The organism is Bacillus sp. YKCMOAS1, from assembly GCF_030268125.1.
GTDB classification, from domain to species: domain Bacteria; phylum Bacillota; class Bacilli; order Bacillales; family Bacillaceae; genus Bacillus; species Bacillus safensis.
In genome coordinates this window covers 56,284-113,954 of record NZ_BSEI01000004.1, presented here as the reverse complement: position 1 = coordinate 113,954, position 57,671 = coordinate 56,284, and the positions used below count along the sequence as shown (strand labels likewise).

The window sequence follows — 57,671 nt, the reverse complement described above, 5'->3', positions numbered from 1 at the left end:
TGCTACCTTTTTATGACCTTGGCATTGGCTGGCTTGTCCCTGCGATACTTGGAGTCGCCATTGGATTCCTGATCTCACTTTTCACTTCTTCTGCTTCAGAAGAACGCCAAAAACAGGCGTCATAATACAAAAAAGCTGAAGTCCTATCAATGGACTTCAGCTTTTTTATTGATGCTGATATTCTTTTTCCTGCTGAGCTAATAGCTTCTGAACGGCTCCAGGTGATGCTTTTTCAACAGCTGCTGCTGCTACATCAAATGAACCGTTATAATCGTATGCATAAAATCTTCGCTCTGCCTCTTTTAATTGTTCAGAAAGAATATGATTTTGGCTTCTAAAACGATTACCGTATTGAATGATTCGTTCAATTTGATCCACTTTAGTGAGCATTTCTTCCGTCTCATCCACAACATGCCTCACTGTGTCAGAGGCTTCTTTTAATTGCTCATTCACGGCTGGCATGTTGAGCGGCAGGTTCTCCAGCTGCTGCTGCACTTGCTGAATCATCTCCTGCGCTTTTTCAGCCTGCTCTTTCATGTCAGCAGGTACACCTGGAATATTGCTTTTTTGCAGCTGACGCACTGTATCTGTCAGCATCGTTTTAAGCTCAGCCAGTGTTTCTCTCGCTTGCAGCTCTTCTTTTCTTAATGATTGAAGGTGATCTTTAAACGTATCATGCAATGCTTTTGCATCATCGATAAAGGTCTCAAGCTGATTGATTTCATCCATTAATAATGAATATGCGACATGGTCACGATCAAGCTTCTCTCGAATTTGTTTCATGAGCTTTTCAATTTCTTCTAAGCGTTTTTCGAACGCCTTCTGTTGATCAAGCTCTCCGGCTGTCAGTTTGTAGCTTTCTTTTACAAGAGCTGTTTCTGCCTTTGTTTGGGTGTGATCCTGCTCGAGCTTTTCAAATGCTTCCGTCAGCTCAGGCATTTTGCTTTTAATTTCCTGTCCTGCTTCTACTTCCGCTTCCAGCTGATCATATAGCGTCTGAATTGCATCATCAATCATTTGCAGAATACTTGATGCTTCATCCAGATTGAGTTCATCAATCAGCAGTTTTTCCGCACGGGTCAGCTGTTTGTTTAAGTTCTCAAGCTCTTTAGTGATCTGGATGTGCTCAAGCTTGTAGCCTTTGTCTGTCATTTCTTTATATCCGTCTTTCAGCTTCGTCAACTGGCCTGGTACGGTTTGTTTGCAGTCTGCAATGAGCTTCGGTACATCATTAATATACAGCTGCAGCTGATCGAGTCTACGGTCTTGCTCAAGCAAAATCTTTCTTGCTTTCATGTAGTTTCCGTTTTCTGTCTCTTCCTCATACTGCTTGATCCCTTCCCAGGCCTCATCTAAGTCCTGCTCCATTTTGTCATAAAGGGTGCCGTATAAATGGCTGTACGCAAGCAGATTTTTTCGAACTGTTTGATATTGTTCTTTGACCTTTTCAATGTCCTTGCGATTTTGCTCCTCGCTTGTGACAAGGTCTGCAATCTCTTTTAAAATGTCTTCAATGTTCGAATCAGCAGCACTCAGCAAGTCCTCAATGTGCGTAAGAACCTGCTTGGCTTTGGAGAATCGATATTTATCAGAATACTCTTCTGCATCATATAATAGCTCCTCAACCTTTGGAAGATGGGCTGTGACGATATCGTCCCACTCTGCACGCCATCTTTCAAAAAATTGCTCTGTTTCTCCGGTCATTTTTAAATGTTTGATTTTTGAAATTTCTTCTACAATTGATCTGTTTAAAATTTCAATTTTCCATGCTTCCAATCGGTCAATCTCTTTATATATATTTTTTCGCAGGAAATAACCGACTGAAAACAAAGCAAGCAAAATGACAATTAAACCGATGATAAACTCCATAATGAGCCCCCTTGTTGTGATCTAAGTGATGTCAGGGTAAAAGTGTCCCGAGTAGACCTGAGAACCCTTTCGTGTCCGCTTTGCATTTGTTTTTTATAAGCAGGATCGTATGTTTTCCAATACCATCCATTCACGGTTTTATGTATGTTTTTTCAAGAAAGTATTTGTGAGCTTTCTATCATTTGATCACACGTATCAATGTGACCTGCTTTTATGTATGCGGAAGCTGTCGTTTTCATTGTTATTATGATACCATGTAACCAGCATTTTTGGTCATGATTTTTCATTATTTTCGCTGATAAACATCACGTTTTTCAAAAAATCGACAAGAGGTGACGACATGCTGAAACAAGATGCACATCTACATACACCGTTTTGCCCGCACGGCTCGCTTGATCCTTTTCATTCTTATATTGAAAAAGCCATCAAAAAGGGATTTGATTCCATAACCTTTACCGAGCATGCCCCGCTGCCTCCATCGTTTCAAGATCCAACACCTGAGCAGGATAGTGCCATGAAGCTCCAAGACCTTGAAGCGTATATAACAAAACTGGCTCAGCTGAAACAAGAATACAAAGGGCAATTAATAGTAAAAACTGGGCTTGAGGTTGACTATATCAAAGAGTATGAAGAGGAAACAAGAACCTTTTTAGACTGCTACGGTCCAGAACTAGACGACGCCATTTTATCTGTTCACTTTCTTCCTGCTGGCGATGATTATATTTGCCTTGATTTTGACGAGCATGCCTTCCAGCAGCTAATAAGTATCTATGGCAGCATCGAACAGGTCTACCAAAGCTACTATGACCAAATTCATTCTTCTATTCTATCATCTTTAGGCCAATATAAGCCAAAGAGAATCGGTCATATCACCCTTGTCCAGAAATTCAAACAGCTTTTTCCATATGAAATGTCACCTGAACTTTGTCAAAAGGTCACCCTTTGCCTTGAAGAAACGGTAAAAAAAGGCATGTCCTTAGATTTTAATACATCAGGTCTTCGTAAAACATATGCCAGAAGTATCTATTTAGATCCATGGATGATTGACCTTGCCAAAAAGAAAAAAATTCCGCTCATATTCGGCTCTGATGCCCATCAAGCGGAAGATCTCGGATATGCGTATGATCAATTCGAGGACATCATGAGGTTCAGATGAGAATCTAATGCCGGCTCTTTTGGTTCTAACAGATGATGAAGCGAGCGGCTCAGCTCCTTAAAGTACATTTGATAGAAATACGGCTCACTTGGATTCAAATAAAGCACCTCTGTTAAATATTGCGGCTGTAAATATGGCATCATGAGAAGTGATTTTAGCTGAATCATAAAGGATGCAAGTGAAAGCTGCTCACAAATAACATGGGTGCTTTTTCCTTTTTCAATGATGAGCTGAAACAAATACTTTTCTTTTGTTAAATATGTCGACATGATTTCTCTGATGAGTGTCGAATCAATCGTCACCTCCCGATAAACGAAACGGGTTAATTGACGGTGCTTGTGCTGATAAGATAAAATATCAAAAACCACATGTAGCAAGCATTCTTTTGCGTGACGGGTTTCCATGTGATGGAGATGTGATTCAATCATGTGAATGTAACCTTCATAAAAATCGGATACGAGCTGCTCAAGCAGCCCTCCTTTTCCTTGAAAGTAATAAGAAATGTGGGCAACGTTGACGTTTGCTTCCTTCGCAATCTCACGGACAGAGGTTCCAGAAAATCCTTTTTGGTTAAAAAGTCTGATGGCAGCATCCATAATACGGTCTTTTGTTTGCACGGTTGTTGATGTTTTCATCCGCTCACCCCTCTTCATGTGTACATACTTCAAGATGAAGGCAGAAGTTCCTTTTACAATTGCTCGACAAATCCCACATGCGAAACGCAAGTTATGTATTTTTAAGATAGAAAGTAGGAGATTTTCATGTTTCATGTCGAAAAACAGTCTGGCGATCCTTCAAAAGACTATCAATTGCTTGTCAAACAGGTAGAAGCCATTACAGATGGTGAACCTGATCTGATTGCCAACTTGGCAAATGCAGCTGCATTACTCTATCACTCACTTCCTGAAGTTAATTGGGCGGGGTTTTATTTAGCAAAGGGCGGCGAGCTTGTGCTTGGACCATTTAACGGACTGCCTGCATGTGTGCGCATCCCTTCTGGAAAAGGCGTTTGCGGTACAGCGTTTGCGACAGGTGAAGTGCAGCGTATCGCTGATGTCCATGCATTCCCTGGACATATTGCGTGTGATGCCGCATCGCAATCTGAAATAGTCATTCCGCTCAAGGTCAATGGACAGATCATTGGGGTGCTCGATATTGACAGTCCTGTGAAAGACCGCTTCAGTGAAGTAGATGAGACCTACCTTATTCAATTTACAGAGATTCTTCAACAGGCGTTATCCGTCTCTACGGATGCGTAATCATGCAGAAAAAGCAGGCACATTGTCTGCTTTTTTATGTTTCTTTATATAATGGGGAACGTCACCTTTTCCTCTAAATAGGTTGACTTCTCATATCCAGCGTCATATAATAGAGTTTGTGTGAAATATGGCAGCCTTTTTGTTCGGCTTTTTTGTATCATTTTGTTCCTTCTATATGAAGGTGCATCTTGTAACTCCCTGCTGCTGGAGCGAGGATGCATGAAAACATAATGACGAAGAAGAGGAAGAACAGACGGTTTTTATTTTTCACAAATAAAAACAATAAGGAGGAGTCACATTATGGCTCGCTATACAGGTCCAAGTTGGAAGATTTCCCGCCGTTTAGGCATTTCATTAAGCGGAACAGGTAAGGAACTTGAAAAACGCCCTTACGCTCCAGGCCCACATGGTCCAGGACAACGCAAAAAACTATCTGAATACGGTTTACAATTACAAGAGAAGCAAAAGCTTCGTCACATGTACGGTGTCAACGAACGTCAATTCCGTACACTATATGACAGAGCTGCTAAACTTCCTGGTAAACAAGGTGAAAACTTCATGATCCTTCTTGAAACTCGCCTTGACAACCTAGTATACCGTCTTGGCCTTGCTCGTACTCGCCGCCAAGCTCGTCAGCTAGTAAACCATGGTCACATCCTTGTTGATGGAAGCCGTGTAGACATCCCATCTTTCTCTGTGAAACCAGGTCAAACGATTGCTCTTCGTGAGAAATCTCAAAACCTTGCAGTAGTGAAAGAATCAGTTGAAGTAAACAACTTCGTTCCTGAATACCTTTCTTTCGATGCTGAAAAGCTTGAAGGAACTTTCACTCGTCTTCCAGAGCGTTCTGAATTAGCGCCTGAAATCAGCGAACAACTAATCGTTGAGTTCTACTCTCGTTAATTTCATTACTTCTCTAAGAGAGCAAACAAACCCTAGATCCCTTGATTGTTCAAGGATTTCTAGGGTTTTTTGTATGTTCTCAATTATACATGAAATCATTTGAAGTCATCTTCCATTTTCAACACTTATTTTCCCCGGTTGCCTGCTCCATTCTTACTTCAATCAAACCTGTCTCTATTTTTATATACAAATATAGGAAATATTTCATTGAAGTGCCTTTTTTCTATTGGTACAATAATGATAGATGACGTATCAGTCGTATTGTCTTCTATAGTACTTAGATGGAGGAGATCCATGTTTAGTATCATAATCATTCTATTCTTACTCTTAATCTTATCAGTAATTGCCTATTCTCTTTTAAGAAAAAAACAAATCATAGATGAACCGCCAAATAGATTTGCTGCAAGTCTGTTTATCTTCCTGCTCTTTTTTTCTATCTGCTTTGTGATTGCGATTCCTAGTGTATTGCTATACATCACCGTTTTAGGCGTGAATTTTCTTTTTGGAGAAACCATCACGTATGATTCATTTTTTTCTTTAATCTCTTTCTCTTTGTTCGTGAGTGTTATCGTTGTTTTTTGGTCACCTGTCCTTCTATTCATAGGAAAAGGACTATCTTATCTCCTTAAACTTCCTATATGGCTCACTTATGTTTTGGAATGGGTGAGTTCTTGGATTGTTTTACATCTCTCCATCAAGTATGTCCTTTACTTAAATTTAATGAATGTATCGATAGGGGATTCCGGTGTATTAATTTTATCATTCTTTGTCAGTTTTTTATTTATTGAGATTGATCTCTTTTACTCACGTAAGAAACAACGAAAACAATCGCTGGACACACATCATTAGCATGAAAAAAGCTCCTAGATCTCTTTCTAGGAGCTTTCAAACTTTTATTCTTGACTTGTCCATTTTGCGATGAGCTGCTCTGTTGTCATGACAGTCGCAAATTCATCATGCAGGGTTGCAAGTGAGAGCCGGTGGATCGTTTCTGGGTCAAAATATGTACCATTTTGATCTATTAGTCCAAAGGCGGCTGTTGCATCTGAGATCAGATACGTATCAAAGCCAAGATTTCCGCTCATTCTTGTGGTTGTTGATACGCAGTGAGGTGTTGTTAATCCTGCGATGACGACCGTGTCAATCTGGTTTGATCTTAGATGTTCCTCTAAGTTAGTACCAATAAAGCTGCTGTTGACTTTCTTTTGTATCACTGTTTCTTCCTCTAGCGGGTTAGCCATATCTTTGAAAAGGTGCCCTTCATTTGCCGGATGAAAGACAGAGTCCGGATTGTCGGATGTATGCTGAATATGAATCACTTTCCAGCCTTTCTCTCGCCAAAACGTCAATAGCCTGCTGATATTTCCCTCTGCCTCTAGGTTATTGCGTTCTCCCCATTTTTCATGCTCGAACGCTTTTTGTACATCTACAATGATGAAAGCCTTTTGATTCGTTTTCACAAACGCCCACCTCCGTATATTCACATTCACTACATGTAGTGTACGAAATGACGAACGTTTTGTACATGTTTTTATTAAATTGAAAAAAGAACCTAGAAGTCATTTGCAGACTTACCAGCTTCTTTTTCAATGAATTTAATTTATTCTATTAGCATCTTTAAATTTGGACTGAAGTAAAAAAACAAAAAACACACTGACAATTATATAATATATTCCAATGATTGATGTACTGTTAGAAAAAACATCAAATAGTTTATCTGATTTGATCATAAACATCCATATGAAATAGATGATGAAAAAAGATAAAGGGAAATAAAGGAAATAACCCAAAAAATATAACTTTAGTCTTTGCATCATTGTCTTCCTCCTATTATATTAAGTCGGTTAATTATGCCCATGGGCCTCTTCCCTCCATGCATTTAGCTGAATACCAAGTAAGGAAGGCTACTAAACCGATAACATTTCCCCCAATGCCAATCTTCAATAAAAGCTTAGCAGCTTCTTTATAAGCCTTCTTTTCAAGATAGCTCCAAAGACCACCAGTTAAAGCCACTTCTATCATTGCCACCCCAAAATGATCCTTTAATGAATCAATCATACAATCGCCCCAAGTTCCTTTAGCATCCTGAGTTTTTAAATCTGAAGACTTTTCTAATTGAATTCCACTTTGTTTTATTTCATTTTCTAAAATTGTAAATTCTTTTGTATCTCCAAATCTCTCTCTTAATTTTTCAAAATTAAAGCCAACCAACTGATTATTTTGATCATATATACTAGCTGTCTCCATTAAAAATTTTAAATCTTTAGCCAGTAAATTCACACTTGCTTCATTAGAGTTTGTTTTGGCAGCTGCGATTGGTGAAGCAATAACGGAAAAGCCCAAAAATAATGCTATCATAATAAAAGTTGTTTTTTTAAAGAATAATTTGTTCCTCATTATATCCCCCTTGAAATGCAAGATTTAAACTTTCATATGTAATCTAAAGAGTGAACTTCTTCGATGAAACATTCGCTTCCCCCCCTAACATCTACATACTATAACATCCTTTTCCATTCATTTATTGAGATAAAAGTTTTATTCTATATTGTATTATTTTCATATTTATATGCTCATACTAAAATTAAACCAATCAGCAAGTATAGAGCACCTCGTACAGATTATTTTTTAAACATACTAGTTATTAATCACTAGTCAAAACAACTACTATTATAATGATATTGTTATTACAAAACGGGACTTTAATCTCTCTATAGATTCATATTAAATATAAAAAACAATCTTTTTTCACCGATAACAAAAAAAAGACAGCATATGCCACTGTCTTTTTTCGTTGTTTAATTCGTATTCTGTCCTCCGCCGTTCAATCCTTCTTTAATATAGCCTTTCACTTGGCTTGAGGTTAATAGACCGATATGGCCAACGCCATGGATCAGGACGTTTTTTGCGCCAATTAAACGAGAGAGGCTGTTGACGACGATGAGATCGGCTGAGCTATAGACGGATGTGTAAAGAATTTTTTGATTTGGATCTGTTCCTGGTAGTGCTCTGCTTGAAACGAGTCCGTTTGCTCCACCAATTGTGACAACGTTTTCAATTTTATCTCCGCCATCAAGATTCTTAATATAGTATAACGTGTTCGCCCCACCCATACTATGAGCCACAATATCTACTTTTTTGGCACCCGTTTTGTCTAACACATCTTTGACGAATTTAGATAGACGCGGACCATTGTTGCGGTTATTTCCTGTTTTGTCTATGAAATCGATAGCATATAATTGGTTTCGATCCCAGCCTTGTCCAACCAAATAACTTTTAATAGAAGCAAAGTTATAAGACGCACCCCCAATACCATGTACCATCACAACCGGATTATGCTCAGCCGCCTTCACCTCTTTCGGCTGGATAAAAGCCATTGAACCAATCACCAATGCAAGTGCAACGAGAATTTGCAAACTCCTTTTCTTAAATAGAATCACTTTCATTCCCCCTTATTCATCTTTTTCTCCTCTATTTTATACAAGAAAAATATGACAGAAAAGTGAACAAGGTAATGTTTATGAGATGTTTTTACAGCCCTATAAATAATCAAAAAGCACCTTGGACTTTTTTTAATTAAAACAAAAAGACTACGAGACCTTCTTTCTTTCATATATAATATCAATAGACAAAGGAGGTTCTACTAGATGCTATTTACTCAAACACCTGCCCCGCCCTACTATGCCGTGATTTTCACATCAAAACGAACAAATGTCGAACAGAAACAATACGATGCGGCTGCTCAAAAAATGGAAGAATTAGCGAAAGATCTAGACGGATTTCTTGGAATAGAAAGTGTACGAGATGAGCATGGTGTTGGCATCACTGTCTCTTACTGGGATTCATTAGCAGCCATTAAAGAATGGAAAGCACATACAGCACATCAGCGTGTTCAAAAAAAGGGGAAAGCAGATTGGTATGAATCCTATACTACCCGAATTTGTAAGGTAGAACATGCTTATACAAACAAAGATTCACTCCTTGAACAAGAAGAAAACGCCCCTGTAAAATAATCGGCTTCATTCATACTTCTAAAAAGAAAAACACCTCAATGTATACGAACATTTGAGGTGCTTTTCAATGATGCTTACTGTGTCATACTTTATTTATACGTCACGAGGAAGTATTTCTTCTTCCCTCTTCTTAAGACAGTAAATTGGTTTTCAATTCGGTCTTCAGCTGATAGAACATAGTCTTTATCTGTTTGTCTCTCTCCGTTGATGGAGACAGCACCATTTGTGATATCTTCACGCGCTTGACGCTTTGATGGAGACAGCTTTGATTCCACAAGGATATCGACAAGTGTTAATTCTTCTGTGCTGCTTTTCTCCATTGATGGAACATCCTTAAAGCCTACTTTCACTTCTTCAGCTGTAAGAGATTTGATTTCACCTTTGAATAGCGCATTTGAGATGTTGACAGCCTGTTCTAGTGATTCACGTCCATGTACAAGTGTTGTCACTTCCTCTGCTAGACGGCGCTGTGCTTCGCGCTTTTCAGGTGCTGTTTGCACTTTTTCTTCGTACGATGCGATCTCTTCTTTTGATAAGAACGTAAAGTATTTTAAGTATTTCACGACATCACGGTCATCTGTGTTGATCCAGAATTGGTAGAACTCATAAGGAGACGTTTTTTCTTTATCTAACCAGATGGCGCCGCCTTCTGTTTTACCAAACTTTGTACCGTCTGCTTTTGTGACAAGCGGCATTGTCAAACCGAATGCTTTTGCCCCTTCAGCTTCAGATTTACGGATCAGCTCAAGTCCAGATGTGATATTTCCCCACTGGTCACTTCCGCCAATTTGCAGCTTACAATTTTCATTTCTGTAAAGGTTTAAGAAGTCTAAAGACTGCAGGATGACATAGCTGAACTCTGTGTAAGAAATCCCTGTTTCGATACGTGAGCTCACGATATCTTTTGCCAGCATGAAGTTTACACCGAAGTTCTTTCCAATATCACGAAGGAACGTGATGACATTCATCTGGCTGATCCAGTCGTAGTTATTCACGATGACGGCTGGGTTCTCGCCTGCTTCAAAATCAAGAAATTGAGACAGCTGTCCTTTGATTTTCTCTGTCCACTGCTCTACGATTTCTGCTGGGTTAAGTGAACGTTCTGCTTTTTTGAAGCTAGGATCGCCAATGAGTCCAGTCGCGCCGCCAACAAGAGCAATCGGGTGATGACCTGCTTCTTGGAATCTGCGTAATGTTAAAATTGGCAATAGATGACCAATGTGTAAGCTGTCAGCTGTCGGATCAAAGCCGGAGTATAGTTTGATTTTTTCTTCTGCTAATAATTTTGTTAAACCTTCTTCATCTGTTTGCTGCTGAATTAATCCTCTGAACGATAGCTCTTCCATCAATTGACTCATATCCAAATCTCCTTTGTTTAAAATGAAACATAAAAAACGCCCCTTCGAATGAACGAAGGGACGATATATATCGCGGTACCACCCTGCTTAAAAAACAAAAAATCTTGTCTTTTCACTTACACTGATAACGGACAGATCCGTTCTTTCACTAATCAGGGCATGCTCCTTTTCGTAAAAGCGGTTCGTGAGGGTAATTCGAATATCTCTTTGTACTGACTTGCACCAGCCGTCAGCTCTCTTAAACAGGGAAAGATCATTCTACTGAATCTCAGTCAAAACCTTTTCATATTCAACTAATGTCATTTTTAACACACTTTTGATATCAAGTCAACTGATGAAAAAATTAATCTTCCATTGTCGAAAGGTCGCCAGCAGGTAAATTCAGCTCCCACGCCTTTAGCACACGTCTCATAATTTTTCCGCTTCTCGTTTTTGGCAGTTTGTCTTTAAACTCAATTTCTCGCGGTGCCGCATGTGCTGCGAGTCCTTTTTTCACAAACGTACGAATCTCTTCTTTCAGCTCATCTGTCGGCTCATATCCGCTTCTGAGCGCAATAAATGCTTTAATAATCTCACCGCGGACCGGATCTGGCTTTCCAATGACACCGGCTTCTGCAATAGCTGGATGTTCAACCAGTTTACTTTCTACCTCAAATGGACCGACCCGCTCTCCTGACGTCATGATGACGTCATCGACACGTCCCTGGAACCAAAAGTATCCGTCTTCGTCCATATAAGCTGAATCTCCTGAAACATACCAATCTCCCGGCATAAAGTAAGATTCATATTTTTCAGGATTGTTCCAGATCGTATGCATCATAGAAGGCCAGCCTTTTTTAATGGCAAGGTTGCCCATCCGGTATGGCGGAAGTTCATTTCCTGCATTATCAACAATCGCCGCTTCTACGCCTGGAATCGGTTTTCCCATCGAGCCTGGCTTGATGTCCATGCATGGATAATTACAAATCAGCTGTGCACCCGTTTCTGTCATCCACCAAGTGTCGTGAATTCGTTTGCCAAAAACAGCATCTCCCCAGCGGATGACTTCTGGATTAAGAGGCTCTCCCACACTTAAGACATGGCGGAGCGAACTTAGGTCATATTTTGAAATGAGGTCATCCCCTGCCCCCATGAGCATTCTAAAGGCGGTCGGGGCACTGTACCAAACGGTTACACCGAGTGATTCAATGGTTTCATACCACGTATCAGGATTAAACCGGCCGCCTAAAATCACATTCGTCGCCCCATTTAACCACGGTGAAAAAATACCGTACACTGTGCCTGTAACCCACCCTGGATCAGCTGTACACCAGTAAACATCATCTTCTTTCAAGTCAAGCACCCATTTACCAGTCTGACCTTGCTGCACCATTGCACCATGGACATGAAGCACACCTTTTGGCGTACCGGTAGATCCTGATGTGTAATGAAGCAGGAAGCCGTCTTTTTCATCCATCCATTCAATTTCAAGCTCCTTTGCTGCCTCCTCAAACGCCCTTTCATAGTGAATTGTCCGGACACCGTCGACGTCTTCGTTTTCACCGCCGACAATGATGACAGATTCAAGCTTCGGAAGCTCTGCAAATGGAATTCGCTCAAGCAAATCCGGTGTTGTCACGATCACCTTAGCCTCACTATTTTCTAAACGGTCTTTGACGGCACCTTCCATAAATGCCTCAAATAATGGACCAACGATCGCACCAATTTTCACTGCGCCAAGCAGAAGAAAATAGAGCTCGGGTGATCTTGGCATAAAGATAAACACGCGATCCCCTTTTTCCACATGCGCCTTTTCTCTGAATAGATTTCCCGCTTTGTTAGTGTGGATTTTCATATCCCTGAACGTATACTTTTCATCCCGCTGTGAATCTTTGTAGTGAAGCGCCACCTTGTTCTGACGAAACGAGTCCGCATGTCTGTCAATCGCTTCATAGGCTGCATTTATTTTTCCTGTTTCATACCAGGAGAAGTTTTTTCTTGCTTCCTCCCATGAAAAATCTTTGTATGCCTGCTCATAATCATTTAAATGATAATCCCCTTTTACTGATGGTAGCGTTTCCAATTTCATCAAACAGTCCCCCTTTGCATACGTTTACAATGACCATTATAGTATAGATGACTTTTTTTCTCAATTTTTAAAAAACTTCTGATGAAACCGTTTTAAATCTTGTAAGATTTAAGATAGAATAGAGACGACTCACTAGAATTAGGGGCGGTGGATACGTGGAGCATCCTAAAACTTATTATTCAAAAACCATTGAGCGAGAAACAGGTTCCATCCTGATTGAAGGACCGGTACCTGCATCAGAGCTTGCGAACTATACGTTTCATGAAGGACTAACGGCATTTCGCACGCCTGAGGAACAGAAGCAAGCACTTGTTGAAATAGCAGATCTTCCAGAAGGACGTATTATCATTGCAAGAGTGAATGAGCTTGTCGTAGGCTATGTCACGTATTTGTATCCTGATCCACTTGAGCGCTGGTCAGAGGGCAAAATGGAGAATTTAATTGAGCTTGGCGCAATTGAGGTCGCTCCTCCATATAGAGGGTGCTCACTTGGCAAGCATTTGCTTGATGTGAGCATGATGGATGAGCAAATGGAGAATTACATCATCATTACAACTGAATATTACTGGCATTGGGATTTAAAGGGGACAAAGAAAAACGTTTGGGAGTACCGCAAAATGATGGAGAAAATGATGAACGCAGGCGGTCTTGTCTGGTTTGCAACAGACGAGCCAGAGATTAGCTCACATCCAGCCAATTGTTTAATGGCCAGAATTGGGAAACATGTGAGTCCTGATTCGATCGAGCGTTTCGATCGTCTTCGCTTCCATCAGCGCTTTATGTATTAACGTTCAATTCGTTTTTTTGGCAAAGGGGATTGGTAAACAATGATGATTGAACAAATTATGGAGCGTGATGTGATCACGCTGCGAAAAACCGATACGATTGAAGAAGCCATTCAAAAAATGAGTGCACACCACATCCGGCATATCCCGATCGTATCTGATCAAGGGTCTGTCATTGGGATGGTGACAGATCGGGATATTAAAAATGCCAGTCCAAGTATTTTTGAAACAGAGAAAAGGAAGCTCTTTATTCAGCGGCCAGTCGAAGAGATCATGGTATTAGAGACGATCACTGCTCACCCGCTTGATTTCGTTGAGGAGATATCAAGTGTCTTTTTTGAGCACGGAATTGGCTGTCTTCCAGTGGTGAGACGCGGAAAACTTGTAGGCATTATCACAAAGACAGATCTGCTTCGTACGTTTGTAAGACTGACAGGTGCAGATCAGCCTGGATCGCACTTAGAGGTTGAAGTGGAGCAGATGACAGAAGGCCTCGCAGACATTACAGCCATTTTAAAGGAGCAGCATATTCAATTGCTGAGTGTGCTTGTGTATCCTCATGCCAATGAGGCTTCTAAAGTGCTCGTATTCCGCCTTCAAACCATTCATGCAGATCATGTGACGAAGCTGATTCGCGCAAAAGGCTATAAAGTGCTCTGGCCTATGGAGCAGACGATCAAATGAAGGAAGCGACCTTTGTTTTTTCACCATCTTTTCAAACGTACCAATTTAACCAAGATCATCCCTTCAATCAGCTTCGTGTCTACTTAACGTATGATCTTCTTAAAAAAATGAAGGCGTTAACAGAGGATGAAATCGTCGCACCGCGTATGGCTACTCTGGAGGAATTAAAGCTCGTCCATACAGCAGATTATATCCAGGCCGTGCAGCGGGCAAGTGAAGGAAAGCTGTCTACAGCAGAGGGGGAACGCTACGGTCTTGGCACAGAGGATACACCGATGTTCGCAGGCATGCATGAGGCGGCATCTCTCCTTGTTGGCGGAACGTTAACAGCAGTTGATCAAGTGATGCTCGGTCATTCCCAGCATGCACTCAATCTTGGCGGCGGGCTTCACCACGGGTTCAAAGGGCGTGCATCTGGCTTTTGTATTTATAATGACAGCTCAGTGGCTATTCAATATATTCAAAAGACGTATGGCGCTAGAATTTTATATATTGATACGGATGCTCATCACGGCGATGGTGTCCAGTTCAGCTTCTATGACGACCCAGAGGTATGTACAGTCTCCATTCATGAAACGGGACGCTACTTGTTCCCTGGAACCGGACAAGTACAGGAAAGAGGCCACGATAAAGGCTATGGCTACGCCTATAATATTCCGCTAGATGCATTTACGGAAGATGAATCGTTCCTCGAAGCATACCGAACAGCAGTGACTGAGATTGCTGCTTTTTTTAAACCAGATGTGATTTTGACGCAAAACGGGGCCGATGCACACTACTATGATCCGTTAACTCATTTATCTGCCACCATGAAAATATATGAGGAAATTCCTAGAATTGCCCATAAGCTTGCGCATCAATATTGTGATGGCAAATGGATCGCTGTTGGCGGAGGGGGATATGATATTTGGCGCGTCGTTCCAAGAGCGTGGAGCCGTATTTGGCTTGAGATGAAAGGCATTACACCGCCAGATGAACTCCCTCGGGATTGGATTCAAGCCTGGAATAAGCAATCGCCTGTTACCCTTCCACCTACGTGGAGAGACCCTGACGATTTATATCCACCGATTCCAAGAAAAGCTGAAATCACAGAAAAGAATGCTCAAACAGTAGAAAAAGCACTCATGCCTGTTAGAAGAGAAAAGAAAAAGGCATAAGAAAAGCAGGCTTTCCCTCACAAGGTAAGCCTGCTTTTTTTGATTTATTTTGTTGATTGTCTTTCTTCAATTCTGTGCGGAAGCTCAACAATTTGATCGTCCACTTGTTCTTTGTTCATCAGCTTTGTGAGCAGTCTCATGGCAACAGCACCAATATCATATGTCGGTTGAACGACTGTTGTCAGCTGAGGACGCACCATGAGAGAAAGTCTTGTGTTATCGAAGCCAATCACTTCTAAATCTTCAGGAATGGATACCCCTCTGTCTTGTGCTCCGTGAATGACACCTAGCGCCATTTCATCTGTAGCTGCGATAACAGCTGTCGGCTTGTCAGACTGCTCAAGCAGATGAGCGAGTGCTTCAATTCCAGAATCATAAGAGTAATCGCCTTCAGCGACGAGTGCATCGTCAAACGCGATGCCCGCTTCTTCAAGCGCACGCTTATAACCCGCAAGTTTTCTCACGGAATTAATTGGTTCTGACATTGGACCAGAAACAAACGCAATTCGTTTATGCCCTTTTTCAACTAACAGCTGAACTGAATCATAAATGGCCTGCTCATAGTTGATGTTGACAGATGGTGTTTGAGCTTGCTCTTCAACAGATGCTGCAAGAACAATCGGTACAGGAGAGCGCTTAAATTCTTCCACATGCACGTCTGTGATGTTTCCGCCCATAAAGACAATTCCGTCTACTTGTTTACCGAGCATCGTATTTAACAAATGAAGCTCTTTATCAGTATTTTGATCTGAGTTGCTCAAAATGATGTTGTATTTATACATCGTGGCGATATCTTCAATACCGCGTGCTAATTCCGAATAGAAGATACTAGAAATATCAGGGATGATGACCCCAACTGTCGTTGTTTTTTTACTTGCTAGGCCTCGTGCCACTGCATTCGGACGATAGCCAAGGCGATCAATCGCTTCAAGCACCTTTTTTCTTGTTGTTGGTTTTACGTTTGGATTACCATTTACTACGCGTGATACCGTTGCCATACTTACATTTGCTTCTCTTGCTACATCATATATTGTAACATTATTCACATAAATCACTCCTTCAAATACACTTCATATCTATAGCATTCACCAATTGGATTGAGACATGTCAGATACGAGGAAAATAATATCCTATTTGTCATTAAAACGATGAAAAGAGACACATAATTTTTCAATCTACATCAAAATGACATTCTTTTATGAAATTATACACGTTTTTAAGTCATATGAAAACGTTCCCTTTCTTTTTATAACTAAATTAAACAAACTTTAAACAGCTTGTTACCTGTAATTTGAATCATATTTCATAAAAAACCATCGAGAACGCCAGCTATGACAATGATCTTAACAGATTCTATCGGTTTTTAAAAATGAAAACATTGTGAACAAGCTCTTTTTGAGCTTGCAATGTGCTTTCTTCCTTTCATTCCCAAACTTCATCGTATTTTCTCCATTAAAAAACCGCCGGACAGTCTCCGGCGGCTATTTCTATCTATGATTACGCGTGAATGTTGACAAGTGGTCTTAACGCATCTAACCATTTTTCGAATTGTGGAATGTCCATTTGCTGCGCTGAATCAGATAGAGCAACAGATGGATCTGGATGTACTTCTGCCATAACACCGTCTGCTCCAATCGCAAGAGCTGCTTTTGCTGTTGGAAGGAGAAGATCTCTACGTCCAGTTGAATGCGTCACATCAACGAAGACTGGTAAATGTGTCTCTTGTTTCAAGATTGGCACTGCCGAGATATCTAGTGTATTTCTTGTTGCTGTTTCGTATGTGCGGATACCGCGCTCGCAAAGGATGATTTGATCATTTCCTTGGGCGATGATGTATTCAGCTGCATTGATGAATTCTGAAATGGTCGCTGCAAGGCCACGTTTTAAAAGAACTGGTTTCTTCACGGAACCGGCTTCTTTTAACAGTTCAAAGTTTTGCATGTTACGTGCCCCAATTTGGATGACATCAATATGCTCAATCGCTTCTTCAATATGAGCAGGATTAACAATTTCACTAATGACAGCAAGACCGTATTCATCCGCTACACGCTTTAGAATCTTGAGACCGTCTACACCAAGTCCTTGGAAATCGTATGGACTTGTACGAGGTTTAAATGCGCCTCCGCGTAGTAGTTTTAACCCTTGTTGTTTCGCTGCTGCAGCTACTTCTGCAACTTGCTCGTAGCTTTCAACAGCACATGGTCCAACGATGAAGCGCTGCTTTCCATCACCGATCGCTTCCCCATTGATGTTCACGATTGTGTTTTCTGGTTTTTTCTTACGAGAAACAAGAAGTGCTTTGCTGTGGTCATCTTCTTGAAGCTCTAGACCTGCTTTGAAAATCTCTTTGAAAATATGCTGAATTGTTGAGTTTTCAAATGGTCCATCATTTTCTTCAAGAATTTGGTTCAGCATTGTGCGCTCTCTGACAGGATCATAACGGTTGACACCTTGCGCTTCTTTCGCTTTTCCAATTTCTTTTACAATGTTTCCTCTTTCATTGATCAGTTTTAAGATTTGAAGATTTAGTTCATCTGCTTGCTGCCTCAATTTTTCTAGTTCATTGTTGCTCATTTTTGTCATCCTTTCCTCTGCCTGTTCTCGCTTTTTATTTTTTCATTCTTGCATGATAGGGTTTATTATAAACAAAGATTTCGGAATTGTCACGAAAATTTTCTTTATTACCCAAACGCTTTTAAGCGGTAAAGTATTGTATGTAAGATTATAGCATACTTTTCGTTCAAGTAAACCTTTTTTTATAAAAAAAACGTCAGCCGCTGCTGACGTTTCTTTCTTTTACAGATTATGTTCAAGCGCTTCTTTTGTAATGCTTGAGTGGGATGCATGCCACTTCACTTTTCCACCACTAAAGACGAGTGCTTGAGGACTTTCGTGCTTTACACCCGATTTTTCAGTCACGTAGGATGAAAGCTCTCTTGTGTTTTGGATTTGCAAGAAATACGTTGGCACGTCCTCATGTGCAGACGCAAATGCTTCAAACTCTTGAAAAGCCGCTTGGCTGATCGGACATGTCAAACTGTGCTTAAAAAAGACAAAGGTCCCATCTTGATTCGTTAGTTGATCAAACTGTTCTTCTGTTTCAATGAGTTGTTTTGACATGATGTTCTCCTTCTTCACTTCGAGCAGTGAGGGTTAGCCTTTAGTAGATTGTTCTACTTTTTCTTTGACATCTTTGATGCCGTCTTCAATTTCTGATTTTGCTTCTTGTGCTCGTACTTTTGCTTCATCAGCTACATCTGATGCTTCGCTTGCTAAATCAGCTACCGCATCTTCTGCTTCACTTTTCACATGATTAGCTTTACCAGCTGCACGGTCTTTTATGTCTTTCACTTTGTCTAAAATCTGATTTGACTGCTCTGCTACAAGCTGAGACAATTCAGACGTTTTATCTTTCGCAATCGTCACATATTCAGTGCCTCTTTCTTTTGCATCTGTTGCGAGTCGATCTGTTTTTTCTTTTAAAACATTCGCTTGGGTGTTCAAATCATCGCGAAGCTCTTTCCCTGACTTCGGTGCTAAAAATAATGCTGTTGTTGCACCAACAATTCCACCAATAAGTGTTCCGATCAAAAAGTCTTTGCTATTGATTCCGTCTTTGCTCATGATTATTCCTCCTATGCGAATATGGTTTATTTTTGGTGTTTACGTTGTTTCCATTTCTTATAAATTTCAAGTGCTGCGTTACTCCAGCTTACCACATCCGTCACTTTTTCTTGATTTCTTTCAACGGATGAAGAAACCGCACCAGCTGCCTGCTTTATGCTTGTATTAAATTGGTTGATCGAGCCACCAATTCCCTGCACCGCATCCACAACTGTGTTAAGTTTTGCCGATTTGTCTTGAATATCTTCAGCAAGCTTGTTTGTCTTATGTAGCAACTGTGCTGTCTCTGTGGTGATACCTTGCATCTGACCTTCAAGACCTTCTAAAGTTGATGCAACATTCTTTAATGTCAGCTGTAAGGATTTTAATGTTTTGGACAAATAGATGACAAGAATGAGGAAAGCAATTGCGATCAGTGCAACGCTTAGATATAGAATAATAATCATCTGTTACCTCCTTTGCTGCGGGCATATTCAATTCATTACCCTCTCGTTGTATCATTCAAACATCGCCTAGAATGACCGATTGAATAATAATTCTACACTTATTCGCTAATTCCTGTCCACAGCGAACGAAAAAAAGCGGCACATGTTGACACATTTAGCTCTTTTGTCACATTTTATTCAAAATAAAAAAAGTGCCGTTTTACACGGCACTTTTCGTTTAGCATTTATACAGCGACTTTTTCATAAGCGCGCAAATACTTTTGAATGTCTCCTGCTCCCATAAAGATCAGAATCGCATCTTCGTGCGCTTTCAGCACAGATGTATCTTCTTCCTCAATCAATTGGGCCTGCGGGATTTTTTCTCTTAAATCTTCAATGCTCAGCTTCCCAATGTTTTCGCGGGCTGAACCGAAAATATCACAAAGGTAGACATAGTCGGCTTTCTTTAGACTATCAGCAAATTCACTTAAGAATTGCTGTGTACGTGTGAAGGTATGCGGCTGGAAGACAGCCACAATATCACGGTCCGGATATTTTTGGCGAGCTGCTTCGATTGTGACTTCAATTTCAGTTGGATGATGTGCATAATCATCAATTAAGACCTGCTCACCGACCACTTTTTCATTAAAGCGTCGTTTCACACCGCCAAATGTCTTTAATGCGCCTTTGATAAGCTCTACATCAATGGACTCATAGTGACATAATGCGATAACAGCTAACGAGTTGAGGACATTATGATTTCCGTAGGCAGGAATGTAGAAGGTATCATAAAATGTATTACGTACAAATACATCAAATGTAGTGCCTTCCGTATTTTTCACAACATTGCGAGCTTGGAAATCATTTTCTTCGTTGAAACCGTAGTACACAACAGGTACCTTCGCTTGAATTTTTGGCAAGTGCTCATCATCACCGCAAGCAATAATCGCTTTTTTCACTTGAAGCGCCATGTTTTGAAACGCATCAAACACGTCATCAATATCTGAGAAATAATCAGGGTGATCAAAATCAATATTGGTCATGATCGCATAATCTGGATGATAGCTGAGGAAGTGTCTGCGGTATTCGCATGCTTCAAAGACAAAATACTCGCTGTTTTCTTTCCCCATTCCAGATCCATCACCGATTAAGTACGAAGTAGGTTTTGCTGCCTGCATGACGTGAGCAAGCAGTCCTGTTGTCGATGTTTTGCCATGAGCACCAGTAATCGCAACGTTTGTGAATGAATCCATGTATTCTCCAAGGAATTTATGGTAACGAATGACAGGAATCCCTTCAGAAAGGGCACGTTCAATCTCAGGGTGTGTATCAGGGAATGCATTTCCTGCGATGACCGTCATCCCTGGCTGAATATTATCTGGGTCAAATGGTAGAATTTTAATATTTCGTTCTTCTAATGCTTTTTGTGTAAAGATATGTTTTTCGATATCCGATCCTTGGACAGTATACCCAGTATCATGAAGAATTTGGGCCAGTGGACTCATACCTGTCCCTTTTATTCCAACAAAATGATAAACAGTCATAATTGTACCTCCAACAAACGTCTATCTGACTTACAGTATATGACGCTCATTTCAATTTGCAACTTGTGATTTTTGCCTCTAGCTGATCACAGATCGCAGCTCCAAATAAAGATTTTTTCCGATCTTCCTATTCTAATCAATATTAACTATGATTAGTATCCGACAACTTTCCCATTTCTAACACCTGTTTCCGCTTATTTTACATAAAAAAGCGTTCTGGCAGACATGCGAAAAGCGTCCAATTACAAAATTGCACCTATGTGCTATCATACCATGTTTATAAAAAAAATGAAGTGGTTTGTTTAGATCAACTGTTCTAAGTCACTCAGCGTCATGAGCACTTCTCTTGGCTTACTGCCTTTCGCACCAGAGATCATCCCCTCGCGCTCCATCATGTCAATCAGTCTGGCTGCACGATTGTAGCCAATTCTAAATCTTCGCTGCAAACTTGATGTACTGGCACTATTCTGCTCGATGGCAAAACGGCAGGCATCCATAAACAATTCATCTTCGTCTGTAATCGCAGAGCCTTGGAGCATTAGTTCCTCCTGTTCAAAAAGGAACACTGGCTTGCGCTGCTTTCTCACATGTGCCACCACTTGATCAATCTCACGGTCTGATACAAAGTTCCCTTGCAGCCTTGTCGGCTTGCCGGAGCCATTTTCTAAGAAGAGCATGTCTCCTTTTCCAAGAAGCTTTTCTGCACCTGCCATGTCAATGATCGTTCTTGAATCAACCTGACTTGAAACAGAAAACGCAATTCTTGTTGGGATATTGGCTTTAATGAGACCTGTGATGACATCAACAGAAGGTCTTTGTGTCGCAATCAATAAGTGAATGCCGCATGCTCTTGCTTTTTGTGCAATTCGGCAGATGCTTTCTTCGACTTCATTTGGTGCGACCATCATTAAATCGGCCAGCTCATCGATCACCACGACGAGATAAGGTAGTTTTTCACCCATTTGTTTTTCTTTTACAAGCTCATTGAATCGTTTAATTTCTCTCACGCCAGAGTGTGCAAATAGTTCATAGCGTCTTTCCATTTCATCCACTACCCATTTCAAAGCAGCTGTTGCTGTCTTGGCATCGGTAATGACAGGACTCACAAGATGCGGAATGTTATTATACGGTGCTAATTCAACCATTTTAGGGTCAATTAAGAGCATTTTCACTTCATCTGGTGATGCTTTAAACATTAAGCTCACTAAAATCGTATTAATGCAGACACTTTTTCCTGAACCAGTGGCTCCAGCAATTAAGCCGTGCGGCATTTTTTGCAGATCAACCACGACAGGCTGGCCTGAGATATCTAATCCAAGTGCTGCTGTTAAAGGAGATGGATTGTCTCTAAACGCACTGCTTCTGATCATTTCTCTTAAGAACACCATTTTACTGTGTAGGTTTGGCACTTCGATCCCGATCGTGTTCTTTCCTGGAATCGGTGCTTCAATTCGAATATCCTTTGCGGACAAACTAAGTTTAATATCATCTGACAGGTTCGTGATTTTGTTCACTTTGACACCTGGTTCTGGATGTACTTCAAACCTTGTCACAGAAGGGCCCTGCGTGACATGAACAACACTTGCTCTTACATTGAAATTTTTAAGCGTCGCATTAAGCAGCTCTGCCCGCTCTTTCACCCATGTCCCGTCCTCTTCTTTTTGAGCTGGCGGTACATCTAATAGGGCGAGACTTGGAAAAACATACCCTTGTGTGTCGGCTGCTTTCTTTTGCCCTTGCACGCGCTGATCGCTTTTTAACATCATGACATTAAACGGAACCGTAGAGGTTTGACCGCTTGCGCGTGGTGGCTGCGGAGATGTCTGTTTTGGTTCTTCTTTCTCGACTTCTTGCGTTTGTTCTTGCTGCTCTGTCTGTTCTATGACTGTTTCTGCCGGTTCAGATGCAGTTTGTTCCTCTGTTACTTGTTCTACTGGCATCACTTGTTCTTCTTCAATTTCAGCTTCTTGAACCAGCTGATCTTCCTGCAGGTCATGTTGGACTGGCTCAGCTTCTTCATATGTTGCCGCGGGCGCTTCTTCTTGTTTGTCTTCTATTGGATCAGCTTCTACTTCTTCCACCGGTTCTGCTGACATACTTTTTGTTAACGCCGCTTCTTCTACTGGAAGGTCTGCTTCCATTTCAATCGCTGGCTGCGAAGGTTCCAGTGTTTCGAAGGTCAACATGTCTATTTCCTCAGTATGATCTTCAAACTGATGGACAGGCTCGTCTTTTATTTCTTCTTCATCACTGGAGACAGCCTGTTCCGGCTCGGACTGTACCGCCTGCTCCTGATAGACTTCGGCTTGCTGCTTATGTAAATCAGCTTCATGATGATCTTCTGGCTCGTTTTCTTCTAGCTGGAAAGGCTCGTCTGTTAAACGTTCCATCGTCGATTGAACATGATCTTGATAAGCGAGTTCCTCTTGCAATGTATGCGGGGTTACTTCTGGCTCCTTATCCGCTCTCTCTTTTGCTGATGCTGAAACCATTTCTTCGATACGTTTTTCTTTCTGAATAGATGGGATGTTCATTTGCTGCCTGACATTCCGTTCACGCTCTGCCTCTTCTGATAACAGTGTGACACGCTGCGCCGTTTCTTCTGCTGCTTTCCTTTGAACTGATCCTGCTTCTTCTTTTGCTTCTGCCTTTTTTGGACGCATATCCTGATGATAGCCATAAATCGGTGATGGAATTTGCTCTGGCTTGAATGGCTTTTTATTCATATCAGGCTGAAGCGTTTGTTTAGGCTGATAGGTTGTCTGTCTGGTCTTTGACTGTCTTGGTTTGGCGTGTTTTCTCTCCGGTTTCACTCCGTCACGCAGAGGTTCATCTGGAACGAGCGGAAACCGAAAGTTGCCTTTTGGATATTCATAATACACTTTCGTATCTTCGATTTTTTTATATTCTTTATGCTGTTCAAAAGCTGGCTGCTTTGGTGCAGCTAGATCTTCTTCAGGTCTTACAGCTTTTTCTTCTTTCTTTTCTTCTCCTAAAAATACACTAAAAAATTTATCTAACCAACTCATCATTTATCACTCACTTTAACTCCCCTTACGTTTTCTTGGGCGATTTTTAGTATACCATTGCTTTTTCATGCAGAAAAGCGAGAAAAGTGCCGGTTTATGCTGTTCATGCTGTCTGTAGATGAAAAAAAGTCACTAAGTACGTACTTAGTGACTTTTGGTATAACACATTCTTCGCTCCTATGTGTCTGTTTATGGGAGGTTATGCTTTAAAGGGTTCGCCAGCTTGATGGCTTCCATCTAAAACAAGAATCCCTTTTTCAGCAGGTGCGTCTGGAAGATCTAACTCTTTTGCTGAACAAATCATGCCGCTTGATGGAACCCCTCTTAGCTCAGCATCTTTGATGACCATACCGCTTGGCATCACTGCGCCGACTTTTGCCACCACGACATATTGGCCTTGGTCAACGTTTGGTGCACCGCACACGATTTGTAAGGTTTCATCGCCCACATCAACTTGGCAAATGTTTAATTTATCTGCATTCGGATGCTTTTCTTTTTCCTTTACATAGCCGACAACAAATTTTGGTGATAGATCCACAGTCAACGTTTCACTGACACCGTTGCGGTTTAAAATTTCATTGATATCTTGAACAATGGTTTCAGAAAGCGGGACAGATCCGTTTTCTTCAATTTTCATGTAAGTAGATGCATTGAAGATATTAAAGCCTGTTGTTTCTTTTGTTTCTTGATTGAAGATTCGTACAACATCTCCAAACGTCTCATGTCCTACTTCTTCTCTCGTCACATCTTTCAATGAAATAAGGAGTGTGTCGCCTACACCTTCTGCATTATAAAAAACATTCATTCTTCAAAATTCCCTTCTACTGCTGTTTTGGTCTGCTTTTTGCAAGTATAAAGATCGGTTCAAGCTTACCCTCATCATACAAAAATGACAATGCGGTAATCGGAACCGTACCGCTGGCGAAGAAGCTCATCGACATCTGTCCTAAAATATCATAGCCTGAATCATTGCGAACATCTGCAATGATGAATACATCTTGATGAGGAACAGAAATCGCCATTTGTCCTTCTATTTTTTGCGCGTATTCTTGTAATAACGACTCATTTAAAAGTCTGCTGGCGTCATACCCGTCATTTGCGCGGAAGAAATAAAAAAGGTTGCCTGCCACTTCATCCATTTTCACTACAGTTTCTAGTGAACGGACGTTGAAGCTTGCAGTTTCTCTGATTCGCTTTTTTGTCCAGTTTTCCTTTTGAAGCATCTTTTCATCAATTAATCGGTAGGTGCTTCCAAGGTCAAGTGCATAGTAGATTCTCGTTTCAGCTGTATGCTCATCAAATACGAGCGGAATTCCATCACTTGATGCCTCAGGAAAGGAAGTGGAACGAATGACCGGATAGATCTGCTTTTCTTTTCCTGAAATGTGCTGCGCTTCGCCTTTCATCGCACTCAGCGCTTCTTTCACATAATAAACAATCTCATCAATTGTTTCATCAGGCTTTACTTCCCACTTTGCAATAATTGGCGGGAGCTCTAGTGTGATGCCTTTGCCTGTTTGTTTATCTTCAATACGAAGCGTATCTTTTTCCCGATCAAACTGGTGTGACCAGCTGTCGTTCGTCAGACGGCTTTTGAGTTCATTCGCAAGCTGTCTTGATGTCATTTTTGCCATCGTTTAGACTCTCCTTTCGTTATTTAGAAAGAGAATCTGTTAAAAATGCTTCAATCTCTTCCTTTGTCTTACGATCTTTGCTGACAAAGCGGTTAATCTCTTGTCCGTTTTTAAAGACTAAAAAGCTTGGAATGCCGTAAATTTCCCACTCTGCACAAGTGTCAATGAACTTGTCTCTATCGACATAGAAGTACTCAAATTCTGGGTAGTTTGCTTCAAGCTCTGGCAAGAATGGCTCAATAAATGTGCAGTCGGGGCACCAGTCAGCTGAAAATAGCAATACCGTTAAGTCTTCTTGAATCACTTTTTGTAATTCTTCGTTAGATTCAATTTTTTTCATGTTTCATTCCTCCAGTTTGTATGGTTAAATCTCCGAATTGTATATAGCCTTTCTTTCTCATCCATTCTGATACTACCAAACTAATCACTGCCGGGCCAACGATATGCAAGAGAGCTATCGATAGAAATACAGATGGATGAAACCCCATGACGGTGAGGGTCATTAGCTGTCCAACAAGCCCGCTCGTTCCCATTCCCGCTCCTGCCGCATTATTGACCATCCCAAAGCCAATAATACCAATTGGCGCGAGAATCAGACCAGCAATCGTCGGCGGAATCAGGATGAGGGGGTTTTTCACAATGTTCGAAAGCTGCAACTTTGACGTCCCAATGCCGACAGCCGCAAGACCGCCAAAGCGATTTTCTCTAAAACCTGCAGCAGCAAAGCCAACCATCTGAGCACAGCAGCCAATCGTTGCAGCACCAGCAGCTGTCCCGCTTAAATCAAGCATGAGCGCAAGTGCAGCACTTGAAATCGGAGAACTGAGAGCAAGTCCAACAATGGTCGCTACTAGCATGCCCATGATCAGCGGGCTTTGGTCTGTCCCCCACATGATAAGTCTGCCAAGCCCTGTCATCATCGCCTGAATGCCAGGACCGATGAAAGCAGCAGTGAAAAAGCCAGTGATAATGGTGACAAGCGGCGTTAAAATAATATCAATTCTTGTCTCACCACTAACCAGTTTGCCTATTTCCACCCCAATTAGAGCAGCCACGAAGCTTCCGGCTGGTCCCCCAAGCTCTGCTCCAGCGGCACCTGAGACAACACTTGCAAAAATGATTAATGGAGAAGCATTTAAGCGATAAGCAACTGCTACGCCAATTGCCGGTCCCATCAGACCCATAGCAAGCGTACCCATTTTCACAATGAGAGAAAGTGATAACAGACCGCCTGCTGTTTTTAAAATCAGACCTACCACTAATGTAGCAAATAGACCTAAAGCCATATAAGAAAGTGCATCAATGAAATACACCTTTGGCGAAAGGGAGATCCCCTTTCTTTTCAAATAAGTCATCAACGTCGTCTTCCTGCTTTCTCATAGGAAAGACGAAGAGGCCTGTCCTTCCCATTATATGTAGTATTCTTACGATGAAAAATTGTCTCTACCATGAATATCATAATCATATTTTTTTTGCTTTATCAAGCACTTCTTGTGTAACATGAAAAGAAACAGGACAAACCTTTACTAAGTTTGTACAAAAGGAGGAGTTCGTTATGCAATTAACTGTTTATTTAGCTGGAGAAATTCATAGCCAGTGGCGTGATGAAATCAAGGAAAAAAGCCAATCTTTGAAGCTTCCGGTGACATTTGTCGGTCCGATGGAAAATCATGACCGCTCAGATAACATCGGTGAGGATATTTTAGGTGAGCAGCCGAATGCCATTTTCAAAGATGATGCAGCTTCTGATTTGAACAATTTTCGTACTGAAATTTTATTAAACAAAGCAGATGTCGTCATTGCGCGCTTTGGCGAGAAATATAAACAGTGGAACACAGCCATGGATGCGTCTGCTGCAATTGCAAAAGGGAAACCTCTTATTTTAATCCGTCCAAAAGAGCTGCACCATCCGTTAAAAGAACTCTCAAACAAAGCAAATATCACTGTGGAAACTGTAAACCAAGCGATCAAGGCGTTATCTTATGTGTTTGAACAGCAATAAGAAAAAAGGCTGCTCTTATTGAAGAAGCAGCCTCAGATTGTTGACAAAGGGCTAAAATGATGTTTATTTTAGCCCTTTGTCTTCTTTTCAGCGTGATAGAAAACCTTTGCAGTCTAGGAAGGACGAGTACCGGAGCGGAGCGAATTTGACATTCGTGAGCACCGGCACGCAGGACTGACAAAGAATGCGAGGGTTTGTCTACACGCTGAAGCTGCTCTTATTGAAGAAGCAGCCTTTTTCTATTCTATTTATACTTGTTGATAAATAGAATCCACTGTACTTTGATCACAATTTTTCACTAGGCGGACAATTAACTCTTTTGCCGCTGCGTAATCATCCACATGTAACACAGAATGACTTGTATGAATGTAGCGTGCGCAAACCCCAATGACAGCAGAAGGCACACCTTGGTTTGAAATATGAACACGTCCAGCGTCCGTACCACCCGGTGATACGAAATATTGATATGGAATGTTGTTTGTCTCAGCAGTTTCGAGTACAAAGTCTCTCATTCCGCGGTGCGTAATCATTGTTCGGTCAAAAATACGCAGAAGTGTACCTTTTCCAAGCTGGCCGAACTGTGTTTTGTCACCTGTCACATCGTTTGCAGGACTTGCATCTAAAGCGAAGAAAAGATCTGGCTGAATCATGTTTGCAGCTACCTCAGCTCCTCTAAGCCCTACTTCCTCTTGAACAGTTGCTCCTGAATACAACTGGCATGAAAGTGATTCATCTTTTAATTCTTTTAATAATTCAATCGCAAGGCCGCAGCCATAGCGGTTATCCCAAGCCTTCGCTAAAATCTTTTTTGGATTCGCCATTGGGGTAAATACCGTTGCAGGAACGATTTGCTGTCCTGGGCGAACGCCAAGCTCTTTTGCCTCTTCTTCACTGTCTGCACCAATATCAATAAGCATATCTGACGGTTTCACAGGTTTGCTTTTTTGTTCTGGTGTGAGAAGGTGAGGAGGTGTACTCGAGACGACACCAGGAATTGGACCCTGATCGGTATGAACGTCCACACGCTGCGCCAGCATGACTTGACTCCACCAGCCGCCAAGTGTTTGAAAACGAATCATTCCGTTTTTCGTAATCGATGAGACCATGAATCCGACTTCATCCATATGACCTGCTACCATAATTTTCGGTGCGTTTTCCGGCCCTTTGCGTACGCCAAACACTCCGCCAAGACGGTCTTGAATGAGTTCATCAGAATATTTCTCAAGTTCCTTTTTCATAAAAGCACGCACATGGTGCTCATTTCCTGGTGTTCCCTGCAATTCTGTTAAATTTCGGAAAAGCGACAATGTTTCTTCGTTCATTCTACAGTTTACCTCGTTTCTATGTAATGACCATATATATTCCTATAAAAATAACACTCACTTTATACTATAAGAATTCTTTCGGTTTTCCAAGTATCTCTCTAGAAATTTTGAATATGCTTTCAATTATTCGGATTCCTTAACATCAATGGACAAGTTTTGTATAATGGAAAAAACAGCAATACGGAGGTGCAGCACGTTGAAGTTAAAACATGTTTTGATTGGTGCGAGTATTGGAGTTGCCGCTGCAATTGTTGCAAAGAAAGTATTTTTCCCTACGTATATCTCGTCTGAAAAAGCATTAAAAATTGTGAAATCTGCTTTTAAACAGCGCGGCCCGATTGATGGCTCTTGGATTTATACTGTACCAGAACCGTATACCGTAAATGGTGAAACGATTGATGTGTACAAATCTGGCATTACCCGCTCTGCCTTTGGCGAGCTTGAACAGTATGAAGTGATGATTGATGCCAAAACAGGCATGATCGTTGATGTAATTGATTCTGTTGCTTGATCAAGAAAGCTTCGCAAAGACATGTCCTTGCGAAGCTTTTTTTATATGGCTTTGATTTTTTTGTACACAGGATGCCACATCGCGTCCTGCACAGCCTGAATAAGGTCATCAGGCGTTTCTTCTGCAATTCCTTCATCAATTGCTGCCTGCGCCACACGGACGGCCACTGTTGCTGAAACGGTTCGAAGCTGATCGACACTTGGCAGCATCGCTGCACCCGGCTTCCCCACATTGACCATGCTTGCAATGGCTTCAGCACTCGCAACAAACATACTGTCTGTCATCAACCTGGCTTTTGACACAATCGTGCCTAGACCAAGACCTGGGAAGACAAGGGCATTATTCGCTTGTCCAATTTCATATGTGACGCCTCCATATTCAACAGGATCAAATGGGCTTCCTGTTGTCACAAGTGCGCGTCCTTCAGTCCACTCAATCAGATCTTGCGGCTTTGCTTCTGAAAGAGGTGTCGGATTCGACATCGGTAAAATGGCAGGGCGCTCCACGTGTGACGCCATTTCTTTTACAATTTCCTCTGTAAATGCTCCTCCGACCGTCGAGGTGCCAATTAAGATTGTAGGTTTCGCCTGTTTGACGACCTCTAATAGATCAATCGAATGCTTTGGACCATTACGGGCATAATCCTTTACTTCGTCAGAACGTCTTGCATACGGCTTTTGAAATGGCTGAATGTCAGGTGAATCATCTGTGAGCAGCCCCGTTTTATCAATACACCAGAAATGATCATAGGACTCCTCTTCTTTGACTCCATCTCTGACAATGGCATCACGGATTTGCTCGGCTATGCCAATACCTGCCGTACCCGCTCCAAAAATGACGATACGGTGATCTTTCAGCGGAACCTTCGAAGCTTTTGCACATGCCATAACTGCAGCAAGTGAAACGGCGCCAGTCCCTTGAATGTCATCGTTAAATGTACAAATTCGGTCCTTATATTTTTCCAATATCGCACGGGCATTCTTTGTACCAAAGTCTTCCCAGTGAAGGAGCGCGTTTGGGAAAGTGGCACGGGCAAGCTCGACATATTGATCAATGAACTGTTCATAGCGCTCTCCTCGAACACGGGAGTGCTGATTGCCAACATAAAGCGGATCATTTAAGAGACTTTCCTGGTTTGTCCCGGCATCAAGCACTACTGCCAGCACGCGGCTAGGATCAATACCTGCTGCAGCTGTATAAACAGCAAGTTTCCCGACTGAAATGGCAATCCCGCCAACACCCCAGTCTCCAATGCCTAAAATGCCTTCTGCATCAGTGGCAACGATTAAGTCAATTGATTCATCGACACCATAGGATGCAAAAATTTCTTCCATGCCTTCCAGATCATCAATCGATAAATACAGCCCTCTTGGCTTTCGATACTCATGGCTATAACGCTGAATAGCCGTTCCTACAGTCGGCGTGTAGACAATCGGAAGCATTTCCGCCAAGTGCTCATTAAGTAATTTGTAAAAAAGCACTTCGTTTCTATCATGAAGTGATGTTAAATACACATTTTTCCCTAGCTCATCCGGCTGTGCCTTGAACTGCTCATATGCACGCTTTGCTTGATCCTCTAAAGTTAAAACCTTAGGCGGAAGAAATCCCTTTAACCCGAGCTCCTTCCGCTCTTCCTTTGTAAATGCAACCCCTTTGTTTAAATAAGGGACTGACATGACTTCCATCCCTCTTAATGGTGTTTCGATCACATCACCATGTACACGATAAAATTGGTTCACCTGCACTCTTCCTTTCACAAGTTCATTTTGTCGTTATTTTGTGTGAAAGGCGAAAAAAACATACAGATGATCTTTTATCTTCCTGTTTCTCTTTTGATTTCTTGTGTCACCTGCCCATCTTCGTCCCATTTTACAGCACGATAAATGGCATCATGATAAAACAAGTACCACGCATTTTTTTCTTCTGCAAATGCCTGCCACTTTTGCTTGGCTGGAATCGACGTCATTGGGTAATCATCATATGCCAAAACCCAGAGTGGATTTTTATGAGCGTGTGTTGGCATGATATCAGCTAAATGAATCGCTGTTTCGCCCTCACTTGTGAGCGTTAAAATGCTATGACCATTGCTATGGCCGCCTGTATGGTGCAGCTCGATGCCTTCTATCACTTCAATACTTTCTTCAAATGTGACCACTTGATCTGCCACAGGCTCCCAGTTTTCTTTCCAATATGTATTTCTTGAGCGAATGTTCGGCGCTCTCATTTCATCCCATTCGATTTTCGATGTGATGATTTTTGCCTGCTGAAAAACAGACACGAGCTTATCGCCTTCACGTCTTGTTAATCCGCTGGCATGATCAAAGTGCAGGTGTGTCATTAATACGTAATCTATATCTGATGGGCGCAGACCAAGGGCCGCTAGAGATTCTTCCAATTTGGTTTCCTCTGTCACGCCGTAATTGCGTTTTTGTTTATCTGTCAGCTTCCCTGATCCGATGCCGGAATCCACTAACAGATGCAGACCCTTCCACCGAATGAGAATTGGATCACATCGTAATTCAATTTGATTGCGTTCATTAACCGGGTATTTTTTTGACCATAATGGCTTTGGCACGACACCGAACATCGCACCGCCGTCCATGTGCGTATCTCCCCCGTTTAACCAAAACAGTTCCATTTCACCTATTTTCATTGTCTCCATTGCTGTCATCCCTCCTTTTTCTATCGTAGCAAATACAGCCAAAAATCGCATGCACCAATCTTTTCATAAAAAAAGCTGACTGCAATTTTTTTGCAGCCAGCTTGATGTCACTTGTTATTCTGGGAATTTGACTTCTGATCGATAGATGGGTTGTCCCATAGATGAGAATTTCTCTTCATATTCAGTCATCACGTTTCCTTCTAAGCCGTCCTCATGTAAATCTAGGCTGACATACGTTAAAAGAAGGCCATAGGCAGAAAAACTTTTTAAGGAATATTCAAATAACCCGCGGTTATCTGTTTTGAAATGTAATTCACCGCCTGGACGAAGAATATGTTCATATCGCTCTAAAAAGGTTTTAAACGTCAATCTGCGCTTTTCGTGTCTTGCTTTTGGCCACGGATCAGAGAAATTCAAATACACCCGGTCAATCTCATTTTCCGCAAACACATCTGTCAGCGTCTCAGCATTAATGTTCAAAAGCTTTACATTTTCAACATCTGTCTCTTTGATTTTATCTACTGCCGTCACAATGACACTTTTAAATAATTCAATGCCAATATAGTTGATATCAGGATGAAGCTTGCCCATTCCAGCAATAAAGCTCCCTTTTCCTGTCCCAACTTCGATATGGATTGGATGATCATTTCCAAACAGCTCATGCCATTTCCCTTTATATTGCTCGGGACTTGCTAAAGCAATATGAGCATTCTCAGCTAAGTAATCATCAGCCCATGGTTTATGTCGCATTCTCAATTTGATACACCTCTATTTTCTTTACATTTTATCAAGATACCATGAAACATAAAGACCCGCAAGACAGCATCTTCTATGTCCATATAAAAAGACCAGCCCTTCGCTTGAGCTGGTCTGCCGCATGTATAAATTGGGCGCTGATTGCACAGTTTAACCTCATAAATGACACGCTGGAAAGGAGCATTTGTATGGGTTTAAACCGTCAACATCAGCTTCAATTAATCAAAGATATTTTAACCGATCACCAGCTGGATTGCTGCGGGACTGTTGCAGAATATGAACAGGTGGGACGCGTAATTCAATTAATGCTGGCAAAAGAAGATCTGGATCCCGACATTCGTCAGCTGTTAACAGATATTTATGATTACAGCCAAAAGGGCACCTCTGTCAGTTCAATTGATGCACATATCGAGGAGCATCAATCACATCTGTCTGAGTGGGTCGAAAACATTCCACTGTCTTAATGAATGTTTAACCGTTTTAAGAGTGCATTTAGCTCCGCTTGCACTTCTTTTTGCGCCTTTTCATTCCCTTTTCGTTTATGCCAAACGACAAACGATACGGTTTCAGCGAGCACGTACCACGCCATGCGCTTTCGCAAATTATCCGTCAGCGGGGCGCCGTACATAGAGAGCCAGCTTTCCCAGTTCTCTTCCTCAACATAATGGTATAAAAGCGGTCCAAGATCAATCGCTGGGTCTGCAATCATCGCCCCATCCCAATCGATCAAATAGAGCTGGTTTTCATCTGTCAGCAGCCAATTATTATGATTGAGATCGCAATGACAGACGACCTTGTCCTCAAAATGGACAGCCTCCACATGCTTCTCTAAATACTGGATGGCACGCGTGATGTCTTGTGAATCAATTTGCTCGTTTAATATGGACTGTTTTAGATGCATCAGAATGGATTCTGGGTCTAGAGAGTGCTTCTCTAATCGCTTCAGCATATCGAGCAATTCTTTTGATGTATGAATTTTTCTTAGCTGCTCTGCTACAGGACGATCATTCATGTCCTTTGGCTTCAGCTCTCTACCGCTCAGCCAGTGCTGTGCAGTAATAACATCTCCATTTTCCATCCGTTTTGTCCAGACAAGCTTCGGCACAATGCCTTCAGCTGACAAAACCGCAAGAAACGGTGACGTATTGCGTTTTAAAAATAGCTTTTGGTCATTGTGTGTTGCGAAGTACGCATCTCCCGTAGCGCCTCCAGCCGGAGAGATGTGCCATTCGCTACCTAATATTTGTCCCAACCAGTTCATATCAATTTTCAACCCATCATTTCTTAAAATATTTTAAATCTTGCTTTTTTAGTCGACAAAATTCAGCCGATTGAGGATCAATTGGCTGTTTCTTTTTTTATTTATATGATCATAAAAACAAAAAGGACAGCTATTGAGAATGAGATGCTAAACAATAGCCGTCCTATAGATTTTATCGTTACCTTCTTATACTCGTCAAGCAAAACTAAAAAATCAGGACAAGAACCTTACGAAAAAGAAGCCTTTTTTCATGGTTCTTTGACTGCGGACATACCGCAAGTTATTTAAGCACGTAATTTTAAGGATCGTTCACTTGCCTTCACAAAGACAGGCGTTGCACCGATCACTTCTCCATCTGCGTGAAATAAGATTTTTTCATCTGCTTCTAAGTACGCTTCCTCATGCTGAAACAGGGTAACCCCCTTCATCTCAAGGTGCTTTCGAAACACCATTGCACTTAGAAACAAGAGGACTTTGAATGGATTCAAATCTGTGACAACCATCGTTTGAAAACCTGGCTGCCTTGCACTCACTTCCGGTGCTGCTTCCAGCCCTCCCCCGTAATACGGGTGATTGCATACGATCACAAACCACACTTGCCGAAAGACTTTCTTCTCATTTTCAATAAATAACGCAAGATCAAATGGCTTAAACGACCATAGAGAATGGAGAAATGACAGCGGGTAGATGATAAAGCCAAGCCCCAGCCGTTTCAGCCACTTTTTTCCTCTAAAATGCACCGTTTTCCTCAGCACATGTGCGTCAAAACCCACACCGATATGATTGAGAAAAAGAACAGTTTGCGGACTTTCGGCATGATCTTGAAAGGAGCCGAGAGAAAATGTTTTGGTGAGCATTCTCTTTTGCTTTCTCACTTCTTTTAGGACATCATGACGATGGATACCGAGACCCTTCGCAGCATCATTCCAATGACCAGCAGGGACAAAACTAAGCTGTACATGATCGATTTCCTTTAAGCCATTCAGTACCTCATGAATCGTGCCGTCACCGCCAATAACAATCAATCGCTGCAGCCTGTCATCCTGCATGGCACTGATTTGTCTTGCCAAAACTTCTGCATGGCCTTCATGCTGGGTGAGAAACGATCGATAAGAGACCTCTACCTTTTGTAATTCTTTCTCTATGCTCCTCCATGTGCGGAGTCCTTTTCCATGTCCTGCTTCTGGATTAACGATAAAGTACCATTCATTCATATATTAGCTCCACTCAGGTCTCATTTTTCGTGACCTTCCATCATGCCTTTAATCGAGCCATTCCTGCCTTCTTTTGCTGTCTGTTTCACCATAAGCAAGCAACGCCTTTGTCGCCTTAAATTGCTGATGCTTTGTCGGCGCCGTATTTTTCCGCTGCTTTTCAAACCACTCTTCTGCTTTCTTCTTATCGATAACCTCCATCCCATATGGAACTTCAGGTAAATCAATATAAGAGGTACGGCTGATCAGGATTTTCTTCACAGGAAGGTCTACACCACTTTGCTGTAAGATCTTTGACACAACGGTGCCAGAACGCAGAAGGCTTGCACAAGGATTTAAGACGGACTGAACAGCTTTCCCGGTCGCCCGTTTTTCCCAAAAACGTTCCTTCGTTCCGATATAGACGCTGTCTGGCTCGGCCTCTAAGAAGGATAAACAGATTACTTCGAGCGGCGTGATGAGTATCGGACATAATTCCATCTCAGCTTTTTGAATGAGCAGAACCGGCTTGTACATCACAAAATAAGAATCTGGAAGCTGCCTTGCAAGCATTCGCAGCTTTTCATCATATCGAATATGATGGGAGACGGTTGAAATATGTGAAATCGTTGAGCTCGCCCATTTTAATTGCACTTCAAAGAGATGATCCTTAAAAAAGTGAATCAGCTTCGTTTCATCGGTAGGGACGTTTCTGAAAACCCCTTGCTCTATATCTGTAGGCTCGTTAAAAAGACTCAGGTCCCGTTCCTTTTTCATATCGGCTTCTTTTTGCTTTCTCTTTAAGGAGAATTTCTTTCTCTTTTCTTCCTCCTGTTCAGGCACTTGTTGAGGAATTTGGTCAAATGGTTGCTGCGCCTCCTCTTTTGAAGCCTTTTTCAACTCGTCCCATCTTTGTTTTTTCAACCGATTGAATTGATTGATGTAGTGATGCGGGTCTTGTTCATATCGTGATATATAATCTTGAATTTTGATAATTTGCGCCATCTGCTGCTCACTCCAACTTCTAGAATCATTTATGTAATGTAAATTGTTTGATTGCGTGATAACGAGGGGTTTCCTTTGGACGTATTTCAAATAAAGTGATACGCGAAACCTCCATCACATATGGCTCTTTGCGTAAAGGCGCTTGTTCTTCATAAAGGTCATCCGCATTCCATTTGCGCGCAATCGTCATATGCGGATGAAACGGTCTCTTTTCAACAGGGTGTCCTGCTGACAAGACGGCTTCCTTTACCTTTTCTCTTAAATGCATGAGCGGCTCACTTTCATGAGGCTTTGCAAAAAAGACTCTTGGGCGTTCCTTCGCACCAAACTGCCCTACCGAATTCAGCTCTAGTGGAAATGTAGACGCTTCATTTGAAAGGATGTCAAGCAGCCGAATGATCTTTTTTAGACGCTCTTCTGGAATGGCGCCTAAAAAGACAAGGGTTACATGATAATCATGTGGTGCTGTCCATTTTTGAAAGAACAGTCCGCTCCTTTGATCAATGTCTTGTTTGATTTGATGCGCAAGTTGTTCAGGGATGTGAATCCCTATAAAATAATGACGGCTTTCTGACACAATATCACCTGTCCTTTTTTAACAAACTTTACGAATCCCCATTGATGATAGTATAACTAAAGAAATGCGGAATGAGAAGAAAGGGTGTCATATCATGAAGGTTGCACAAAATATAGCTGAGCTGATTGGCGATACACCGCTTGTCAAATTACAGCGGCTCCAGCCAGAAAATGCGGCGGCTGTTTACTTAAAGCTGGAATCATTTAATCCTAGCGGAAGTGTAAAAGACCGCGCGGCTTACAATATGATTGTCGAGGCAGAAAAACAAGGGAAACTCACAAAAGGAGCAACCATTATTGAACCTACGAGCGGGAATACAGGGATTGGTTTAGCCATGAATGCTGCCGCAAGAGGCTACAAAGCTATCCTTGTCATGCCTGATACGATGACAAAGGAAAGAATCAATATTTTGAAGGCATACGGGGCGCAGGTCGTCTTAACCCCAGGAGAAGAAAAAATGCCAGGCTGCATCCGCAAGGCGGAAGAACTTGCTGCTCAAATTCCTCACAGCTTTATTCCGATGCAATTTGACAATAGAGCAAACCCAGATGCACATAGAGGAACAACAGCGGTCGAAATCATGGAAGCTGTGAAACAACTTGGACAGCCCCTTGGCGCCTTTGTCGCAACAGCTGGAACTGGCGGTACTATTACAGGAACTGGAGAGGAATTAAAAAAGGCATTCCCTCATTTAACCATCCGTGTAGCAGAACCTGAGGGATCTCCAGTCTTATCTGGCGGTGAACCTGGCAAACATAAGCTCGTTGGCACAAGCCCAGGATTTATCCCCCAAATCTTAAACGAGGATGTCTATGATGAGATCGTGCAAGTAAGCGACGAAGATGCGTACCACATCACACGGGAGCTCGCTATGCTTGAAGGAATTTTAGTAGGCCCATCCTCTGGGGCGGCTTGCTATGCGGCCATTGAAACAGCCAAGCAATTACCGGCAGATCAAATCGTGATCTGTATGACAGCAGATACGGGTGAACGATACTTATCAAGTGATGTTTTTCAAGATTAAAAAAGGAACAGGGCGATGAATCCCTGTTCCTTTTTCTTCTTTCACGGTTAAGATGCTTAGACAGATTTCACCTCAGCCTGCTCCCCTGTGACGAGTAAAGCCTGTTCATCAGTTAGAGGACATAAATCAAGCGTCTGCTGATGCTTCTCCATAATTAGCTGTGCAGCCTCGCCTAAATAGGCATTGTGCATATGTGGTACTGGATAGCGGCTTATTTCATTGCAACCTTGGAATGATGAAAGCTCCGGCGCCTTCTCCTGATCATCCATCATGGAGATATATTCAATGCTTGGCGCCATAATGATACTCCCCGCAGACTCCCCGATGTACAGCTTGCCGTTGTTGATTTCTTCTTTCAACACGTCATCGAGACGATGTTTTCTTAACTCCTGCAATAAATAAAAGGTATTGCCTCCTGAAACATAGATCACATCATTTTGTTTGATCATCTGTGTGACCTCTTCTACGGACTGTTCATCTATCTGCACAGTCTCAAGCTGCATCCCTAATTGCTGAAAGGCTTCCTTCGCTGCCTCAACATAGTGCGTGACTTCTTCTACAGCACTTGCCGTTGGAAAGAAAGTCACACGCTTTCCTTTTAATGATTCACCTGCAAAGTCAGACAAGAGAGAATAGCTGTCTTTGAATGAAGAACTTAAGAACATTTTTTTCACTATGAATCCCCTCTTCTCTTTTCCAATTTCTATTTTGCTAATTCATACATAGCTTGTGCATAAAGAGCTGCTGCTCTCAGTAAGTCATCAATTTCAATATATTCATCCTTTTGATGGGCGCAGTCTGGTCTTCCAGGAAATAGAGGTCCGAAGGCTACGCCAGCTTCTAAAGATCTCGCATACGTTCCTCCCCCTATGGCAATAAGGGTTGCAGGATCTCCCGTTTGCTCCTCATATACCCGCTGCAAGGTTTTCACAAGCGGATGATCTTTTGAGACGTGATGAGGAGGGCTGTCTTCGAATTTTAGAAGGGACGCCCCTTTGATGCTTTCAATTCCTTTTTTGACGTCCTTGCCGTCTGCAGTTACTGGATAGCGTACATTTAACCCTAGCTTTGCTTCCTCATTCTGTTTATAGCGGATTGTCCCAACATTCAATGTCAAATCTCCACTAATATCATCTTTGCAAGCAATTCCTAGCTTTTTCCCTCTTGTATCCTGATCAAATAAAGCGTTGACTTGGGAAGTAAAGGCAAGTCCCTGCTCATCTAATTCATGTCCGCATAAGAAATTCGCCATATGAATGCCCGCATTTGTCCCATGCGCCGGCTCCATGGCATGAACGGATACCCCTTTTAATGTAAAATGCAGTCCATCCGCTGTGCTTTTTACCTCACCAGATAATTGATGATCAGCAAGATAGGCTTCGAAGGCCGTTTTTAATGATTCAGCATCGTGTTCCTGTGTAGCAGTCACAGCAGCTGCTGCCTCATCTGGCACCATATTGAGCCTCATACCCGATGTAAATTGCTTAAGCGTATAGCGCTGTTGATTCACTGGTTGTTGATATGTAAATGATAGGGTGGCATCAATAATCCCTTTTTCCGCATGAATAATCGGAAAATCGGCGTCTGGTGCAAATCCAATTTGCGGCATTGCTTCATGCTTGAAATAATGGTCCACACAGCGCCAATCACTTTCTTCATCTGTTCCAATGATCATTCTGATTTTTTTCGACAGCTGCAGACCAGAATCTTTTAAGATCTTCAGCGCATAGAATGCCGCCATGGTTGGGCCTTTGTCATCAATAGCCCCGCGTGCAAAGATTTTATTTTCTCTGATGTCCGCTGAAAATGGCGGGGTTGTCCAGCCGTCACCTGCAGGCACCACGTCCACATGGCACAGCACACCTACGATGTCTTCGCCTTCCCCATATTCAATATGACCTGCATAGCCGTCGACATTCTTGACTGTGAAGCCTTCGTCTTCCCCTTTTTTCAGCATATACTGAAGGGCATCATCGACTTTTTCACCAAATGGCTTTCCTTCTTTGCCGCCTTCTTCATCAAGGACACTTTCAATTTGTAAGAAAGATTGTGTGTCGTTGATCAAGTCATCTTTTTTTCGTATTACTTCAGCTTCCCAATTCATTTTTTCCATTCCTCCTTGAAAAAAGGTTGCAATCCACCCTTAAAACGAATATTATATTAATTGTTTTGTAATAATGTTCGTAAATGGAGGATTTTATGTTTCAGTTAAAAGAAAATCAAACCAACATAAAGAAAGAAATCATCGCTGGTATGACGACATTCTTTACCATGGTCTATATTGTTGCCGTCAACCCAGGAATTCTTTCAAAAGCAGGTATTCCTTTTGACCAAGTCTTTACTGCAACAATCATCGCTGCTGTCGTCGGTACGCTCTGGATGGCACTATTTGCAAACTATCCGATTGCCATTGCACCAGGCATGGGGCTGAATGTTTATTTCACCTTTACCGTTGTCGGCGGTGGCGGCATCAGCTATCAAACAGCGTTTAGTGCGGTATTTGTTGCTGGTATACTCTTTATTATTTTATCGTTAACATCCCTTAGAAAACAACTCATTCAAGCCATTCCAGATAATTTAAAGTACGGCATTACAGCAGGAATCGGGCTTTTCATTGCGTTCATCGGCCTCCGTCAGTCTGGAATCATCGCTGCTGATCCAGAAAACCTTGTGAAGCTTGGCAATTTAAGCTCGCCTGTTGTCATTTTAACGCTTGTCGGCTTAATGATTTCGGTTATTTTAATGGTTCTTCAAATAAATGGTGCACTGTTTATCGGCATGTTAGCGACCACATTGATTGCACTCGCAACAGGCCAGCTTCATTTCCCTAAAATGCTGATGGACGTGCCTGCACTGCCTGAAGGCATGCTGATTACAAATCCAATAGCTGCCTTTGGTGACGTGTTCTCTCATCATTTGTATGCTGTCGTCTTCTCCTTCTTACTGGTGACGATTTTTGATACAACAGGCACTATGATTGGTGTTGCCGAACAAGCCGGATTAATGAAAAATGGCCAGCTGCCAAAAGTGCGCAGAGCCCTGCTCGCTGACTCTGCTGCAACAACGGTTGGTTCTATGTTTGGTACAAGCCCAACCACCGCTTATATTGAATCATCATCAGGCGTTGCTGCTGGCGGAAGAACTGGACTGACTTCTTTAACGGTCGCTGCACTGTTTATTGTGGCATTATTTTTTGGCCCGCTCGTTCAAGCGATTTCGTCTTTACCATCCATCACATCACCTGTTTTAATCATTGTTGGCTGCTTGATGATGAATTCGGTGTCACGCATTCGCTGGAACGAACTAGACGAAGCATTCCCTGCTTTTCTTGTCATTCTTTCGATGCCGCTGACTTCTAGTATCTCTACAGGGATTTCACTTGGATTTATTTCATATCCGCTTGTGAAATTGGCGAAAGGGAAATGGAGAGAAGTACATGTGCTTGTTCTCATCTTTGCCATCTTATTTTTCATTCAGCTCTTTTTCTTAGAAGGATAACAGAAACAAAAAAGGCACATTCCATGTGAGGATGTGCCTTTTTGCATTCATTGAATTTTTTATTTTGTAAATTTTCTGAGTTATTTTTCAAACGTTTGAACGTGACGGCTTCTATCGTATCCCTTATCATTATTGGGTTGTAACCGGATTCAAATCATGATATATACCATATTTCATTTCATGAAGACAAGTTTAAAAACACGTAAAGTTGACTTTTTGGTGGAACTAGATGCATAATAACGTGTATAATAGAATAAAACATTAAGAAACACGAACATTTACCATTGTTGCTTGTCCTTATTTCGCAGTTTTAGTGTAGTAAGTTGTGGTTAGTCAAGTCCATCCGATCTTATTGATAGGGAGTGGTTTTTTGAAACCTTCAACAAACCGTATGATGACTCGAATTAAATCAGTTTATATGTTCATTCAAGAGAAAGGTCTTGTGACGACACAAGAGCTGGTTGATGAATTCGGGATCACACCTAGAACCATTCAAAGAGACTTAAACGTGCTTGCCTATAACGATCTTGTTCATAGTCCAAGCAGAGGCAAATGGGAAACAACGAGAAAAAAAGTAAAAATATCATCTTAAGCGTATAATGAATTGTCCATATAACAAAAAGAACCGGCGATATGCCGGTTCTTTTCTTTTGCAGATTGTTGACAAAGGGCTAAAATGATTTTTATTTTAGCCCTTTGTCTTCTTTTCAGCGTGATAGAAAACTTTTGAAGTCTAGGAAGAACGAGCACTGGCGCGGAGCGAATTTAACATTCGTGAGCACCAGCGCGCAGGACTGACAAAGAATGCGAGGGTTTGTCTACACGCTGAAGAACCGGCGATATGCCGGTTCTTTTCTTTTGTTCTTATGTTATTCACGATTCATTAAGCTGTCTAATTCTTCATCCGTCAATTCACGGTACTCTCCAGGTGCTAGATCTTCATCTAATGAGACTGCCCCCATCGTGAGCCTTTTTAAAAAGATCACTTCATTTCCCACCGCTTGGGCCATCAGCTTCACTTGATGGTACTTCCCTTCAGTAATCGTCAAACGGATGCGTGTATCTTCCTCTTCATTCGCATCTACTTCAACCTTCGCCGGCTTCGTGTGATAATCATCTAAGATAACAACACCTTCTTCAAGACGCTTAATGTCTTGATCACCTAAAGGATATTTCAAATGAACTTCATACGTTTTAGGCACATGCTTTTTTGGAGAAAGTAATTGATGAGCAAGCTGTCCATCATTTGTAAGGAGAAGGAGACCGACCGTATCCTTATCCAGTCTCCCCACAGGAAATGGCTCCCTTGCGATATCCTCCGGCTCGAGTAAATCGACTACCGTTTCATCCCGCAGATCTTCAGTTGCTGAAATCACCCCGTCCGGTTTGTTCATCATTAAGTAAATGAATTCTTTATATTCTACACGCTCTCCGTGTACGAGCACTTCATCATTTGATGGATCAACATGATCTTTCACCTGCTTCGCCACTTCTCCATTCACTGTGACCGCCCGGGCCTTGACAAGTTTTTTCACATCTTTTCTTGAACCAAAGCCGCTGTTAGCAAGTAATTTATCAAGCCTCATGAATATCTACCTCTTCTTAACTCTTTTTTCTTAAAAATTTCGGCATACGGCTACCAAGTACACGTTCTAGTAATCCCACCTTATAAGATAAGAACATATACACACCGCCGCCAGTGATCATGGAAATCAAAATGACGATACCCGCTTGTACAATTCCGCCTTCATAAGAAATCACTTGGTTCACAAGCTGACTTGTCATAAATGCCACCACACCCATGATCGCTGTTAAAATGCCAATCAGAATAAAACGTTTGAAAATTCTGCGGAACGAATAGCCGGCATGTCGTTTAATCATGATAAACATATACAAGATAGACGCACTGTAGCCTAATGCTGTTGCCAGTACAGAACCATTTCCTTGCAGCCAGCTGATCAGCGGGATGTTTAGAACCGTTTTAATAATGATCCCTAACAAAAGACTAACGATAGCAAATTTTTGTTTGTTAATCCCTTGCAGAATCGCTGCATTAATGGTGAATAAAGAAAACAATAATGCAACAGGTGCATACCAGAACAAAATGGAGATCCCAATCTCAGGGTGAACCGATGGATAGAAGAACCAATAAACCGGTCCAGCCAATGCCGAGATACCAAATGATGCAGGCAGCACGAAAAATAGAACGCCTTGCATCGTTTGGTCAATTTGTCGGTTTAATAATTTATAATTTCGTGATGTAAAAGATTCTGTGATAGTTGGAATTAATGTTAAACCAAATGCCGTCGCTAATGATACTGGAATCATTACAAGCTTAGGTAAATATAAAGTAACTATAGAAAGTACTGCAGTACTTATATCTTTAAAACCAGCATTAATCATTGCTTTATTAATAGTATTAGTATCAATGTAAGAATATAGAGGAATAGCTAATCCAACAAAAACATATGGAGCAGCATAACTAAATAGCTCAATAAATATTTTTTTATATCCAAGGCCTAAATTTGGCCCAGAATTAGGCTGCATAGCAAGTAATTTATCTTTCCGCTTGATCCAATATACATATAACGTGAATAAACCTCCAAAAGAACCAATCAGAGCAGCAAAAGTAGCATATCCTACTGCGATGACAAGCCCCCCGTTAAGCACCTTTAAAATGACATAAGTTGCCGTCAACAAGAAGATAATTCGGACTATCTGTTCAACAACTTGTGAAACTGCTGTTGGACCCATCATTTGATGCCCTTGGAAAAACCCACGTATAAGACCCATAATCGGGACAACTAAGAGAGCCAAACTCACCATTCTAATTACATATGTCACTTGGTCAACCGTTAGTCCACCAGTTTCGGTTGATCCACCGAGCTGTATCTCAGCAAAAATTGGGGCTGATAAATATAAAATACTAAAAGCAATGATACCTGAAGCAAGCATGACAGACATGCCGGCTCTAAACATTTTTCGTGTTGTCTCAAAGTCACCAATCGCATTATATTTTGAAACAAATTTAGACACTGCTGCTGGAAAACCCAGAGTAGCAATGCTAATGAAAATCGTAAACTGATTGTATCCATATTGGAATAGCGCACCACCAGTAGCTCCAACCATTGCGCTAAATGGAATTAAATAAATCATACCAAGAATACGAGAGAGATACGTCCCTATCGTTAAAACCAACGTACCACGAAGCAGTTTATTAGACATGCGCTTAACCACCATTTTTCTAATGAATATTCAACTTAACTATTTTACCACATCAACTCAACACACAGGTAACAAATCCAATACTGAAGTCACAAAACCAATCAATTCATATTTCAGCCTTCCCTAATCTTCGTTATAATAGAAAAATGACTGAAAGTAGAAAGAGGAATGTAACATGAAACATTATGATGTCATTGTCATTGGCGGCGGACCTTCCGGACTGATGGCCGCGATTGCATCAGCAGAGCATGGCGCTACTGTTCTGTTAATTGACAAAGGAAACAAACTTGGCAGAAAGCTGGCCATTTCTGGCGGCGGACGGTGTAACGTCACCAATCGCCTTCCAGTAGAAGAAATCATCAAGCATATTCCCGGAAACGGCCGTTTTCTATATAGTGCATTTTCTGAGTTCAACAACGAGGATATTATTTCATTTTTTGAAAACCTTGGCATTGAACTAAAAGAAGAAGACCATGGACGTATGTTCCCTGTATCAAACAAAGCACAATCTGTTGTGGATGCCCTTCTAGACAGGCTCCGCGCCCTCAATGTCACCATTCGAACGAACGAAAAGATTAAAACGGTTCTGTATCAAGACGGACAAGCAGCTGGAATTGTTACAAATAATGATGAAAAAATTTCAAGTAAGGCTGTCGTCATTGCTGTCGGCGGAAAAAGTGTACCGCATACGGGCTCTACTGGTGACGGCTATGCATGGGCAGAAGCAGCCGGTCATACCATTACAGAGCTTTTCCCAACAGAGGTACCGGTCACATCAGATGAACGATTTATTAAAGAAAAAGTGCTTCAAGGTCTTTCTTTAAGAAGTGTGGCTGTCAGTGTTCTAAATAAAAAAGGGAAACCCGTCGTCACACATGTCATGGATATGATCTTTACTCACTTTGGTTTATCGGGTCCAGCTGTTCTTAGATGCAGCGGATTTGTTGTGAAAGAATTGAAAAAGCAGCCGGCAGTCCGCCTGCAAATCGACTTATATCCGAAGCTGAATGACGAGGAGCTGTTCCAAAAGCTTCATCGTGACCTAAAAGATGAACCGAAGAAAGCCATTAAAAATGTCCTCAAGTCTTGGATGCAAGAACGCTATTTATTGTTTCTGTTAGAACGGAACGGTATTGATCCACAAGACACATTCTCTGGTCTAGCCAAGGATAAACTGCGTGCATTTGCCCATGATTGCAAACATTTTATTGTGCATGCAAATGGTACCCTATCCTTGGACAAAGCGTTCGTGACAGGAGGCGGCGTTTCTGTGAAAGAAATTGAACCGAAGAAAATGGCGTCTAAAAAAATGCCCGGTCTTTATTTCTGCGGAGAAATTCTAGACATCCATGGCTATACAGGAGGCTACAATATCACGTCAGCACTTGTGACAGGCAGGCTTGCCGGCATGAATGCTGCACTAGAAGCAAAGGAGAGAGTTCAATGATCAGACGTGCACTACCGATTGTTCTTGCGGTCGTTATTAGTTTGACAGCCGCTGTTTTCTTGAAGCTGTCGATTAACCCGTTAAAAGTCGCCATTGTTTTGGCGTTTACCATTTTCGCTGTATGTTTAAAAGAATATGTCTACCGTCTTCGCAAACGAATTGAGGAAAAATCGTCTTCCCATATCGATAGTTGATAAATGGAAGCAAAACATGTTACGGTAATGTAGAGGTCGAGTGAGAAGCTCGCCTCTTTTTGTTTGAAATAAGTTGAGTTAGGGGATATTAAGCAAAGTCCTCTGATTAAACGTGTAGAACAACAGGAGAGTGAGATGGTGTGAAAAACGTATCAAGTGTATTTTGGATTGTGATTGCGATCACATTTGTTGCCGTGATGTGGGGAGCGTTTTCTCCAGACACATTGCAAAATGTCACAGATCAAATTCAAACATACATTACAAATGACTTTGGCTGGTATTACTTGTTAGTGGTATCACTGCTTGTCGGCTTTTGTCTATTCTTTATCTTTAGCCCAATCGGTAAGATTACGCTAGGAAAACCGGGGGAAGAGCCTGAATTCGGTCTATTTTCTTGGTTTGCTATGCTATTTAGTGCCGGTATGGGAATTGGTCTTGTTTTTTACGGAGCAGCTGAACCGATCAGCCACTATGCTATTCAGTCACCAACAGGGGAGACTGAAACTGCACAGGCCTTCCGCGATTCCCTTCGCTATACATTTTTCCACTGGGGGCTTCATGCATGGGCTATTTATGCCATTGTTGCACTTTGCATAGCTTATTTTAAATTTAGAAAAGATGCACCTGGCTTAATCAGTGCAACGCTGCAGCCTGTTTTAGGAAATAAAACGAATGGATGGATCGGGAAAACCATCGATTGTATTGCGGTATTTGCAACTGTAGTTGGTGTTGCGACAAGCCTAGGATTAGGTGCGGCACAAATAAACGGTGGATTGAATTATCTTTTTCATATTCCAATTGCCTTTAGCACACAATTGATCATTATTATCATTGTGACGGTGCTTTTCCTTGCATCTGCTTTGAGCGGAATTGGAAAAGGCATTAAATACTTAAGTAATATCAACATGGTATTAGCAGCTGTTCTGATGTTTTTCTTACTTTTGGTAGGTCCAACTGTTTTTATCTTAAATTCATTTACTGACTCGATTGGACAATACTTATCCAATATCGTTCAAATGAGCTTCCGTCTATCTCCAAATGATCCTGAAAAGAGAGAATGGATTAATGGATGGACGATCTTTTATTGGGCATGGTGGATTTCTTGGGCACCATTTGTCGGGATCTTTATCGCTAGAGTGTCACGCGGGCGAACGATTCGCGAATTTTTAGTGGGTGTCTTAGTCGCTCCTTCTATCCTAGTATTCCTATGGTTCTCGATTTTCGGTGTATCTGCAATGGACTTACAGCAAAAGAATATTGTCGATGTTGCAGGTCTATCAACTGAAACGATGCTCTTCGGTGTGCTTAATGAATATCCGCTGGCGATGATTACATCGATACTAGCACTCATATTAATCGCCGTATTCTTTATTACATCGGCTGATTCAGCTACATTTGTGCTTGGAATGCAGACAACCTACGGATCATTGAATCCTTCTGGCAGTGTCAAAGTCAGCTGGGGCATTATCCAATCTGCTGTTGCTGCTGTGCTTTTATTTTCAGGGGGACTTGAAGCCTTGCAAAATACAGCCAAGCTCGCAGCCTTGCCGTTCTCCGTTGTCATCATATTGATGATTGTCTCGCTGTATAAATCACTAAATGATGAACGAAGAATCATCAAACAAGCCAATCAAGTCAATAAACCAAGAAGTCCAAGAGTAAAAAAAGCATAATCGCAAGCGAGAAAAAGCCGTTCCTCATCCGAACGGCTTTTTTCTATATACACAATTTAAGATTGTCTCGAGCTTGAGGATTCCTGTAAAATAATGATGAATCATCACTTTCTACATAATGGAGGTTTATATGACGTTACCTACGTTCAAGTACAACCCAGATCCAGTTTTGTTAAACGTGATTAAAAAAGAGCATACGACATGTCCTGTTTGTGAGAAAGAAAGAGATTATGTGTACCATGGCCCTTTTTATGCTGTTGAAGATGTGGAGGGAATTTGTCCTTGGTGCATTAAAGATGGATCAGCGGCTAAAAAATACAATGGAATCTTTCAAGATGATGCGAGCTGTGATGACGTCGATCAAGAAGAATATATCGATGAGCTGATCTTCAGAACGCCAGGGTACCGCGGATGGCAGCAGGAATATTGGTTAAGTCATTGCGGAGATTTTTGCGCAATCGTCCAGTATGTCGGCTGGAAGGAGATTGAACATCTAGAGGAAGAACTCGCCGAGGATATCGAAGACATTTGCAGCGGCGAAGGATTGACGAAAGACAACCTAAAGCAATGGCTCGTCAACGGAGGAGACTTACAAGGCTACCTCTTCCAATGTGTTCACTGCAAAAAGCACCGTTTATATATTGACGCCAGCTAACCAAAGAAAAAGGACCCTTCAAGCAGGTCCTTTTTTTGATGCCGTCTATTTTTTATATAAAATGAGTGCAGAAAAACAGTAAAGTTGTTCCCCTCCCTGCTCACAGATCACCGCTACATTGTACTTGATGTCAATGATTTGGTCGTCATCCATTCCTTTTAAAAAATGATTGATTTCGCTCTGCAAATCTTTCTCATGCTCTTCATCAAATACAGCTACCTTTAGCACCTATGCCACTCTCCCTTCTCTCGCTACTCTATCTTTATGCACATAGAGAGAGGCATATGAACAAAAAAACCTTTCATCATTGATAAGATGAAAGGCCTTCTGTTTACAGCTTCGGTTTTGTTTCTCCTGTCCAAGCAAGCATTCCTCCAACGACATTGGTCGCTTGGTAGCCTTGATCTTCTAGGTAATAGCAGACATTTTCACTACGTTTACCAGAGCGGCAAATAATATAATATTCCTGCGTTTGATCGAATGCATCCAGCTTCTCAGGGATATCTCCCATTCGAATGTGGATCGCTTCCGGGATCATCCCTTCTACTACCTCTTCATCCTCACGTACATCGACAAGCTGAATGGCGTCTTCCTGCTCCAGCTTTTGTTTTAATTCTTCTATTGAAATTTCTTTCACTGACACGAGTCTCATCTCTCCTTTTCATCACGGTGACACCATTATAGCAGATGGTTCACTTCACTGCGTATTCACCCGCTTCGATTGAAGGAAAGACGGTAGCCGCTTCTTCACTTCGGCTGTCTCGTGCTCACTTTCAAACTCTACCTTTTTAAAGACTTGATAGGCCAGCCACATATGACCGTAGGCGAGTATGCTCACGCTAAAAAATGGCACGATTCCCGGTAAATAAGCAAACAGAACAAACAGCACAGCCGAGAAAACAAGCATAGAGAGTGTATATTGCAAATATGACACACTAAGCAGCAGAGAGAATTTCAGATAGAGACGTTTTTTCCAATCATAATGAGCAAGCAGCGGAAAAATATAAAATAAACTCACAATAAACAAAAAACCAAAAATATATATAGCAAAGCGAAGCACATGTAAGGGCCAGCTCGTCGGATAAATATAAGCAAGATCGACATAAATAATCGTTCCAATGATGAACAGCACCACTCCAATCATGTTAGAGCGGACAAACTCCTCTCGGTATACCTTCCAAAAAGTGCGGAATACATTGATCTGCTCATGCCCTTGAATCCATTTTCTCATTACGGAGAATAACGCAGTGGTCGCAGGCATCAAGCCAAAGATCCCAAGCCCTAGGATGGTGAACAAAAGCCATAACAAATTCGTATAGGCGAGTCTCATCACCCACTCACACATCCTCAGCATTCTGCTCATTGAACCATCATGATCCATCTCTTTCCCCTCCTCTCTTTCTCTTTACACCTTCTCTTTATGAAACAATTCATCAATTTCAATTGGGCGTTTTTCTGCGGCAGATCGCCACATGCCTTCTCCAAGAGCAATCGAATAAGCACCAGCCTCTGCACCTGCTAAAATGTCGTAGTGAATCAATGGATCTTTTCCTATAAATAAATCAGCCAAAAGCAGAGGATCTCCTCCGCCATGTCCGCCTGACTGCTTGACGACTTCAATTGTCTCCTTTGATCCAAACATCGGGTAATAAGAAATTGTTTGTTCTGGGAATTGAAAAGGAATTCTTGATGGCACATGAAACTCATTTGTTTCAATACGCCCCTTCGTCCCATTAATAGCCAGACGATAGCCTTCATATGGGGCGGAGAATTGAATCGAATAGCTGAGCAGAGCCCCTTGATCATAAGCGACTGACGCCACATAAGTATCCTCAATATCAATTTCCTGATCAAAAATGCACGCATCCGGGCGATAATTTGAGTACTGCTGCGCTTGCTCCTGACCGGATTCAATATGATCGTCCTCCACCTTTGAGCGCTCAACCCGCGGATTCCACCTTGCTTCATAATGACAGATATTCTTCACATGACATGTTCCGCAAAATCTATTTTCCTCCCCGTGTAAGGGATTCCAAGGGCTTTCGCTGCCGTAATAGTTCAGCGCCCCGTAGGCAAATACTTGCTTCGGCTTTTGATCAATCCACCAGTTGACCAGATCAAAATGATGCGTCGACTTATGAATAGACAGTCCGCCAGAGAATTGACGTGTACGGTTCCACCTTTTGAAATAACTAGCACCATGATACGTATCAATAAGCCAGCTCAATTCAACGGATGTGACCCTACCAATTTTCCCGTCTAGAATTAGTTCTTTTATCTTTCGATGGAAGGGATTGTAGCGATAATTAAAGGTGACCGTGACCTTTCCTTTACTTTCCGCCTCTTTTTCCATCACTTTTTTGGCGTCTTTTGCTGTTGTCACCATCGGCTTTTCGGTGATGACATCTAGATCATGGTCAAGTGCCTGCATGATATACGTGACATGTGTATCATCCCTGCCTGCCACAATGACGATATCTGGTTTTGCTTTCTTGACCATCTGATCAAATGCATCTTCATGAAAAAACGAAACGCCCCGGAGTGATGGAAAACGCTCCTGACAAAGTGTATACCGCTGATCATCTATATCTAGGAGCCCTGTAATCTTATACTGCTCATTGAAATCCTCTGTAAGCGGTCGAATAAACATATTGAACGCACGATGACTCAGCCCGCAAATCACGACCCGTTTCACATTCCTCACCCCATTTTCTATTGGTTTTCACGAAGCTGTTTCATGAGAGATAGCGCCTCTTTCGTCTTGTCAGCATACACGGGAATAAAAGCGACCATATCTCGATGTAATTGAAAGGTATAACCGTTGAGTTTTTTCTTTCCTTTATTGATTTGTACCGCATAATCGACCGTTTTCCCTGTCTTTTTGTCCTCGACCGTATATGGTCCTGCTGCTTGATCACCTATTTCCATCTCTTCCAGCAGCTGAAAGCTTTCAGGATCATCATACGTTCTAAACATTTCTTCTGGGACAAGCATCACGTCCCCCTCTTTTGAGGTAATTTCAACAAGAAGCTTTTCAGGAACCGCCGGAAAGATGTGGACGCTATAAGTCTCTTGTTCCGGCTGAAAAGCCTTCTCCGCTAATTGATCCTTCATTCCTTTTGACATATCAGAAAAAATCAGGACATCGATACCGTTTGTTTTCCCCTGACAGGCAGATAAACAAAAGGCAGCGATGAAACTGATGAGCCATACGACGGCTCTTTTTTGCCTTCTCATGCCTTTTGAAAAACAGACAGCTTTTCTAGCTCAGTTAACGCCATAATAAAAGCGCCTGCCCCGTGCAAGTCATTTGTGCTCCGCTCTCTTCCAACGTAATAATCATAAAATCCCGCAGATGTTCCAATACAAATATCGTTGATGGTAAAATCACCATTTTCTTTCTCATCCGTCTTATGCTGAATCAAGCCTTGATATGCTTTGACCACATGATCAACATAACGGAGTCCCACATACCCTTCATTCATCGCCTTTGCCATGGCGTACATGAATAAACACGATCCCGAGCTTTCAAGCCAATTGTCACTGTGATCTCCTTTATCAATGATTTGATGCCAGAGACCTGTTGTTTGATCCTGGTACTTTGCCACACTTTCCAGCATGTCTGTCAGTGTTTCCTTCCACACTTTCCGCATCTCATGCTGCTCGGGCAGGTCCTCGATCATATCTGCTAATGCAAGGACATACCAGCCAAACGATCTTGCCCAAAACTCTGGGGAACAGCCGGTCTTTTGATCAGCCCATGGCATCGTTTTTCGTTCATCCCACGCGTGATAATATAGACCTGTCTGTTCATCTTTCGTATGCTTTCTCATGAGATGCTCTTGATGGATGACCATATCCACAAGTGACTCTTCACCAATAAGCTGAGCATACTTTAAGGCAAAAGGACCGCCCATGTAGAGACCATCGAGCCACATTTGATAAGCATAATTATCTTTATGCCAAAATCCGCCCTCAGACGTGCGGTTTAGCGTACGATAAAGTCCGCGCAGCTTCTCCGCTGCGAGCACATACCGCTCCTCTCTCGTTCGTTCGTAAAGAGGGAATAAAATGAGCCCTGCTTGTATGGCATCAAGCTCATCCCTGCGAAATAACAGATTACCGTACTCATCAATGAGTGAATCCGCATAGTTTTTCACATAATCGAAATACGCCTCGTACCCTGTTGCCTCATATAGCTTCATGACGCCGCAAAGGAAAACGCCTTGATGATAATGCCACCTTCCAGCTGGCGGCAGCTCAATTGGTGTATACGCTTTCATAATGGTTTGTGCTAATTTCTCTGCATGCTCAAGCGGTGATCCCTTTTCAATGGATAATGTCATTCTTCCTCATCTCCCTTTTTAATAAATACCTTCTTCCCCGAATTTCTTCGCTAAACGGTTTGCCAGCATGACCAAAATAAGTCCAACAGCTGCTTTAAATAAACCAACAGCGGTACTATAACTGAATTGTCCTTGCTTAAGACCTGCTGTATAGACATACGTATCAAAAATCTCCGCTACTTCCCGGTTCGTTGCATTCAGTAATAGATAGACATGCTCAAAGCCAAGCTCAAGCGTATCACCAATTTTCAAAATAAGCAGAACGACAATGACACTTTTGATGGCAGGAAGTGTGATGTGCCACATTTGTCTCAATCTCCCCGCACCATCCATTTTTGCTGCTTCATATAGCTGTGGATCTACCGCTGTAATCGCCGCAAGATAAATGATCGTCGACCATCCCGCTTCCCGCCAGATCACCTGTAAAATGTACATCGGTCTAAACCATTCCTGACTAAGAAGGAAGTTAATCTTTTCCCCTCCAAAGAAAGCAATCAATTCATTAATTAACCCGCCATCTACTGTTAACAAAACAAAAGATAAGGACACGACAATGACCCATGACATGAAGTGAGGGATATAAATCATCGTCTGTACAAACTTCTTAAACAATGCCAATCTCACTTCGTTTAAAAGAAGGGCTAATAAAATCGGAATTGGAAAGAAAATCACAACATTCATGGCAAATAAAATCAGCGTATTTTTTAATAAGATGAAAAATGTTGGTTCTGTAAACAAGCGAATAAAGTGTTTGAAGCCAACCCACTCACTGCCAAGAATGCCGAGAAACGGCTGGTAATCTTGAAAGGCAATGATGAGCCCCCACATTGGCACATATTTAAAGACAAGAAAATAAATGAGCCCCGGCAAAATCATTAAATACAAAAACTTTTGACTAAGCAGTTGATTAAGTAAGCGCTTTCTTTTTTCGTTTTTCAAAGCTGCCGCAGGCACACCCTTGGCAGTGACATCCTCTGTTTTCATTGATAAAGCCTCCCCTCATGCTGATGCATGTGTTAACTGTATCTTAAGGATGAAAAATCCGTCTACAATCATATCAACAGATCATATTTTCATAGGTGAAGCTACTCAAAACGTTACATAAAACATAAGAAAATGATCCTAATCTCAGAAAATGATTATTGACAAACCTACCAGATTTTTGGATTAATAAATTAAGGGGAAAAGATTGTTTCGTTTGAAATGGGGGGTTTTATGAAAAGAAGGCAGTATAAATTTTATTACAAGCTTGTGACGTTTTTTTTCATACTTAGTACGATTCCTGTTATCATTGTCGGCATTTTTTCTTATCAGCATTCGCAAAAAACAGCACTTGAAAATATCTCAAATGAAAAGCTCGACAGCGTCAAACAAACGCAATCCAATATTGAGCATATTTTAAAAACTGTTGATCATTCTCTCACTCACTATGTCAGTTCGACACCTCTCCTTCAAACACTGGCAGAACCTTTAAATCCAGACCAATTCCAGCTTTATAATCAAGTACAGCAGGAACTGAACTACCTGCAAACCTTTGACACCGACCTTTCCAATATTACACTCGTCAGTAAAATGGAAGACTGGTACATGAACAATTCGGGGCTTTATCATGTCACAAGCGAAGACCAAGAAAAAGCGCTGACCTCTTACCTCAATATACCAAGTCACTCCAGCTGGGCACTTGAAGAGAATAATCCACTTGTTGCGACTAAAGAAGGTAAAGCATCCTTTTGCAAGTACAATGTGAATTTAATCAAACAACTGCCTATGAACAGCGTTCAAAAAAAGGGAATCGCTGTCGCCAGCATTCCAAGCTGCGTGATTGCTGATAACATGCCTGACTTCTCTCAATCAGATAGCATGTTTGTCATCGATACAAACGGAAAAGTGCTGCTACATAATCGCAAAGAACAAATTGGTGAATCGCTGAAATATCAAGATTTCGTCAAACATGTGCTCTCACTTGAAAAACGATCAGGACAATTTGATATGAAGATCGACGAACTCAACTATCAAATCACATTTCAAAAATCAGATTATAATGAATGGACGTACCTATCCTTTGTTTCTATTCCAGAACTTAAGCAGCAAACGAAATCAATCGGGTGGATTACCTTTATTATCTGCACTATTTTGTTAGCGCTTTCATTACTATTTTCATGGTTTGGTTCCAGACACTTTTATAAACCAATCCGCTTATTATATGAGTCATTTGCACGCAATGAATCATTTTTGCAAAAACAGCCTTTTCAAAATGAATTTGAGTTAATTGAATCGAGTATTAAACAAATGAAAGATCAAAACAATGATTTAGAGGAACGGATTGAGCAGCAAGTGACACACTTACAGCAATACTTTATGGTACGTCTGCTGCTTGGAAAGCTGACAGATGAAGAAGTAAACAACCGGTTCCAAAGCTTAGGCTTTCCCCAGGGCTGGTCTCATTTGTCCATGCTCGTGACCCAAATCGATACGTTAAAAGGAACACCTTATGAAAAAAAAGATGCTGATTTGCTTTTATTTGCGATCAATGGACTGATCGAGCAGATTATTCCGCAAGAGGAGCACCTTCAGCCAACCGTTGTCAATGAACATCAAACAACGATTATCCTTAACCACTCAAAGTCAGACGAAGAGTTTACTGAATATTTAAACCAATTAGCAGAAACCATTCAGCAGCGTATCGAAGAAGAGCTTGGTTTATCGATCAGCATTGGGATCAGCCGCCAGTTTAAGGAGCTTACGATGGCAAAACACGCTTACATTGAAGGAAAAGAAGCCTTAAAATACAGACTCAAAGCAGAGAAAAAATCCATTATCTTATATGAGCATATCCAGCAAGGAAAGACGTTCAAAACCCATTTTCCAAAACAGCTGCAGCATGATTTATTTGATGCGGTGAAAGCTGGCGATCAAGGCAAGGCAGATCACTATTTACATGTGCTCCTGCAATCCATTTTCTCTAAAAATGCAGGACCGCACGAATACCAGATCGCCCTCGCTCGTTTTTTAAACAATTTAATTGAGCTGATGCATTTGCTGGGTATTGAATTATTTGAGATCGAAGACAACAAAATGCTCTATGATACGATTTTTGAATTTAAAACCTTTGAAGATACAGAAGCATGGCTGAAACATGAGATCATCCGGCCAATTATTGACCAGCTTGCTGCACGTGAAGACTCACAATACAAAAACATCTCAGAAAAAATCATTCATATTATTCATCAAGAATTCGACTCAGATCTCACCTTGGATGAAATCGCCACACGCCTGCATTACAATCCCAATTATTTAAGCAGTATTTTCAGAAAGGAAATGGATATCTCCTTTAGCGAATATCTCTCTTCCTACAGACACCATGTCGCTAAAAACTGGCTTGTAGAAACCGATATGTCCGTCAAAGAAATTTCGGAAAAACTGAAATATAAAAACCCGCAAAATTTCATCCGATCCTTTAAAAAGCTGGAAGGCACAACTCCTGGTAAATACCGCGACCAGAAAAAAGGCACGTAAGACAAAGAGTCCCGCTCTCACAAGAAAGCGGGGCTCTTTTATTTAAACTGTTCATTTAAGATGCTGTCTTCCAGCACTGAAAGCGGCTCTCCATACACACGTTCAATATGAGCTGCTCCCCAATCGCATAGCGCATTGAGAATTCTTTCGAGTGACTGTCCGTATTCACTTAATTCATATTCCACTTTTGGCGGTACCTGTTCATAGACAATCCGGTTAATGACGCCATCACTTTCAAGCTCTCTCAGCTGCTGCGTGAGCATTTTTTGTGTGATGTTTGGCATAAGCCGCTTCAATTCGCTCGTACGTTTTTTCCCGTGTGTCAAATGACATAAAATCACACACTTCCACTTCCCGCCTATGACATCAAGCGTTGCTTCCACAGAGATATTATATTTTTTCTTTTCCATCGAATATTCACTCCTCTTTGTACGAACAGGCACTTTTTAGTACCTATATTACAAAAAAGTACGTACTTTTTTTTTCGTCATCTATGTTAGATAATAACTCTTGCCGATCGGCTTCGTCTATCAAAATGTCATCACAGAAGGATGTGAACTTACTGATGAAGAACAAGCAAAACCATTTTGCTCTGCTCGCACTAGCGATTAGTGCTTTTGCTATAGGAACAACTGAGTTCATTAGTGTCGGTCTTTTGCCAATGATCTCAGAGGACTTTGGAGTGAGCGTCAGTCAGGCGGGCTGGACTGTCTCTTTATATGCACTTGGTGTGACATTTGGTGCGCCTATATTGACTTCCCTTACTTCCACGATGAAAAGAAAGACATTGCTTTTGCTCATTATGCTCGTCTTTTTGGTTGGTAATACACTTGCCACCATTGCCCCGACTTTTTCAGTGCTGTTAATCGGCCGGGTGATTTCAGCCTTGTCCCATGGAATCTTCATGTCCATTGGCTCTACGATTGCTGCAAGCCTTGTCGTGAAAGAAAAACGGGCAAGCGCCATTGCCTTTATGTTCACTGGTTTAACAGTAGCGACTGTGACAGGTGTGCCATTCGGGACATTTCTTGGTCATGAGTTCGGCTGGCGGACATCATTTGGTGTAATTGTGATCATTGGCCTGATCGCACTGATATCCAACTATTTTCTTGTTCCGTCTCAATTAAAGCAGGGTGTGAAAACATCTTTTAATGATCAAGCTGTCTTATTAAAAACAAAAAGAATCTTGCTTTTATTTGTCATTACAGCCACAGGGTACGGAGGAACCTTTGTCGTCTTCACATATTTATCTCCTCTCTTGCAGCATGTGACAGGTCTTGCGCCTGGAGCTGTGGC

At 41.6% G+C, this 57,671-nt stretch carries 59 protein-coding genes and 1 other annotated feature (2 of these 60 only partly in view); of the genes, 21 read left to right on the top strand and 38 right to left on the bottom strand.

The genetic code is table 11. The features are described from left to right. A protein-coding gene (gene brnQ, locus QSJ46_RS13205) for a branched-chain amino acid transport system II carrier protein (protein ID WP_285604831.1) crosses the window boundary here: on the top strand, positions 1-125 show its end. 1,219 nt of this gene lie to the left of the window's left edge; only the last 125 of its 1,344 coding nucleotides appear in the window; its start codon lies off the left edge, out of view; its stop codon occupies positions 123-125. A gap of 40 nt (positions 126-165) precedes the next feature. Here brnQ and ezrA read toward each other — a convergent pair whose 3' ends face one another. Continuing rightward, a complete protein-coding gene (ezrA, locus tag QSJ46_RS13200) occupies positions 166-1,869 on the bottom strand; it encodes a septation ring formation regulator EzrA (protein WP_224929149.1) in 1,704 nt (567 codons plus the stop codon). A 340-nt stretch (positions 1,870-2,209) separates the two neighbouring features. On the opposite strand from ezrA, the gene hisJ reads away from it, so the two are divergent. Beyond that, positions 2,210-3,025 (top strand): histidinol-phosphatase HisJ, encoded by an 816-nt coding sequence (gene hisJ, locus QSJ46_RS13195; protein WP_285604830.1) that lies wholly within the window; start codon positions 2,210-2,212, stop codon positions 3,023-3,025. Here the strand turns inward: hisJ and refZ are convergent. Then, positions 2,995-3,660: a forespore capture DNA-binding protein RefZ gene (gene refZ, locus QSJ46_RS13190; protein ID WP_034624245.1), complete on the bottom strand. Its 666-nt coding sequence runs from the start codon at positions 3,658-3,660 to the stop codon at positions 2,995-2,997. The genes hisJ and refZ overlap by 31 nt on opposite strands. A gap of 126 nt (positions 3,661-3,786) precedes the next feature. On the opposite strand from refZ, the gene QSJ46_RS13185 reads away from it, so the two are divergent. The 3 genes from QSJ46_RS13185 to QSJ46_RS13175 all read left to right on the top strand — a co-directional run bounded on the left by QSJ46_RS13185 (position 3,787) and on the right by QSJ46_RS13175 (position 6,036). Next, positions 3,787-4,284 carry a GAF domain-containing protein gene (locus QSJ46_RS13185; RefSeq protein ID WP_024426170.1) on the top strand — a complete coding sequence of 166 codons (498 nt, stop codon included), beginning with the start codon at positions 3,787-3,789 and terminating at the stop codon, positions 4,282-4,284. A gap of 300 nt (positions 4,285-4,584) precedes the next feature. Continuing rightward, complete coding sequence (rpsD, locus tag QSJ46_RS13180) at positions 4,585-5,187, top strand: 30S ribosomal protein S4 (RefSeq protein ID WP_039180654.1); 603 nt, start codon at positions 4,585-4,587, stop codon at positions 5,185-5,187. A gap of 294 nt (positions 5,188-5,481) precedes the next feature. After that, positions 5,482-6,036 carry a hypothetical protein gene (locus QSJ46_RS13175; RefSeq protein WP_285604829.1) on the top strand — a complete coding sequence of 185 codons (555 nt, stop codon included), beginning with the start codon at positions 5,482-5,484 and terminating at the stop codon, positions 6,034-6,036. Positions 6,037-6,080: 44 nt separating this feature from the next. Here the strand turns inward: QSJ46_RS13175 and QSJ46_RS13170 are convergent, their stop codons facing one another. From QSJ46_RS13170 to QSJ46_RS13160, 3 genes are all read right to left on the bottom strand, one after another. Further along, a complete protein-coding gene (locus QSJ46_RS13170; protein WP_285604828.1) occupies positions 6,081-6,647 on the bottom strand; it encodes a cysteine hydrolase family protein in 567 nt (188 codons plus the stop codon). Positions 6,648-7,035: 388 nt separating this feature from the next. Further along, positions 7,036-7,584 carry a hypothetical protein gene (locus QSJ46_RS13165; protein WP_107163218.1) on the bottom strand — a complete coding sequence of 183 codons (549 nt, stop codon included), beginning with the start codon at positions 7,582-7,584 and terminating at the stop codon, positions 7,036-7,038. 398 nt (positions 7,585-7,982) lie between these two features. Next, positions 7,983-8,561, bottom strand: coding sequence for an esterase/lipase family protein (locus QSJ46_RS13160; protein ID WP_483298738.1), 579 nt, complete (start codon positions 8,559-8,561; stop codon positions 7,983-7,985). A gap of 270 nt (positions 8,562-8,831) precedes the next feature. Here QSJ46_RS13160 and QSJ46_RS13155 point away from each other — a divergent pair, with 270 nt between their 5' ends. Next, positions 8,832-9,197 (top strand): antibiotic biosynthesis monooxygenase family protein, encoded by a 366-nt coding sequence (locus tag QSJ46_RS13155; RefSeq protein ID WP_285604826.1) that lies wholly within the window; start codon positions 8,832-8,834, stop codon positions 9,195-9,197. An 89-nt stretch (positions 9,198-9,286) separates the two neighbouring features. Here the strand turns inward: QSJ46_RS13155 and tyrS are convergent, their stop codons facing one another. Both tyrS and acsA read right to left on the bottom strand, forming a co-directional pair. Next, entirely contained in the window at positions 9,287-10,555 is a 1,269-nt protein-coding gene (tyrS, locus tag QSJ46_RS13150; RefSeq protein ID WP_285604825.1) for a tyrosine--tRNA ligase, read from the bottom strand. Positions 10,556-10,608: 53 nt separating this feature from the next. Continuing rightward, positions 10,609-10,840 (bottom strand) — a binding site (T-box leader). Positions 10,841-10,898: 58 nt separating this feature from the next. Then, a complete protein-coding gene (acsA, locus tag QSJ46_RS13145; protein ID WP_285604824.1) occupies positions 10,899-12,623 on the bottom strand; it encodes an acetate--CoA ligase in 1,725 nt (574 codons plus the stop codon). Positions 12,624-12,778: 155 nt separating this feature from the next. Here acsA and QSJ46_RS13140 point away from each other — a divergent pair, with 155 nt between their 5' ends. From QSJ46_RS13140 to QSJ46_RS13130, 3 genes are read left to right on the top strand one after another with little or no spacing between them, the layout of a single operon-like run. Beyond that, on the top strand, positions 12,779-13,411 hold the full coding sequence (locus tag QSJ46_RS13140; protein WP_047203483.1) for a GNAT family N-acetyltransferase: 633 nt from the start codon (positions 12,779-12,781) through the stop codon (positions 13,409-13,411). Positions 13,412-13,450: 39 nt separating this feature from the next. Continuing rightward, positions 13,451-14,092 carry a CBS and ACT domain-containing protein gene (locus QSJ46_RS13135; RefSeq protein ID WP_024424849.1) on the top strand — a complete coding sequence of 214 codons (642 nt, stop codon included), beginning with the start codon at positions 13,451-13,453 and terminating at the stop codon, positions 14,090-14,092. Beyond that, the gene (locus tag QSJ46_RS13130; RefSeq protein WP_285604823.1) at positions 14,089-15,249 is read left to right on the top strand and encodes an acetoin utilization protein AcuC; all 1,161 of its coding nucleotides are present in this window, start codon (positions 14,089-14,091) and stop codon (positions 15,247-15,249) included. Before QSJ46_RS13135 ends, QSJ46_RS13130 begins: the two co-directional genes overlap by 4 nt. A 44-nt stretch (positions 15,250-15,293) precedes the next feature. On the opposite strand, the gene ccpA is transcribed toward QSJ46_RS13130, so the two are convergent. The 11 genes from ccpA to QSJ46_RS13075 all read right to left on the bottom strand — a co-directional run bounded on the left by ccpA (position 15,294) and on the right by QSJ46_RS13075 (position 26,860). Further along, a complete protein-coding gene (gene ccpA, locus QSJ46_RS13125) occupies positions 15,294-16,295 on the bottom strand; it encodes a catabolite control protein A (protein ID WP_024424851.1) in 1,002 nt (333 codons plus the stop codon). 451 nt (positions 16,296-16,746) lie between these two features. Beyond that, positions 16,747-17,823 (bottom strand): bifunctional 3-deoxy-7-phosphoheptulonate synthase/chorismate mutase, encoded by a 1,077-nt coding sequence (locus tag QSJ46_RS13120; RefSeq protein WP_034279528.1) that lies wholly within the window; start codon positions 17,821-17,823, stop codon positions 16,747-16,749. A 222-nt stretch (positions 17,824-18,045) separates the two neighbouring features. Then, entirely contained in the window at positions 18,046-18,369 is a 324-nt protein-coding gene (gene ytxJ, locus QSJ46_RS13115) for a bacillithiol system redox-active protein YtxJ (protein WP_034665511.1), read from the bottom strand. A gap of 33 nt (positions 18,370-18,402) precedes the next feature. Then, positions 18,403-18,873 (bottom strand): YtxH domain-containing protein, encoded by a 471-nt coding sequence (locus QSJ46_RS13110; RefSeq protein ID WP_047203485.1) that lies wholly within the window; start codon positions 18,871-18,873, stop codon positions 18,403-18,405. Positions 18,874-18,899: 26 nt separating this feature from the next. After that, entirely contained in the window at positions 18,900-19,319 is a 420-nt protein-coding gene (locus QSJ46_RS13105) for a DUF948 domain-containing protein (RefSeq protein ID WP_039180688.1), read from the bottom strand. 224 nt (positions 19,320-19,543) lie between these two features. Next, entirely contained in the window at positions 19,544-20,842 is a 1,299-nt protein-coding gene (gene murC, locus QSJ46_RS13100) for a UDP-N-acetylmuramate--L-alanine ligase (protein ID WP_039180691.1), read from the bottom strand. Positions 20,843-21,144: 302 nt separating this feature from the next. Then, positions 21,145-23,874 carry a DNA translocase FtsK gene (locus QSJ46_RS13095; protein WP_285604822.1) on the bottom strand — a complete coding sequence of 910 codons (2,730 nt, stop codon included), beginning with the start codon at positions 23,872-23,874 and terminating at the stop codon, positions 21,145-21,147. 196 nt (positions 23,875-24,070) lie between these two features. Continuing rightward, positions 24,071-24,676, bottom strand: a complete 606-nt coding sequence (gene ytpR / locus QSJ46_RS13090) for a YtpR family tRNA-binding protein (RefSeq protein ID WP_024424858.1) — start codon at positions 24,674-24,676, stop codon at positions 24,071-24,073. A 16-nt stretch (positions 24,677-24,692) separates the two neighbouring features. Continuing rightward, positions 24,693-25,505 (bottom strand): DUF1444 domain-containing protein, encoded by an 813-nt coding sequence (locus tag QSJ46_RS13085; RefSeq protein ID WP_047203487.1) that lies wholly within the window; start codon positions 25,503-25,505, stop codon positions 24,693-24,695. Between the two features lie 19 nt (positions 25,506-25,524). Next, positions 25,525-25,845, bottom strand: a complete 321-nt coding sequence (locus QSJ46_RS13080; RefSeq protein WP_024424860.1) for a thioredoxin family protein — start codon at positions 25,843-25,845, stop codon at positions 25,525-25,527. Then, positions 25,832-26,860 (bottom strand): PTS sugar transporter subunit IIC, encoded by a 1,029-nt coding sequence (locus QSJ46_RS13075; RefSeq protein WP_047203488.1) that lies wholly within the window; start codon positions 26,858-26,860, stop codon positions 25,832-25,834. Before QSJ46_RS13075 ends, QSJ46_RS13080 begins: the two co-directional genes overlap by 14 nt. Positions 26,861-27,060: 200 nt before the next feature. Here QSJ46_RS13075 and QSJ46_RS13070 point away from each other — a divergent pair, with 200 nt between their 5' ends. Next, positions 27,061-27,507 carry a YtoQ family protein gene (locus tag QSJ46_RS13070; RefSeq protein WP_024426182.1) on the top strand — a complete coding sequence of 149 codons (447 nt, stop codon included), beginning with the start codon at positions 27,061-27,063 and terminating at the stop codon, positions 27,505-27,507. Between the two features lie 248 nt (positions 27,508-27,755). Here the strand turns inward: QSJ46_RS13070 and QSJ46_RS13065 are convergent, their stop codons facing one another. Beyond that, complete coding sequence (locus QSJ46_RS13065; RefSeq protein WP_285604821.1) at positions 27,756-28,829, bottom strand: M42 family metallopeptidase; 1,074 nt, start codon at positions 28,827-28,829, stop codon at positions 27,756-27,758. A gap of 199 nt (positions 28,830-29,028) precedes the next feature. Here QSJ46_RS13065 and QSJ46_RS13060 point away from each other — a divergent pair, with 199 nt between their 5' ends. After that, the gene (locus QSJ46_RS13060) at positions 29,029-29,343 is read left to right on the top strand and encodes a PepSY domain-containing protein (RefSeq protein WP_003217759.1); all 315 of its coding nucleotides are present in this window, start codon (positions 29,029-29,031) and stop codon (positions 29,341-29,343) included. Between the two features lie 41 nt (positions 29,344-29,384). Here the strand turns inward: QSJ46_RS13060 and QSJ46_RS13055 are convergent, their stop codons facing one another. The 3 genes from QSJ46_RS13055 to trmB form a co-directional block, all read right to left on the bottom strand. After that, on the bottom strand, positions 29,385-31,082 hold the full coding sequence (locus QSJ46_RS13055) for an NAD-dependent malic enzyme (RefSeq protein ID WP_080967198.1): 1,698 nt from the start codon (positions 31,080-31,082) through the stop codon (positions 29,385-29,387). Between the two features lie 74 nt (positions 31,083-31,156). Further along, positions 31,157-32,005 carry a YtnP family quorum-quenching lactonase gene (locus QSJ46_RS13050; protein ID WP_285604820.1) on the bottom strand — a complete coding sequence of 283 codons (849 nt, stop codon included), beginning with the start codon at positions 32,003-32,005 and terminating at the stop codon, positions 31,157-31,159. Positions 32,006-32,119: 114 nt separating this feature from the next. Continuing rightward, positions 32,120-32,761 carry a tRNA (guanosine(46)-N7)-methyltransferase TrmB gene (gene trmB, locus QSJ46_RS13045; RefSeq protein WP_024424866.1) on the bottom strand — a complete coding sequence of 214 codons (642 nt, stop codon included), beginning with the start codon at positions 32,759-32,761 and terminating at the stop codon, positions 32,120-32,122. A 188-nt stretch (positions 32,762-32,949) separates the two neighbouring features. On the opposite strand from trmB, the gene QSJ46_RS13040 reads away from it, so the two are divergent. Further along, positions 32,950-33,225 carry a YtzH-like family protein gene (locus QSJ46_RS13040; RefSeq protein WP_025092409.1) on the top strand — a complete coding sequence of 92 codons (276 nt, stop codon included), beginning with the start codon at positions 32,950-32,952 and terminating at the stop codon, positions 33,223-33,225. On the opposite strand, the gene QSJ46_RS13035 is transcribed toward QSJ46_RS13040, so the two are convergent. The 4 genes from QSJ46_RS13035 to thpR form a co-directional block, all read right to left on the bottom strand. Further along, entirely contained in the window at positions 33,222-34,022 is an 801-nt protein-coding gene (locus tag QSJ46_RS13035) for a phosphotransferase family protein (RefSeq protein ID WP_076840453.1), read from the bottom strand. The genes QSJ46_RS13040 and QSJ46_RS13035 overlap by 4 nt on opposite strands. Before the next feature lie 284 nt (positions 34,023-34,306). Further along, a complete protein-coding gene (locus QSJ46_RS13030; protein ID WP_285604819.1) occupies positions 34,307-35,236 on the bottom strand; it encodes a YegS/Rv2252/BmrU family lipid kinase in 930 nt (309 codons plus the stop codon). Positions 35,237-35,284: 48 nt separating this feature from the next. Further along, entirely contained in the window at positions 35,285-36,220 is a 936-nt protein-coding gene (locus QSJ46_RS13025) for a hypothetical protein (RefSeq protein WP_047203493.1), read from the bottom strand. Between the two features lie 25 nt (positions 36,221-36,245). After that, entirely contained in the window at positions 36,246-36,797 is a 552-nt protein-coding gene (thpR, locus tag QSJ46_RS13020; protein ID WP_285604818.1) for an RNA 2',3'-cyclic phosphodiesterase, read from the bottom strand. A 94-nt stretch (positions 36,798-36,891) separates the two neighbouring features. Between thpR and cysK the strand changes: the two genes are divergently transcribed. After that, on the top strand, positions 36,892-37,821 hold the full coding sequence (gene cysK, locus QSJ46_RS13015) for a cysteine synthase A (protein ID WP_047203494.1): 930 nt from the start codon (positions 36,892-36,894) through the stop codon (positions 37,819-37,821). Between the two features lie 56 nt (positions 37,822-37,877). Here the strand turns inward: cysK and QSJ46_RS13010 are convergent, their stop codons facing one another. Together QSJ46_RS13010 and pepV are read right to left on the bottom strand one after the other, a co-directional pair. Beyond that, entirely contained in the window at positions 37,878-38,495 is a 618-nt protein-coding gene (locus QSJ46_RS13010) for a Type 1 glutamine amidotransferase-like domain-containing protein (protein WP_047203495.1), read from the bottom strand. 29 nt (positions 38,496-38,524) lie between these two features. Next, the gene (pepV, locus tag QSJ46_RS13005) at positions 38,525-39,925 is read right to left on the bottom strand and encodes a dipeptidase PepV (RefSeq protein ID WP_285604817.1); all 1,401 of its coding nucleotides are present in this window, start codon (positions 39,923-39,925) and stop codon (positions 38,525-38,527) included. A 95-nt stretch (positions 39,926-40,020) separates the two neighbouring features. On the opposite strand from pepV, the gene QSJ46_RS13000 reads away from it, so the two are divergent. Further along, positions 40,021-41,319 (top strand): NCS2 family permease, encoded by a 1,299-nt coding sequence (locus tag QSJ46_RS13000; RefSeq protein ID WP_047203497.1) that lies wholly within the window; start codon positions 40,021-40,023, stop codon positions 41,317-41,319. Positions 41,320-41,689: 370 nt separating this feature from the next. Further along, a complete protein-coding gene (locus tag QSJ46_RS12995; RefSeq protein WP_008356419.1) occupies positions 41,690-41,911 on the top strand; it encodes a DeoR family transcriptional regulator in 222 nt (73 codons plus the stop codon). A 277-nt stretch (positions 41,912-42,188) separates the two neighbouring features. On the opposite strand, the gene QSJ46_RS12990 is transcribed toward QSJ46_RS12995, so the two are convergent. Together QSJ46_RS12990 and QSJ46_RS12985 are read right to left on the bottom strand one after the other, a co-directional pair. Further along, complete coding sequence (locus tag QSJ46_RS12990; protein ID WP_047203498.1) at positions 42,189-42,905, bottom strand: pseudouridine synthase; 717 nt, start codon at positions 42,903-42,905, stop codon at positions 42,189-42,191. A gap of 16 nt (positions 42,906-42,921) precedes the next feature. Further along, positions 42,922-44,544, bottom strand: coding sequence for a putative polysaccharide biosynthesis protein (locus QSJ46_RS12985; protein WP_224929166.1), 1,623 nt, complete (start codon positions 44,542-44,544; stop codon positions 42,922-42,924). 175 nt (positions 44,545-44,719) lie between these two features. Here QSJ46_RS12985 and QSJ46_RS12980 point away from each other — a divergent pair, with 175 nt between their 5' ends. From QSJ46_RS12980 to QSJ46_RS12965, 4 genes are all read left to right on the top strand, one after another. After that, positions 44,720-45,991, top strand: coding sequence for a BaiN/RdsA family NAD(P)/FAD-dependent oxidoreductase (locus QSJ46_RS12980; RefSeq protein ID WP_058838208.1), 1,272 nt, complete (start codon positions 44,720-44,722; stop codon positions 45,989-45,991). Further along, complete coding sequence (locus tag QSJ46_RS12975) at positions 45,988-46,185, top strand: hypothetical protein (RefSeq protein ID WP_285604816.1); 198 nt, start codon at positions 45,988-45,990, stop codon at positions 46,183-46,185. Before QSJ46_RS12980 ends, QSJ46_RS12975 begins: the two co-directional genes overlap by 4 nt. A gap of 140 nt (positions 46,186-46,325) precedes the next feature. Then, complete coding sequence (gene opuD / locus QSJ46_RS12970; RefSeq protein WP_039180749.1) at positions 46,326-47,858, top strand: glycine betaine transporter OpuD; 1,533 nt, start codon at positions 46,326-46,328, stop codon at positions 47,856-47,858. 130 nt (positions 47,859-47,988) lie between these two features. Beyond that, positions 47,989-48,513, top strand: a complete 525-nt coding sequence (locus tag QSJ46_RS12965) for a CbrC family protein (protein ID WP_285604815.1) — start codon at positions 47,989-47,991, stop codon at positions 48,511-48,513. Positions 48,514-48,558: 45 nt separating this feature from the next. Here QSJ46_RS12965 and QSJ46_RS12960 read toward each other — a convergent pair whose 3' ends face one another. The 7 genes from QSJ46_RS12960 to QSJ46_RS12930 form a co-directional block, all read right to left on the bottom strand. Then, positions 48,559-48,741 (bottom strand): sporulation protein Cse60, encoded by a 183-nt coding sequence (locus tag QSJ46_RS12960; protein WP_024424881.1) that lies wholly within the window; start codon positions 48,739-48,741, stop codon positions 48,559-48,561. A gap of 103 nt (positions 48,742-48,844) precedes the next feature. After that, positions 48,845-49,156, bottom strand: coding sequence for a rhodanese-like domain-containing protein (locus QSJ46_RS12955; RefSeq protein WP_212040133.1), 312 nt, complete (start codon positions 49,154-49,156; stop codon positions 48,845-48,847). Between the two features lie 54 nt (positions 49,157-49,210). Then, on the bottom strand, positions 49,211-49,894 hold the full coding sequence (locus tag QSJ46_RS12950) for a YesL family protein (protein WP_285604814.1): 684 nt from the start codon (positions 49,892-49,894) through the stop codon (positions 49,211-49,213). 24 nt (positions 49,895-49,918) lie between these two features. Continuing rightward, positions 49,919-51,208 (bottom strand): Gfo/Idh/MocA family protein, encoded by a 1,290-nt coding sequence (locus tag QSJ46_RS12945; protein ID WP_285604813.1) that lies wholly within the window; start codon positions 51,206-51,208, stop codon positions 49,919-49,921. 17 nt (positions 51,209-51,225) lie between these two features. Then, positions 51,226-51,750, bottom strand: a complete 525-nt coding sequence (locus QSJ46_RS12940; protein WP_285604812.1) for a lipoprotein YteS — start codon at positions 51,748-51,750, stop codon at positions 51,226-51,228. Continuing rightward, a complete protein-coding gene (locus QSJ46_RS12935) occupies positions 51,747-52,859 on the bottom strand; it encodes a glycoside hydrolase family 88/105 protein (protein WP_285604811.1) in 1,113 nt (370 codons plus the stop codon). Before QSJ46_RS12935 ends, QSJ46_RS12940 begins: the two co-directional genes overlap by 4 nt. 18 nt (positions 52,860-52,877) lie before the next feature. Next, positions 52,878-53,843 carry an ABC transporter permease gene (locus tag QSJ46_RS12930; protein ID WP_047203508.1) on the bottom strand — a complete coding sequence of 322 codons (966 nt, stop codon included), beginning with the start codon at positions 53,841-53,843 and terminating at the stop codon, positions 52,878-52,880. Positions 53,844-54,074: 231 nt separating this feature from the next. Between QSJ46_RS12930 and QSJ46_RS12925 the strand changes: the two genes are divergently transcribed. Then, a complete protein-coding gene (locus tag QSJ46_RS12925) occupies positions 54,075-56,375 on the top strand; it encodes a helix-turn-helix domain-containing protein (protein WP_064497797.1) in 2,301 nt (766 codons plus the stop codon). A gap of 38 nt (positions 56,376-56,413) precedes the next feature. Here the strand turns inward: QSJ46_RS12925 and QSJ46_RS12920 are convergent, their stop codons facing one another. After that, the gene (locus tag QSJ46_RS12920; RefSeq protein ID WP_034322520.1) at positions 56,414-56,785 is read right to left on the bottom strand and encodes a winged helix-turn-helix transcriptional regulator; all 372 of its coding nucleotides are present in this window, start codon (positions 56,783-56,785) and stop codon (positions 56,414-56,416) included. 155 nt (positions 56,786-56,940) lie between these two features. Between QSJ46_RS12920 and QSJ46_RS12915 the strand changes: the two genes are divergently transcribed. Further along, a protein-coding gene (locus QSJ46_RS12915; protein ID WP_352230650.1) for an MFS transporter crosses the window boundary here: on the top strand, positions 56,941-57,671 show its 5' portion. The gene runs 448 nt beyond the window's last position; the window shows 731 of its 1,179 coding nt (coding positions 1-731); its start codon is at positions 56,941-56,943; the stop codon falls past the right edge of the window.

Coding starts and splice junctions, on each gene's coding strand:
- rpsD (WP_039180654.1), top strand. CDS start 4,585: ATGGCTCGCTATACAGGTCCAAGTTGGAAGATTTCCCGCCGTTTAGGC.
- QSJ46_RS12935 (WP_285604811.1), bottom strand. CDS start 52,859: ATGACATTATCCATTGAAAAGGGATCACCGCTTGAGCATGCAGAGAAA.
- QSJ46_RS13050 (WP_285604820.1), bottom strand. CDS start 32,005: ATGGAGACAATGAAAATAGGTGAAATGGAACTGTTTTGGTTAAACGGG.
- QSJ46_RS13035 (WP_076840453.1), bottom strand. CDS start 34,022: ATGAACTGGTTGGGACAAATATTAGGTAGCGAATGGCACATCTCTCCG.
- QSJ46_RS13110 (WP_047203485.1), bottom strand. CDS start 18,873: ATGAGCAAAGACGGAATCAATAGCAAAGACTTTTTGATCGGAACACTT.
- QSJ46_RS13135 (WP_024424849.1), top strand. CDS start 13,451: ATGATGATTGAACAAATTATGGAGCGTGATGTGATCACGCTGCGAAAA.
- QSJ46_RS13175 (WP_285604829.1), top strand. CDS start 5,482: ATGTTTAGTATCATAATCATTCTATTCTTACTCTTAATCTTATCAGTA.
- pepV (WP_285604817.1), bottom strand. CDS start 39,925: ATGAATTGGGAAGCTGAAGTAATACGAAAAAAAGATGACTTGATCAAC.
- cysK (WP_047203494.1), top strand. CDS start 36,892: ATGAAGGTTGCACAAAATATAGCTGAGCTGATTGGCGATACACCGCTT.
- QSJ46_RS13080 (WP_024424860.1), bottom strand. CDS start 25,845: ATGAAAAAAATTGAATCTAACGAAGAATTACAAAAAGTGATTCAAGAA.
- ytxJ (WP_034665511.1), bottom strand. CDS start 18,369: ATGTCAAAACAACTCATTGAAACAGAAGAACAGTTTGATCAACTAACG.
- QSJ46_RS13155 (WP_285604826.1), top strand. CDS start 8,832: ATGCTATTTACTCAAACACCTGCCCCGCCCTACTATGCCGTGATTTTC.
- acsA (WP_285604824.1), bottom strand. CDS start 12,623: ATGAAATTGGAAACGCTACCATCAGTAAAAGGGGATTATCATTTAAAT.
- hisJ (WP_285604830.1), top strand. CDS start 2,210: ATGCTGAAACAAGATGCACATCTACATACACCGTTTTGCCCGCACGGC.
- QSJ46_RS12930 (WP_047203508.1), bottom strand. CDS start 53,843: ATGAAAACAGAGGATGTCACTGCCAAGGGTGTGCCTGCGGCAGCTTTG.
- QSJ46_RS13075 (WP_047203488.1), bottom strand. CDS start 26,860: ATGACTTATTTGAAAAGAAAGGGGATCTCCCTTTCGCCAAAGGTGTAT.
- QSJ46_RS13000 (WP_047203497.1), top strand. CDS start 40,021: ATGTTTCAGTTAAAAGAAAATCAAACCAACATAAAGAAAGAAATCATC.
- QSJ46_RS12950 (WP_285604814.1), bottom strand. CDS start 49,894: ATGGATCATGATGGTTCAATGAGCAGAATGCTGAGGATGTGTGAGTGG.
- murC (WP_039180691.1), bottom strand. CDS start 20,842: ATGACTGTTTATCATTTTGTTGGAATAAAAGGGACAGGTATGAGTCCA.
- QSJ46_RS13160 (WP_483298738.1), bottom strand. CDS start 8,561: ATGGCTTTTATCCAGCCGAAAGAGGTGAAGGCGGCTGAGCATAATCCG.
- QSJ46_RS12980 (WP_058838208.1), top strand. CDS start 44,720: ATGAAACATTATGATGTCATTGTCATTGGCGGCGGACCTTCCGGACTG.
- QSJ46_RS12990 (WP_047203498.1), bottom strand. CDS start 42,905: ATGAGGCTTGATAAATTACTTGCTAACAGCGGCTTTGGTTCAAGAAAA.
- QSJ46_RS13120 (WP_034279528.1), bottom strand. CDS start 17,823: ATGAGCAACAATGAACTAGAAAAATTGAGGCAGCAAGCAGATGAACTA.
- QSJ46_RS13085 (WP_047203487.1), bottom strand. CDS start 25,505: ATGGCAAAAATGACATCAAGACAGCTTGCGAATGAACTCAAAAGCCGT.
- QSJ46_RS13165 (WP_107163218.1), bottom strand. CDS start 7,584: ATGAGGAACAAATTATTCTTTAAAAAAACAACTTTTATTATGATAGCA.
- QSJ46_RS12925 (WP_064497797.1), top strand. CDS start 54,075: ATGAAAAGAAGGCAGTATAAATTTTATTACAAGCTTGTGACGTTTTTT.
- tyrS (WP_285604825.1), bottom strand. CDS start 10,555: ATGAGTCAATTGATGGAAGAGCTATCGTTCAGAGGATTAATTCAGCAG.
- QSJ46_RS13025 (WP_047203493.1), bottom strand. CDS start 36,220: ATGGCGCAAATTATCAAAATTCAAGATTATATATCACGATATGAACAA.
- ytpR (WP_024424858.1), bottom strand. CDS start 24,676: ATGAATGTTTTTTATAATGCAGAAGGTGTAGGCGACACACTCCTTATT.
- ezrA (WP_224929149.1), bottom strand. CDS start 1,869: ATGGAGTTTATCATCGGTTTAATTGTCATTTTGCTTGCTTTGTTTTCA.
- QSJ46_RS13030 (WP_285604819.1), bottom strand. CDS start 35,236: ATGAATGAATGGTACTTTATCGTTAATCCAGAAGCAGGACATGGAAAA.
- QSJ46_RS13185 (WP_024426170.1), top strand. CDS start 3,787: ATGTTTCATGTCGAAAAACAGTCTGGCGATCCTTCAAAAGACTATCAA.
- QSJ46_RS12985 (WP_224929166.1), bottom strand. CDS start 44,544: ATGTCTAATAAACTGCTTCGTGGTACGTTGGTTTTAACGATAGGGACG.
- QSJ46_RS13105 (WP_039180688.1), bottom strand. CDS start 19,319: ATGATTATTATTCTATATCTAAGCGTTGCACTGATCGCAATTGCTTTC.
- QSJ46_RS13040 (WP_025092409.1), top strand. CDS start 32,950: ATGGGTTTAAACCGTCAACATCAGCTTCAATTAATCAAAGATATTTTA.
- QSJ46_RS13070 (WP_024426182.1), top strand. CDS start 27,061: ATGCAATTAACTGTTTATTTAGCTGGAGAAATTCATAGCCAGTGGCGT.
- QSJ46_RS13065 (WP_285604821.1), bottom strand. CDS start 28,829: ATGAACGAAGAAACATTGTCGCTTTTCCGAAATTTAACAGAATTGCAG.
- QSJ46_RS12940 (WP_285604812.1), bottom strand. CDS start 51,750: ATGAGAAGGCAAAAAAGAGCCGTCGTATGGCTCATCAGTTTCATCGCT.
- refZ (WP_034624245.1), bottom strand. CDS start 3,660: ATGAAAACATCAACAACCGTGCAAACAAAAGACCGTATTATGGATGCT.
- QSJ46_RS13130 (WP_285604823.1), top strand. CDS start 14,089: ATGAAGGAAGCGACCTTTGTTTTTTCACCATCTTTTCAAACGTACCAA.
- QSJ46_RS13095 (WP_285604822.1), bottom strand. CDS start 23,874: ATGATGAGTTGGTTAGATAAATTTTTTAGTGTATTTTTAGGAGAAGAA.
- QSJ46_RS12920 (WP_034322520.1), bottom strand. CDS start 56,785: ATGGAAAAGAAAAAATATAATATCTCTGTGGAAGCAACGCTTGATGTC.
- QSJ46_RS12975 (WP_285604816.1), top strand. CDS start 45,988: ATGATCAGACGTGCACTACCGATTGTTCTTGCGGTCGTTATTAGTTTG.
- QSJ46_RS12965 (WP_285604815.1), top strand. CDS start 47,989: ATGACGTTACCTACGTTCAAGTACAACCCAGATCCAGTTTTGTTAAAC.